Annotated in this window: 48 protein-coding genes and 2 tRNA genes (2 of these 50 cut by a window edge); 23 read left to right on the plus strand and 27 right to left on the minus strand. The window is 67.0% G+C overall.

Features of this window, described 5'->3' with window-relative positions:
* Positions 1–230: the 3' portion of a DUF4190 domain-containing protein gene (locus ACVT6V_RS03880; protein WP_489898499.1), read on the plus strand. The gene continues 268 nt to the left of window position 1, outside the view; the window shows 230 of its 498 coding nt (coding positions 269–498); the start codon falls outside the window, past its left edge; the stop codon is at positions 228–230.
* A gap of 604 nt (positions 231–834) precedes the next feature.
* Here ACVT6V_RS03880 and ACVT6V_RS03885 read toward each other — a convergent pair.
* The 3 genes from ACVT6V_RS03885 to ACVT6V_RS03895 form a co-directional block, all read right to left on the minus strand.
* Positions 835–1,554, minus strand: coding sequence for a hypothetical protein (locus ACVT6V_RS03885; protein ID WP_489900697.1), 720 nt, complete (start codon positions 1,552–1,554; stop codon positions 835–837).
* Between the two features lie 104 nt (positions 1,555–1,658).
* Complete coding sequence (locus ACVT6V_RS03890; RefSeq protein ID WP_489898500.1) at positions 1,659–2,885, minus strand: hypothetical protein; 1,227 nt, start codon at positions 2,883–2,885, stop codon at positions 1,659–1,661.
* Positions 2,886–3,042: 157 nt separating this feature from the next.
* A complete protein-coding gene (locus ACVT6V_RS03895; RefSeq protein ID WP_489898502.1) occupies positions 3,043–3,909 on the minus strand; it encodes a DUF8176 domain-containing protein in 867 nt (288 codons plus the stop codon).
* Between the two features lie 146 nt (positions 3,910–4,055).
* On the opposite strand from ACVT6V_RS03895, the gene ACVT6V_RS03900 reads away from it, so the two are divergent.
* Positions 4,056–4,187, plus strand: a complete 132-nt coding sequence (locus ACVT6V_RS03900) for a hypothetical protein (RefSeq protein WP_489898503.1) — start codon at positions 4,056–4,058, stop codon at positions 4,185–4,187.
* Between the two features lie 105 nt (positions 4,188–4,292).
* Positions 4,293–4,895, plus strand: a complete 603-nt coding sequence (locus ACVT6V_RS03905) for a hypothetical protein (RefSeq protein ID WP_489898504.1) — start codon at positions 4,293–4,295, stop codon at positions 4,893–4,895.
* A 105-nt stretch (positions 4,896–5,000) separates the two neighbouring features.
* On the opposite strand, the gene ACVT6V_RS03910 is transcribed toward ACVT6V_RS03905, so the two are convergent.
* From ACVT6V_RS03910 to dnaN, 9 genes are all read right to left on the minus strand, one after another.
* A tRNA-Ala gene (locus ACVT6V_RS03910) sits at positions 5,001–5,076 on the minus strand.
* 61 nt (positions 5,077–5,137) lie between these two features.
* A tRNA-Ile gene (locus ACVT6V_RS03915) sits at positions 5,138–5,211 on the minus strand.
* A 210-nt stretch (positions 5,212–5,421) separates the two neighbouring features.
* Positions 5,422–6,315 carry a DUF3566 domain-containing protein gene (locus ACVT6V_RS03920; protein WP_489898505.1) on the minus strand — a complete coding sequence of 298 codons (894 nt, stop codon included), beginning with the start codon at positions 6,313–6,315 and terminating at the stop codon, positions 5,422–5,424.
* An 85-nt stretch (positions 6,316–6,400) separates the two neighbouring features.
* Complete coding sequence (gene gyrA, locus ACVT6V_RS03925; protein WP_489898506.1) at positions 6,401–8,884, minus strand: DNA gyrase subunit A; 2,484 nt, start codon at positions 8,882–8,884, stop codon at positions 6,401–6,403.
* A gap of 123 nt (positions 8,885–9,007) precedes the next feature.
* Positions 9,008–11,083 (minus strand): DNA topoisomerase (ATP-hydrolyzing) subunit B, encoded by a 2,076-nt coding sequence (gene gyrB, locus ACVT6V_RS03930; RefSeq protein WP_489898507.1) that lies wholly within the window; start codon positions 11,081–11,083, stop codon positions 9,008–9,010.
* Between the two features lie 320 nt (positions 11,084–11,403).
* The gene (locus ACVT6V_RS03935; protein ID WP_489898508.1) at positions 11,404–11,961 is read right to left on the minus strand and encodes a DUF721 family protein; all 558 of its coding nucleotides are present in this window, start codon (positions 11,959–11,961) and stop codon (positions 11,404–11,406) included.
* Positions 11,958–13,181: a DNA replication/repair protein RecF gene (gene recF, locus ACVT6V_RS03940; RefSeq protein WP_489898509.1), complete on the minus strand. Its 1,224-nt coding sequence runs from the start codon at positions 13,179–13,181 to the stop codon at positions 11,958–11,960. The genes ACVT6V_RS03935 and recF overlap by 4 nt, the downstream gene beginning before the upstream one ends.
* 1 nt (position 13,182) lies before the next feature.
* Positions 13,183–14,109: a phosphogluconate dehydrogenase (NAD(+)-dependent, decarboxylating) gene (gnd, locus tag ACVT6V_RS03945; RefSeq protein ID WP_489898510.1), complete on the minus strand. Its 927-nt coding sequence runs from the start codon at positions 14,107–14,109 to the stop codon at positions 13,183–13,185.
* A gap of 63 nt (positions 14,110–14,172) precedes the next feature.
* Positions 14,173–15,342, minus strand: coding sequence for a DNA polymerase III subunit beta (dnaN, locus tag ACVT6V_RS03950; RefSeq protein WP_489898511.1), 1,170 nt, complete (start codon positions 15,340–15,342; stop codon positions 14,173–14,175).
* Positions 15,343–16,559: 1,217 nt separating this feature from the next.
* On the opposite strand from dnaN, the gene ACVT6V_RS03955 reads away from it, so the two are divergent.
* From ACVT6V_RS03955 to ACVT6V_RS03965, 3 genes are read left to right on the plus strand one after another with little or no spacing between them, the layout of a single operon-like run.
* Positions 16,560–17,219 carry a helix-turn-helix domain-containing protein gene (locus ACVT6V_RS03955; RefSeq protein WP_489896798.1) on the plus strand — a complete coding sequence of 220 codons (660 nt, stop codon included), beginning with the start codon at positions 16,560–16,562 and terminating at the stop codon, positions 17,217–17,219.
* A 38-nt stretch (positions 17,220–17,257) separates the two neighbouring features.
* Entirely contained in the window at positions 17,258–18,718 is a 1,461-nt protein-coding gene (locus ACVT6V_RS03960) for a transposase (RefSeq protein ID WP_489896797.1), read from the plus strand.
* Between the two features lie 38 nt (positions 18,719–18,756).
* Positions 18,757–19,530 carry an ExeA family protein gene (locus ACVT6V_RS03965; protein WP_489900698.1) on the plus strand — a complete coding sequence of 258 codons (774 nt, stop codon included), beginning with the start codon at positions 18,757–18,759 and terminating at the stop codon, positions 19,528–19,530.
* Between the two features lie 277 nt (positions 19,531–19,807).
* On the opposite strand, the gene dnaA is transcribed toward ACVT6V_RS03965, so the two are convergent.
* Entirely contained in the window at positions 19,808–21,328 is a 1,521-nt protein-coding gene (gene dnaA / locus ACVT6V_RS03970; protein WP_489898512.1) for a chromosomal replication initiator protein DnaA, read from the minus strand.
* A gap of 499 nt (positions 21,329–21,827) precedes the next feature.
* Here dnaA and rpmH point away from each other — a divergent pair, with 499 nt between their 5' ends.
* The 9 genes from rpmH (at position 21,828) to ACVT6V_RS04015 (ending at position 29,109) form a co-directional block, all read left to right on the plus strand.
* Positions 21,828–21,971 (plus strand): 50S ribosomal protein L34, encoded by a 144-nt coding sequence (gene rpmH, locus ACVT6V_RS03975; RefSeq protein WP_489898513.1) that lies wholly within the window; start codon positions 21,828–21,830, stop codon positions 21,969–21,971.
* A 52-nt stretch (positions 21,972–22,023) separates the two neighbouring features.
* The gene (rnpA, locus tag ACVT6V_RS03980; RefSeq protein ID WP_489898514.1) at positions 22,024–22,446 is read left to right on the plus strand and encodes a ribonuclease P protein component; all 423 of its coding nucleotides are present in this window, start codon (positions 22,024–22,026) and stop codon (positions 22,444–22,446) included.
* Positions 22,447–22,478: 32 nt separating this feature from the next.
* Positions 22,479–22,775: a membrane protein insertion efficiency factor YidD gene (gene yidD, locus ACVT6V_RS03985; RefSeq protein ID WP_489900699.1), complete on the plus strand. Its 297-nt coding sequence runs from the start codon at positions 22,479–22,481 to the stop codon at positions 22,773–22,775.
* A 3-nt stretch (positions 22,776–22,778) separates the two neighbouring features.
* Positions 22,779–24,104 carry a membrane protein insertase YidC gene (gene yidC, locus ACVT6V_RS03990; RefSeq protein ID WP_489898515.1) on the plus strand — a complete coding sequence of 442 codons (1,326 nt, stop codon included), beginning with the start codon at positions 22,779–22,781 and terminating at the stop codon, positions 24,102–24,104.
* A gap of 116 nt (positions 24,105–24,220) precedes the next feature.
* Entirely contained in the window at positions 24,221–24,910 is a 690-nt protein-coding gene (locus ACVT6V_RS03995) for a Jag family protein (protein WP_489898516.1), read from the plus strand.
* Between the two features lie 228 nt (positions 24,911–25,138).
* Positions 25,139–25,846, plus strand: coding sequence for a 16S rRNA (guanine(527)-N(7))-methyltransferase RsmG (gene rsmG, locus ACVT6V_RS04000; RefSeq protein ID WP_489898517.1), 708 nt, complete (start codon positions 25,139–25,141; stop codon positions 25,844–25,846).
* A gap of 143 nt (positions 25,847–25,989) precedes the next feature.
* Positions 25,990–26,937, plus strand: a complete 948-nt coding sequence (locus ACVT6V_RS04005) for a ParA family protein (RefSeq protein WP_489898518.1) — start codon at positions 25,990–25,992, stop codon at positions 26,935–26,937.
* Between the two features lie 99 nt (positions 26,938–27,036).
* Entirely contained in the window at positions 27,037–28,119 is a 1,083-nt protein-coding gene (locus ACVT6V_RS04010; RefSeq protein ID WP_489898519.1) for a ParB/RepB/Spo0J family partition protein, read from the plus strand.
* A gap of 141 nt (positions 28,120–28,260) precedes the next feature.
* The gene (locus tag ACVT6V_RS04015) at positions 28,261–29,109 is read left to right on the plus strand and encodes a hypothetical protein (RefSeq protein ID WP_489898520.1); all 849 of its coding nucleotides are present in this window, start codon (positions 28,261–28,263) and stop codon (positions 29,107–29,109) included.
* A gap of 21 nt (positions 29,110–29,130) precedes the next feature.
* Here the strand turns inward: ACVT6V_RS04015 and ACVT6V_RS04020 are convergent, their stop codons facing one another.
* The 6 genes from ACVT6V_RS04020 to ACVT6V_RS04045 all read right to left on the minus strand — a co-directional run bounded on the left by ACVT6V_RS04020 (position 29,131) and on the right by ACVT6V_RS04045 (position 34,491).
* Positions 29,131–30,309 carry an N-acetylmuramoyl-L-alanine amidase gene (locus ACVT6V_RS04020; protein ID WP_489898521.1) on the minus strand — a complete coding sequence of 393 codons (1,179 nt, stop codon included), beginning with the start codon at positions 30,307–30,309 and terminating at the stop codon, positions 29,131–29,133.
* A 207-nt stretch (positions 30,310–30,516) separates the two neighbouring features.
* Positions 30,517–30,855 carry a thioredoxin gene (gene trxA, locus ACVT6V_RS04025; RefSeq protein ID WP_489898523.1) on the minus strand — a complete coding sequence of 113 codons (339 nt, stop codon included), beginning with the start codon at positions 30,853–30,855 and terminating at the stop codon, positions 30,517–30,519.
* Between the two features lie 41 nt (positions 30,856–30,896).
* Positions 30,897–31,901 (minus strand): thioredoxin-disulfide reductase, encoded by a 1,005-nt coding sequence (gene trxB / locus ACVT6V_RS04030; RefSeq protein ID WP_489898524.1) that lies wholly within the window; start codon positions 31,899–31,901, stop codon positions 30,897–30,899.
* A gap of 154 nt (positions 31,902–32,055) precedes the next feature.
* Positions 32,056–32,919, minus strand: coding sequence for an anti-sigma factor family protein (locus ACVT6V_RS04035; protein ID WP_489898525.1), 864 nt, complete (start codon positions 32,917–32,919; stop codon positions 32,056–32,058).
* 144 nt (positions 32,920–33,063) lie between these two features.
* Positions 33,064–33,624, minus strand: a complete 561-nt coding sequence (gene sigM / locus ACVT6V_RS04040) for an RNA polymerase sigma factor SigM (RefSeq protein ID WP_489898526.1) — start codon at positions 33,622–33,624, stop codon at positions 33,064–33,066.
* 135 nt (positions 33,625–33,759) lie between these two features.
* Positions 33,760–34,491, minus strand: coding sequence for a TetR/AcrR family transcriptional regulator (locus ACVT6V_RS04045; RefSeq protein ID WP_489898527.1), 732 nt, complete (start codon positions 34,489–34,491; stop codon positions 33,760–33,762).
* A gap of 145 nt (positions 34,492–34,636) precedes the next feature.
* Between ACVT6V_RS04045 and ACVT6V_RS04050 the strand changes: the two genes are divergently transcribed.
* Positions 34,637–35,578, plus strand: coding sequence for a sterol desaturase family protein (locus ACVT6V_RS04050; RefSeq protein WP_489898528.1), 942 nt, complete (start codon positions 34,637–34,639; stop codon positions 35,576–35,578).
* Here the strand turns inward: ACVT6V_RS04050 and murJ are convergent.
* Genes murJ through ACVT6V_RS04065 form a run of 3 tightly spaced genes read right to left on the minus strand, consistent with a single transcriptional unit; the run spans position 35,562 to position 43,412 of the window.
* A complete protein-coding gene (murJ, locus tag ACVT6V_RS04055) occupies positions 35,562–39,443 on the minus strand; it encodes a murein biosynthesis integral membrane protein MurJ (RefSeq protein ID WP_489898529.1) in 3,882 nt (1,293 codons plus the stop codon). The genes ACVT6V_RS04050 and murJ overlap by 17 nt on opposite strands.
* On the minus strand, positions 39,440–42,376 hold the full coding sequence (locus tag ACVT6V_RS04060) for a hypothetical protein (protein WP_489898530.1): 2,937 nt from the start codon (positions 42,374–42,376) through the stop codon (positions 39,440–39,442). Before ACVT6V_RS04060 ends, murJ begins: the two co-directional genes overlap by 4 nt.
* Entirely contained in the window at positions 42,267–43,412 is a 1,146-nt protein-coding gene (locus ACVT6V_RS04065) for an NUDIX hydrolase (protein ID WP_489898531.1), read from the minus strand. The genes ACVT6V_RS04060 and ACVT6V_RS04065 overlap by 110 nt, the downstream gene beginning before the upstream one ends.
* Before the next feature lie 146 nt (positions 43,413–43,558).
* Between ACVT6V_RS04065 and ACVT6V_RS04070 the strand changes: the two genes are divergently transcribed.
* Positions 43,559–44,992: a CCA tRNA nucleotidyltransferase gene (locus tag ACVT6V_RS04070; RefSeq protein ID WP_489898532.1), complete on the plus strand. Its 1,434-nt coding sequence runs from the start codon at positions 43,559–43,561 to the stop codon at positions 44,990–44,992.
* Between the two features lie 15 nt (positions 44,993–45,007).
* Here ACVT6V_RS04070 and ACVT6V_RS04075 read toward each other — a convergent pair whose 3' ends face one another.
* Entirely contained in the window at positions 45,008–45,940 is a 933-nt protein-coding gene (locus ACVT6V_RS04075; RefSeq protein ID WP_489898533.1) for a diacylglycerol/lipid kinase family protein, read from the minus strand.
* A 20-nt stretch (positions 45,941–45,960) separates the two neighbouring features.
* Between ACVT6V_RS04075 and ACVT6V_RS04080 the strand changes: the two genes are divergently transcribed.
* Both ACVT6V_RS04080 and ACVT6V_RS04085 read left to right on the plus strand, forming a co-directional pair.
* Complete coding sequence (locus tag ACVT6V_RS04080) at positions 45,961–46,566, plus strand: TetR/AcrR family transcriptional regulator (RefSeq protein WP_489898534.1); 606 nt, start codon at positions 45,961–45,963, stop codon at positions 46,564–46,566.
* 10 nt (positions 46,567–46,576) lie between these two features.
* Positions 46,577–48,103, plus strand: coding sequence for a glycerol-3-phosphate dehydrogenase/oxidase (locus ACVT6V_RS04085; protein ID WP_489898535.1), 1,527 nt, complete (start codon positions 46,577–46,579; stop codon positions 48,101–48,103).
* Here ACVT6V_RS04085 and ACVT6V_RS04090 read toward each other — a convergent pair.
* On the minus strand, positions 48,097–49,188 hold the full coding sequence (locus tag ACVT6V_RS04090; RefSeq protein ID WP_489898536.1) for an aminotransferase class V-fold PLP-dependent enzyme: 1,092 nt from the start codon (positions 49,186–49,188) through the stop codon (positions 48,097–48,099). The genes ACVT6V_RS04085 and ACVT6V_RS04090 overlap by 7 nt on opposite strands.
* Before the next feature lie 66 nt (positions 49,189–49,254).
* On the opposite strand from ACVT6V_RS04090, the gene ACVT6V_RS04095 reads away from it, so the two are divergent.
* Positions 49,255–49,836, plus strand: a complete 582-nt coding sequence (locus tag ACVT6V_RS04095) for a hypothetical protein (RefSeq protein WP_489898537.1) — start codon at positions 49,255–49,257, stop codon at positions 49,834–49,836.
* On the opposite strand, the gene ACVT6V_RS04100 is transcribed toward ACVT6V_RS04095, so the two are convergent.
* Positions 49,796–51,124: an MFS transporter gene (locus tag ACVT6V_RS04100; protein WP_489900700.1), complete on the minus strand. Its 1,329-nt coding sequence runs from the start codon at positions 51,122–51,124 to the stop codon at positions 49,796–49,798. The genes ACVT6V_RS04095 and ACVT6V_RS04100 overlap by 41 nt on opposite strands.
* Positions 51,125–51,175: 51 nt before the next feature.
* On the opposite strand from ACVT6V_RS04100, the gene ACVT6V_RS04105 reads away from it, so the two are divergent.
* The 3 genes from ACVT6V_RS04105 to ltrA all read left to right on the plus strand — a co-directional run bounded on the left by ACVT6V_RS04105 (position 51,176) and on the right by ltrA (position 56,117).
* The gene (locus ACVT6V_RS04105; RefSeq protein WP_489898538.1) at positions 51,176–51,823 is read left to right on the plus strand and encodes a YqgE/AlgH family protein; all 648 of its coding nucleotides are present in this window, start codon (positions 51,176–51,178) and stop codon (positions 51,821–51,823) included.
* Between the two features lie 104 nt (positions 51,824–51,927).
* Positions 51,928–53,970: a CocE/NonD family hydrolase gene (locus tag ACVT6V_RS04110; RefSeq protein WP_489898539.1), complete on the plus strand. Its 2,043-nt coding sequence runs from the start codon at positions 51,928–51,930 to the stop codon at positions 53,968–53,970.
* Positions 53,971–54,878: 908 nt separating this feature from the next.
* Positions 54,879–56,117, plus strand: coding sequence for a group II intron reverse transcriptase/maturase (gene ltrA / locus ACVT6V_RS04115; protein ID WP_489898540.1), 1,239 nt, complete (start codon positions 54,879–54,881; stop codon positions 56,115–56,117).
* Positions 56,118–56,236: 119 nt separating this feature from the next.
* Here the strand turns inward: ltrA and ACVT6V_RS04120 are convergent, their stop codons facing one another.
* Positions 56,237–56,902 (minus strand): helix-turn-helix domain-containing protein, encoded by a 666-nt coding sequence (locus ACVT6V_RS04120; RefSeq protein WP_489898541.1) that lies wholly within the window; start codon positions 56,900–56,902, stop codon positions 56,237–56,239.
* Positions 56,903–56,960: 58 nt separating this feature from the next.
* A protein-coding gene (locus tag ACVT6V_RS04125; RefSeq protein ID WP_489898542.1) for a bile acid:sodium symporter family protein crosses the window boundary here: on the minus strand, positions 56,961–57,671 show its 3' portion. Its footprint extends 300 nt past the window's final position; the window shows 711 of its 1,011 coding nt (coding positions 301–1,011); its start codon lies off the right edge, out of view; its stop codon occupies positions 56,961–56,963.

A 57,671-nucleotide genomic window follows, 5' to 3' on the forward strand; every position in this document is an offset into this window, starting at 1 on the left:
GGTCGCGGGGCACGAACCGCATGGCGATCTGGGCCCTGGTGCTGTCCATCCTGGGTATCACCGCCCCCATCGGCCTTTTTCTCGGCTACCGCGCGCGCTCAGCCATCGCACGCACGCGCGAGCTCGGTGAACCCTTTGCGCGCGTGGCCATCTGGATCGGCTGGTTGTACATCGTGGTCTTCGTGCTCGCGTTGGTGACGTATTTCTGGATCGCTGGACAGGGTTCCTGAGCGCAGCCTGCTCGTGTCCTTCGAATGAATGACACTGCCCGATGCGGTTGCGGCAGTTCGAGTGTGGTTGGCTACGATGACACAGATCAGGCGTTCTGTGCCGACAACCGATCCGAAAGGCCCCGCGTGTTCCGACGTTTCGTGGTGTTGATCGCGGCTTCTGCTGCGGTGCTGTCTGTTTCACTTGTCGATGTGGGCGCGGCGCAGGGGCGACCGTACGAGGCACCGCGGATAAGCCAGTACTCCCAAGATGTTTGGGCTGTAGGTGGCAACAGCGGATGTCGAGGTCCTGTCCACGTCGGGATCAAGGTCGACCGTCAGCAGCGGGGCAAGGCATTCATCACACTGAGCCCGCGCTCGTTCGTGGGTACAGGTCCGGGGTGGCAACGGAATCCGGTTTGCAGGATTCGGATACGCAGCGGCGTTGACTTCGACTCGTTTTACCAAGGCCCATCGGCTCTGGTCACTGCCGGACCTCACGGAGGGAAGGCAGTCCACCTGACCATGTATCCCGGATCTGGCCTACACGCATTGAGTTTCATCGGCAGCGGTCTGTCGTACTTCTCTGCGAACTATCTGGTCATCCCATGACCGGGGTACCAGGCTAGTGCCGATGCTCCCTCTCCCTTGTCGATGATCCCAGTTCTCCCAGGGAGGTCCAGGTCGTAGCCGCAAACCTCTGCTGCGCATCCCGATCCAACGCAGTTCCCTCTCCGAGCACCGGCTCGTACTCGAGGCCGACGACACCGGCAACGCGACCCGCCACCACATCGATGAGCATCTGCGTCAGGGCCTGGTGATTCAAAGTCGGCACCTGGCAACAGATGACCATCACCGTGCGGCTGAGCACCCCTGCCGCCTCCCACTCGCTGAACACCTCGCGGGATCGATTGAGCAGATCGGGACGCGGCCCAACGACCAGAACCGGTGTCACGCTGTTCAACTCGGGCGAACACAACTCCGGCAGCACGGTCAGCGGACGGGCGCCGGCATCGACCACCGGGACCGAACCAAAGCGCCAACTGTGCAGCACCACATCGGTGATGGAGGCATCGGGAGCCGGCAAGAGCCCTGTGCCGAGCTCGGTCCGCAGCAGCGCTTCGTCACCGGTCGCCCGCAGTCGCTGATGGAGGTCACCGTCGTTACCGGCAGCGTCGACCCACCACGACGTTCCGCCGAGCGTGGTGCCCGCGCGATATTCGGCCAGTAGCGCGGACACCACCGATGTGCCCACGCCACCTGCCGTGCCGCAGACCACCACACTGCGCTCGGCGGTGTCCGGCGGCGTAATCGCGCCCCCTGGTCCCTGGGCATCCTCGCTCATCGTCACTCTCGAACTCTGTCTCGGTCGGGTCGTATCACGACCTTGGCTGACTGTGGCCCAGACGTCCGGGCCACAGTCAGTGTAGGGCGACCCGATTCAACCCATCAGTGCGCCGGCGCGCTCTCCTGTGGCCATGCGACGTGAAGCCCCGGGATCGCACTCTGCGCCTGCGTGGAGCGTTGCTTGGTGCCCTGCCGTGCCGAGTTCTCTGCGCCGCGCGCACCTGCACCCAACAGTCCGTACGGCGCCATGGCCTGTTCCACCGACCAGTTCACGTGCATCCCGGCAACCGATGCGTGAACATCGCCGCGAGCGTTGACCACATAGTCGACCGCCGGCAGCCCGGCGTTTTGCGCATCCTCGGGCGAGAGCTTCAACTCGAACTGGTTGGCGCCGGGGTTGGGCAGGGGCCTGGCCTTGGGGGCTTTCGGATCCCGTTGCTTCCAGGGCTCGGCCGGATTCGCACCTGGGTCGCCGGCACCGAGCGCGTAAGCAAGAGCGCCGCCGGCCGTTCCGCCGATCGCGGCCCCCACGGTTGCACCGGCCGCGCCGACGCCGACAGCCCCTATGGCCGCTCCGGTTGCCAGGCCGATGCCGGCACCGGCAGCAGCGCCGAGGCCAATGATCCCGCCTCCCGTCGGAAAGATGAGATAGGGGAAGACGACCGCGTTGTAGATGCCTCCGGCAACAGCGCCGACTCCCGCACCGATCACCGCCCCACCGGCCGCCCCCACGACCGCCGCCGGAATCCCCAACGTCACCGCTCCGGCGGTGCCACCCGTCATGACACCGATGATCGTCGACGCCGCCTGCCGCGACGCCTCATCGGCGGGCACGCCCACCGAGATCAGCCCTTGGGCGATCTTCGCCTCGCCGTACGCCGACCAGGCGTTAAGGGAGTTGACGTCCCTCTCGGACATGCCCTTCGGGATGTCGGTGATGAAATTGCCCACACGAATCTTCTCGGGCGGAGGCGCGATCGGGCGCACCGGCGCCGTCGGTTTCGGCACGGTCAGCGGCTGCTCGGGAACCGGGTCATAGGCGTCGTCGTAGGTCGGGGCCTCGTACGTGCTCGGCTCGACGTACGGCTGATACGGCGCTTCCTGCGGCGGCGCGGGCAGCGAACCGGGCCCGGGAACTGCCACGGGGGCCACTTCGGGTGTCGGGGTCGTGCCACCCTGCTCCGGCGCGGTCTGGCCGGGCGTCGTGCCACCCTGCTGTGGTGCCGTGTCGCTCGGACTGGTTCCGCCCTGTTCCGGCGCCGCCTGGGCCAGGCCGGCTCCCATTCCTGCCGCTATCGACGCTGCCAACGCCGCCGATGTGACCGTCATCAACAGCGGCGTGCGCCGCTGCCCCTCTCCGCCAACACGTTTCCGTGTCCCCCGCTGACTCATGATGTACTGCTCTCCCCTTCAGATGTGACCTCAGTGCAGGTCACGTGGACATGAAATTGTCGCTGCGTGCACGCAGCCGGTCTGTCGGCCGTGGCTACTCTTCGGACGTGATCGCGGCGATCCAGAACTTGCCGCGCGATTCGATGGTCTTGATCTGCTGGCGGTACACGATCGTCTCCGCATCGGGCCCGGGCGGGATCTCGGTGAGTACCACCGAATAGGTTCCCTTCCCCAGGTCGGTGATCGAGAGGCAGTGTTCGGTGCCGGGGGCCCGCTGGTTGATGTACTGCTGCATAACCGACGCGGTGGCGACAGCATTGGGCGCCGCAACGGAACGCGCTGCGGCGGCGGAGCGCTCGACGTAATAGGCGTAATTGAAGGCGAGAATCGCGCCGGCGCCCGACTTCTGATCGCCCCGCCCGTGGCCCGTGGTGACTGCGCCATCGACCATCGCCGAGCAGGCGTCTGCCGGGGTCGACGAGATGGTCGCCGACGTGGGTCCTGCAGCCTGGGTGGTGGTCTCCCGCGCAGAGTCGCCGCCGCCGACTTGCGTCGCAGTGACTGCGGCCGCCACTGTCAGCACAATCACCGCGACCGCGGCCCCGAGGATCGGTCTGCGATGGTCTTTCCACAAGCGCGGCGGACCGCTGCCGCGCTTCGGAGGGACGGCTCGTACGAGCATCTGCTCGAAGGGATCGCGGGCACCCTCACGGGCTGCGTCGGGTGGATGCGGGGCGTCCTCGGTCGGAGCGGGGATCCGCTCAGATACCTCCGGATCCGTAACGACGGGAATCGACGCGGTCGGAGTGGAGTCTCCCCATGACGGCTCCGGCGAATGGCTGCCGCGACTCGGGACCGCACCCACCAATCCGGCGGTCACGAGCGCCCGTGCCAGCTCGCTCGCCGGTGTCTGTTCGGAGACAGGCCATGCGGGAACGTCGTCGAACCAGCCAGATGCCATGGTTCTCACCCCCCGACTCGCAGCACTCCCCTGTACTGCACCCCCGACAATGCTGGCAGCAGGTTATCGAAAACGCTTTACGGAAGCACATCGGGATCGCGGAGCTTCCCTGGTCAGCACGGTCAGGTCTGGTCACATTCATCCCGATGGATGACAAGCCGCGGCGCGGCGGCGTCATCGCCGACGAGGTTTCTTCCACCCAGACGACGCGTGCCGATCCTGGCAAGGGACGACTGTGTGCAGACCTTGCCACCCCTCGCCGCGCGGAGCACGATTGATCACGGAGTGGCTGCGGCCACGGGCCGTCGCTTCACGACGGAGACCTGCGACGGGTCGGCCACCACCATTGATCTCACTGCGGGTGATCCGCAAGGAGGCACATAATGTTCATCCAACTCATTCAGGGAAAGGTTTCCGACCAGGACGGGCTCCGGCAATGCCTTGATCGCTGGGATCGGGATCTGAGGCCGGGTGCCACCGGCTACCTCGGAACCACCGCGGGAACGTGCGACGACGGCACCTTCGTCGCACTGGCCCGCTTCGAGTCCGAGGACGCGGCACGACGCAACAGTGAGCGCCCGGAGCAGGGTGCGTGGTGGTCGGAGACAGAGAAATGCTTCGACGGTGAAGTCACGTTCATGGATTGTCCGGACGTGACCGAGTGGATGGGCGGCGGCTCTGACGATGCCGGGTTCGTCCAGATCATGGAGGGCCACACACGCGACATCGGCCGCATGCGTGAAATGCTCGATCAAGCCGGCGACCGTTTGCACGAAGTCCGCCCCGAGATAATCGGCGGAACGTTGTGCAGCGGGAGCGGGGACGAATTCGTCGAGGCGGTCTACTTCACCTCCGAGTCGGAGGCTCGTGATCACGAGAAGCTGGATATTCCCGACGACCTGCGGTCTCTGTACGAGGAGGAAATGCGACTGATGGGCGACGACGTCGTCTACCTCGACCTGCATCGGCCGTTGCTCTACAGCTAGGAGATCGGTAGGCGATTCTGGAGGCGATCATCGGATCCGTGGCGACCCACTTCACTTGCGGTGAGGTGGGTCGTTCGCCGTGAGGTGGACGCTGGTACGGGTGGGTGGTGGAGCCTAGGAGATTCGAACTCCTGACATCCGCCTTGCAAAGGCGGCGCTCTACCAACTGAGCTAAGGCCCCGACTCGGTCAGATAAGTGACCGAACTGGGTGCGAATCGGGTGTGCAACACACCTCTCGCAGTGGGCCTAGGAGGACTTGAACCTCCGACCTCTTCGTTATCAGCGAAGCGCTCTAACCGCCTGAGCTATAGGCCCTTGAACCGAGGTGTGAGATTACCCGACCGGAGGCCGAACAACCAAAACGGCTGGTCGGAGGGGTGTAGTTGGGCCCGGTGCAGTGGTCTCGATAAACCGCTCGGCTAGCGCCTCACGGCTACTCGACCACCATGGCACGGCTCAGGCAACACCGGACCGCTCGTCCGGCGTTGGCAGCGTCCGACGCCCCGGGTCCACCCGGTGCAGACCTCAGTCGAGGTCGGCGAGGGTCACCTCGGCGCCGCCCACGAGGTCGGCACAGAGGTTGTAGATGTAGGCACCGATGGTTGCGAGCGCGGTCAGCAGGATCGCGTTGATCGCACCCAGCAGCGCCGCCCAGCCGAACACGGATCCGGCGCCGATGATGTCGCCCTCGCTCGTGGAGCCGTCAGCGGTCACCAGGGTGCCGAACGAGCTGTTGACCTGATCCCAGACACCCATGCCGTCGAGCACGAGGTACAGCACGGCGACCGAGATCATCCAGATCAGGAATCCCGCCACCGACAGCACCGCCGCGACCTTGAAGGTCGCCCACGGATCGATCCGCCGCAGCTGCACGGCGGCACGCAACGGCCGCGACCCGATCTCGGCGGGCGCCGACCGAGGCGTCTGCGCAGCAGCGGGCTGCCGCGCTGTCTGCTCGTTGACATGGTGGATCGCGTCGAGGTTCGGCAGCTTCTCGGCCGGCAGATCGTCACGGTCGATGTGACGCGTCGGCGACTCCACGAACTTGCCCGACTCGCCGGTGGTGGTCGTCGTGGTCGTGGTGCCCCACGAGTCGCCGCCGCGCGATTCATCACCATCACGCGGATCGTCCAGTTTCGTGATCGGCGCCTGCTGCCCGGACATGCTGGCCGCGGCCGTCACGATCCCCCGCGGCGGCGGACCCTGATGCCGAGACGTGCCGTTCTGTCCTTCTCCCGGCTGACCCGACCCGCCCGACCCGCCGGGTCCGTGACCTGTGCCGGTACCGTTCGGACCGCGCTGCCACGGTGGCACCAGGCCACCCGGAGCAGTCCCCTGCTGCCCCGGACCGGAGGCCGCATGCGGACCGGAGTCCCCATTCGTGGGCTTCTTGTCGTCCGGTGTGTTCGGTGAGCTCACTGGCAATCCCTCATTCGGTGTTCTTATGCCCCACACTAACCGCTAGCGGTCGCCGAGCCGGGTCACCAATGCCGGAACCCGCCGATCAGCTCTGCTCCTCGTCCGGTTCGTCCGCGTTGCGCGCGATCGCGATGACGGTGGTATCCGCATCGAGGTTCATCAGGCGCACACCCTTGGTCTGACGGCCGGCCTTGCGGACCTGCTTGGCACCGGTCCGGATGACGCCGCCACCGGAGGTGATGGCGTAGAGCTCGGAGTCGTCGTCCACGATCAGCGCGCCGATCAGCTCACCACGACGGCGGTCGTGCTGGATGGTCAAGACACCCTTGCCGCCACGACCCTGGACCGGATAGTCGTCCATGCCCGTGCGCTTGGCGTAGCCGCCCGAGGTGGCGACCAACAGATATGTGCCCTCGCGGACGACGTTGAGGGAGAGCAACTCGTCGTCCCCGTTGAAGCGCATGCCCTGGACACCCGAGGTCTGCCGGCCCATCGGACGCAGCGCCTCGTCGTCGGCGTGGAAGCGGATCGACTGACCCTTCTGCGACACCAGCAGCAGGTCGTCGTCGGCGCTGCACAGCTGTGCGCCGACGAGTTCATCCTCACCGCGGAGGTTGATCGCGGCGATGCCGCCGGACCGGTTCGAGTCGAAGTCCACGAGCTTGGACTTCTTGACCAGACCGTTGCGGGTGGCGAGGACCAGATACGGCGCATCTTCGTAGGTCTTCAGCTGGATGACCTGGGCGATCCGCTCCTCCGGCTGGAATGCCAGCAGGTTGGCGACGTGCTGGCCACGTGCGGTCCGGTTGGCCTCCGGCAGCTCGTACGCCTTCGCCCGGTAGACGCGACCCTTGGTGGTGAAGAACAGAATCCAGTCGTGGGTCGAGCTGACGAAGAAGTGCTTGACGATGTCGTCCTGCTTGAGACCGGCACCCTGCACCCCCTTGCCGCCGCGACGCTGGCTGCGATAGAGGTCCGACCGGGTCCGCTTGGCGTAGCCGGTCTCGGTGATCGTGACGACGACCTCTTCACGGGCGATGAGATCCTCGTCGGCGACGTCGCCGTCGGCCGCGATGATCTTGGTGCGCCGCTCGTCGCCGTACTTGTCGACGACCACCTTCAATTCGTCGCGGACGATGTTGCGCTGCCGTTCCGGCTTGTCGAGGATGTCCTGCAGGTCGGCGATCTCGCGTTCGATCTCCGCCAACTCGTCGATGATCTTCTGGCGCTCCAACGCCGACAGCCGGCGCAGCTGCATCGCCAGGATGGCGTCGGCCTGGATCTCGTCGATGTCGAGCAGATCGATCAACCCGTTGCGCGCGGCCTCGGTGTTGGCCGACGCACGAATCAGCGCGATGACCTCGTCGAGCGCGTCGAGCGCCTTGACCAGACCGCGGAGGATGTGGGCGCGCTCCTCGGCCTTGCGCAACCGGTAGCGGGTGCGCCGCACGATGACGTCGATCTGATGGGCCACATACAGCCGGATCATCTGATCCAGGCGCAGGGTGCGCGGGACACCGTCGACGATGGAGAGCATGTTGGCGCCGAAGCTGGTCTGCAGCTGGCTGTGCTTGTAGAGGTTGTTGAGCACGACCTTGGCGACGGCGTCGCGGCGCAGGGTCACGACGATGCGCATACCCGCACGGTCCGACGACTGATCCTCGATCCGGCTGATGCCCTTGAGCTTTCCCTCGTTCACCTGTTCGGCGATCGACTGGATCAGGTTGTCCGGGTTGACCTGATAGGGCAACTCGGTGACGACGAGAGTCGTTGTGCCCTTGTTCTCTTCGATGTCGACGACGCTGCGCATACGGATGCTGCCGCGGCCGGTGGTGTAGGCATCCCGGATGCCCTGACTGCCGACGATCAGACCGGCGGTCGGGAAGTCGGGACCCTTCACGCACTCCATACACGCCGCGAGGGTGGTCTCGTCGTCGGCGTCGTGGTTCTCGAGCGCCCAGAACACCGCGTCGGCAACCTCATTCAGGTTGTGCGGCGGGATGTTGGTGGCCATACCGACGGCGATACCGCCGGAACCGTTGATCAGCAGATTGGGGATCCGCGACGGCAGCACCGTCGGCTCGTTGGTCTTGCCGTCGTAGTTGGGCGTGAAATCGACTGTCTCCTCGTCGATGTCACGCAGCATCTCCATCGCCAGCGGCGTCAGACGCGCCTCGGTGTAACGCATGGCGGCCGCGCCGTCGTTGCCGCGGGAACCGAAGTTGCCCTGGCCGTCGATGAGCGGGTAGCGCATCGACCACGGCTGCGCGAGGCGCACCAGCGCGTCGTAGATCGCGCTGTCACCGTGCGGGTGATAGTTACCCATCGTCTCCGCAACGGGTTTCGCGGATTTGACGTAGCTGCGGTCCGGGCGGAAACCGGCGTCGTAGGACGCGTAGAGCAGTCGGCGGTGCACCGGCTTGAGGCCGTCGCGGACCTCGGGCAGCGCACGGCCCACGATCACGCTCATGGCGTAGTCGATGTAGCTGTTCTGCATCTCCTGGCCGAGATCGACCGGTTCGATGCGGTCGCCCTCTCCCCCGGCCGGGGGCAGCGTGGTGTCAGTCATGCGTGACCTTCTCTGATTGGGGCAAGTGGTGGTCTGGGCGTGGGTCTCGGTCTCGATACGCTCCCTGCGCCGGCGCTCCGGGTGCTACTCGACCATCGGTACTCGGTGGCCGGCGCGGATGGCTCAGACGTCCAGGAAGCGAACATCTTTGGCGTTGCGGGCGATGAAGCTGCGGCGGGCGGCGACGTCCTCCCCCATCAGGATGGAGAACAGTTCGTCGGCGGCGGCCGCATCGTCGAGGGTCACCTGGCGGAGGACGCGGACCGCGGGATCCATGGTGGTCTCCCACAGTTCCTTGGCGTTCATCTCACCGAGACCCTTGTAGCGCTGGATGCCGTCGTCGGTGTTGATCTTGCGCCCGGCGGCCTTGCCCGCCTCGAGCAGTCCGTCGCGCTCGCGGTCGGAGTAGGCGAACTCGGGTTCGCTCTTCTGCCACTTGAGTTTGTAGAGCGGCGGCTGCGCCAGGAACACGTGGCCGTGCTCGATCAGTGGACGCATGAAGCGGAACAGCAACGTCAGCAGCAGCGTCGAGATGTGCTGACCGTCGACGTCGGCGTCGGCCATCAGCACGATCTTGTGATACCGCAGCTTGGCGATGTCGAACTCGTCGTGGATACCGGTGCCGAACGCGGTGATGATCGACTGGACCTCGGTGTTCTTCAGCACCCGGTCGATGCGCGCCTTCTCGACGTTGATGATCTTGCCGCGCAACGGCAGGATCGCCTGATACATCGAGTCGCGACCCGATTTGGCGCTGCCGCCGGCCGAGTCGCCCTCGACGATGTAGACCTCGCACTTGGTGGGATCATTGCTGCGGCAGTCGGCGAGCTTGCCGGGCAGTCCGCCGATGTCGGTGGCGGTCTTGCGGCGCACCAGTTCTCGCGCCTTGCGCGCGGCCATCCGGGCCTGCGCGGAGTCGACGGCCTTCTTGACGATGATCTTGGCCTCGGCCGGATTCGCCTCGAACCAGTGACCGAGATGCTCGTTACAGGTCTTCTGCACGAAGCTCTTGACCTCGGTGTTGCCGAGCTTGGTCTTGGTCTGTCCTTCGAACTGCGGGTCGCCGACCTTCACCGAGATGACTGCCGCGAGGCCCTCGCGGATGTCGTCGCCGGTGAGCTTGCCGTCCTTCTCCTTGAGGAGCTTCTTGTCATAGGCGTACTTGTTGACCGTGCTGGTCAACGCCGCACGGAAGCCCTCTTCGTGCGTGCCGCCCTCGTGGGTGTTGATGGTGTTGGCGAAGGTGTGCACGGACTCGGAATAGCCGGCGTTCCACTGCATCGCGATCTCCACCTCGTGCCCGGTGCCCTTCGCGGTGAAACCGATGACCGAGGTGTGGATGGAGTTCTTGGTGCGGTTGAGGTGCTTGATGTAGTCGACGAGCCCGTCCGGGTAGTGATAGGTGCGGGTGCGGGCCCGGGCGGCCTTCTGCGTCTTCTCTTCCGGCGTCTTGATCGCCTGGGGTGCGGCGTCGTCGCTGTCGGCGTCCATCTCGGCCTCGGCGACGGCCGCCTCGTCACTGAGACGGTTGTCGGTCAGCGTGATGGTCAGGCCCTTGTTCAGGAATGCCATCTCCTGCAGGCGTCGGGCGACCGTCTCGGCGCTGAACGCGGTGGTCTCGAAGATCTTCGAATCCGGCCAGAACCGCACCGTGGTGCCGGTCTTTCGGGTCGCCTCGCCCTTCTCGAGCGGGCTCGGCTTGGCATAGTCATAGTGCTGTTCCCAGTGGAAACCGCCGTAGTTGATCTCGAGCTCGACGCGCGTCGACAGCGCGTTGACCACGGAGATACCGACGCCGTGCAGACCACCCGACACCGCATAGGCGTCGGAGTCGAACTTGCCGCCCGCATGCAACTGGGTCATGACGACCTCGACGGTGGGGACTCCCGTCGCGTGCATGTCGGTGGGGATGCCGCGGCCGTCGTCGACCACCTGCACACCACCGTCTTCGAGCAGGGTGACGTCGACCTTGCTGGCGTAGCCGGCCATCGCCTCGTCGACCGAGTTGTCGACGACCTCCCAGATCAGGTGGTGCAGACCGCGCTCACCGGTGGAACCGATGTACATGCCGGGACGCTTGCGGACAGCTTCCAGGCCTTCGAGGATGCTGATCGAATCGGCGCTGTACTCACCGGGCTTCTTCGCCTTCCGCTTCTTTGCAGCGCTGTCTGACCCGTTGGTGTCGTTGGTGTCGGCCACGAGGTGCGTCCGCTCCTTCTGTCTCGGTGATGCCGCAGGAATGAACACACGACGACCTCATCCGCATCGGTGACGCGGACGAGAACGGTATGTGGGCGGGGCCTTGTACCCTGCCGACGTCCACCCCTGTCGGGACAACTCCCTACATACTACTGCCTGACCCGACCAGGAATGGGGATCCGGGGCCGCTAACGCCCGCGCAGATCGATTTTTTTCGTTCGGTGCCGGTCCGATTGTGGCCGAGACCCAAATCCGGCGTCTGCGGTTCACTGGCTCGCTCCTGTGGCCGGACCGCGACACGGAGGGCCGCCCGGTCACCGTCAGCCGTAAGTGTCGCGTGGACCCCGCCCCGAGATGTGCCGAGGTCCCTTGCGCCAGGACGGGGCCTTCGGGCCGGTGATCCGCAGACTCGTCACCATGCCGTCACCGATGGCGGCCGCGATCTTCGCCAGAATGGTGGATTGCATGTAGCGGAGCTGGGTGGCCCAGGCGGTCGACTCCGCCTGGATATGTAAAACCTTGTCGTCCAACGACGTCGGCTTCGCGTGTGCCGCGACGTCGGCACCGACGATCTGCCCCCACATCCCGAACAGGGTTCCCTGACCGATCTGTGGCTGCCACCCACGTTCGGCGGCGAGCCGTCCGGTCAGGCGACCCAGGGGCTGCGGATCCCGCGCATCCGGACCCGACGCGGACCAGCTCCGGCGCCGTCCCGAGCCACGACGCTGCCCGCTGACCGGCGACGACCTGCCCTGACCGACCGATTTCCCGGCCGCGCGGGCGGCGGCACGGGCATCCTCCAGCGCTTTGCGCGCGAGTTCATATCCCGACGACCGTGACACGTCGGACCGTGCATCACCGGATGGTGCGTCGCTCATGCGTCGTCCTCCCCTGCAGCGCGCACCCCTGCAGTGTCTTCCCTGGGGGCGAGCTCGCTCATGATCGAATGCCGGTCCCCATTGTCCTCCACGACACCGACAGCCACCCGACGTCCGCCGATCATCGACGGAATGTCCTCGGGAACCGCCGCGGTGACCAGCAACTGCTCGGCCGACGACGTGAACTCGACGAGTTGGGTCCGCCGCTGCGCGTCGAGTTCGGCGAACACGTCGTCGAGCATGATCACCGGCTCCACCCCCTCCGCCCGGACGAGCTCGACCGATCCCAACCGCAACGCCAGCGCCAATGACCATGACTCGCCGTGGCTGGCGAATCCCTTGGCCACGTCACTTCCGAGGATGATGTCCACGTCGTCGCGGTGCGGCCCGACGAGGCTGACCCCCCGGTCGATCTCCTTGCTGCGGAGTTCACCGAGCCGGGCGAGCAGGATCGTGGTGATCTCCTCGGCAGATGCCGGCGCCCCGTCGGCGGGGACCACGTCGGGCCCGGCCGCGGCCCGATAGGCCAGTGCCGCCGGACGTGAGTGCGGCGCGATCGATGCATACGACTGCGTGAAATGCGGTGACAGTTCCCGCAATACGTCGATCCGCGCCGCGGTGACCTGCCCACCCAGATCGGCGAGCTGACCGTCCCACACGTCGAGGGTGCTGATCACCGACTCGGCGTCGGATCCACCTCGGCGCAGCGCGGCACCCGCGGTCTTGAGGAGTGCCGAGCGCTGGCGTAGGACCCGATCGTAGTCGGAACGTGCTGCGGCCCAACGTGGTCCGCGTTGGGCGACGAGTTCGTCGACGAACCGTCGCCGATCCGACGGATCGCCGCGGATGAGCAACAGGTCCTCCGGTGCGAACATGACGGCGCGCAGGATCCCGAGGATGTCGCGGGCCCGGCGCGACGGACTGCCGTTGACGCTGGCCTTGTTCGCCCCGTCCGCCTTGATCTGCACCTGCACCGTCAGCTCGCGACCGGTGTTCTCCACGGTGCCGGTCACCGTCGCGGTGGTGGACCCGCTGTGCACCAGCGGTGCGTCCGTACTGACGCGGTGCGAGCGCAACGTTGCCAGGTAGTAGACCGCCTCGAGGAGGTTGGTCTTGCCGAATCCGTTGCGTCCCACGAAGATCGTCGGTTCGGGACGAAGAGTCAGATCGATCTCGCGCCAGGAACGGAAGTCGCGCAGAGTCAGTTCACGGACGAACACGTCACTCGACGACGGGGGTGTTGGTCTCGCCGACGGAGCGTCCCCCGGTGTCCTTGACCGCGTGGCCACCGAACTGATTACGCAGGGCCGAAACGGCTTTCAGTGCGGGCGAGCCCTGATCCTGCCGGGATGCGAAGCGGGCGAAGAGCGCCGCGGAGATGACGTTCGCCGGCACCGAATGCCGGATCGCCTCCTCGACGGTCCACCGGCCCTCGCCGGAATCGGTTGTGTAGTCGGAGATCTCGGCCAGGCCCGGGTCTTCCTTGAGTGCGTTGACCAGCAGCTCCAACAGCCAGGACCGCACGACGGTGCCCTGCGTCCACGCCTGCAGGGTGCCCTCGACGTCGGTGATCAGGGGTTCGGCGGAGAGCAGCTCGTAGCCTTCGCCGTAGGCGTGCATCAGGCCGTACTCGACACCGTTGTGCACCATCTTGGCGTAGTGGCCGGCGCCGACCGGACCGGCATGGACGAACCCGTCGGCACGATCGCCGGGAGGGCGCAGCGCATCGAAGATCGGCATCACACGTGCCACGTCCTCGTCGGTGCCGCCGACCATCAGGCCGTACCCGTTGCGTAGGCCCCAGACCCCACCGGACACACCGCAGTCGATGTACCCGATGCCCGTCTCACCCAGCTTCTGGGCGTGCGGCAGATCGTCGGTGTACTTGGAGTTCCCGCCGTCGATCACCACGTCACCGGACCCGAGCAATCCGGCGAGTTCGGCAATCGTGGAACGTGTCGGCTCACCCGAGGGCACCATCACCCAGACCACCCGCGGTGACTCGAGGGCGGCAACCATCTCGGCGAGGGATCCGACGTCGGACACCTCCGGTCGCGGGTCGTAGCCGACAACCTGGTGACCGGCCTCCTGGAGGCGGGTGCGCATGTTGGCACCCATCTTTCCGAGGCCGACGAGTCCGAGCTGCATGGTGATGTCCCTCCGGTCGCTCGCGCGAGCGCGATTCCTACGGTGGCCGCGGATGATCCTGGATCAGCCGGGCAGACGCACCGGCATCAGCAGGTAGGTGAAGACGCTGTCAGGTGCGACGTACGCGCCGGATTCGTCGGCGACGGGCTCGTCACCGGTCGACGGGCGCAGCACGGCTGGCCGGCTGGGTGTGGTGAAGCCGAAGTCCACAGTGGGCACACCGATCGCCGACAACCCGTCTTGCAGGTAGCCGGGATTGAAGGCGATGGTGAGCGGCTCGCCGTGGAACTGCACGGGCAGCTCTTCCTCGGCCTTGCCGGCCTCGTCGCCGCCGGCGGTGAGCAGCAGCGTGCCCTCGGTGAACTCCATGCGGACCTGCGCCCCGCGCTCGGCGACCAGGGCGACGCGCTTGATGGCCTCGATCAGCGGTGCACTGTCGATGGTGGCGACCGCGGTGTGGCTGGCGGGAAGCAACTGGCGGAATTTGGGGAACTCGGCGTCGAGCAGGCGGGTGGTGGTGCGCTTGGTCTCGCCGAGGATCCCGAGGATTCCTTCGCCGCCGATGGCCGAGCCGGCGCCGAATGCCAGCGAGATCTGGCCGGTGGCCTCGGATCCCGCGGTCCGGGCGCTTTCCGACAGCGTCTTGGCCGGAACCAGGACGGCACCGGAGGTGTCTCCGGCGGCGGGATCCCACTCGAGCTCGCGCACGGCGAGCCGGAAGCGGTCGGTGGCGGCGAGGACCACACGGTTGCCGTCGATCTCGACGCGAACGCCGGTGAGCATCGGCAGGGTGTCGTCGCGTCCTGCGGCGACCGCGACCTGACCGATCGCCTCGGCGAAGACCTGGGCCGGGATGGTCCCGGTGACCGTCGGCGGTTTGGGGAGCTCCGGGTAATCCTCGACCGGCATCGTCGGCAGCGAGAACTTGGCGCTGCCGCAGCTGATGGCGACGCGGGTGCCGTCGAGGCTCACATCGACCGGCTTGTTGGGCAGCGCCTTGGTGATGTCGGCGAGCAGACGACCGGATACCAGCACCTTGCCCGGTTCCGCGACCTCGGCCGCGACGGTCTCCTGCGCCGAGACCTCGTAGTCGAACCCGGACACCTCGAGTCCGTTGTCGCCCGCGGTCAGAACAACGCATCCGAGGACCGGGACCGGCGGTCGGGCCGGCAGGCTTCGGGCCACCCAGGCAACGGAATCTGCGAACTCGTCACGCGCGACACGGAACTTCATGCTGGGTGGTTGCCCTTCTCTGTTCTGCTGACTCTCGTCATACCCACCCTCGTCCGCCGAATACCGGCGACGGATCGGTGGGATTGCCCGGTCTGGATGTCGACTGGGATTCCCGACTGGGATTTCCACTGTAGAACGAGCCTGCCAGACGGGGAGCCGTTGGGGGGAACTGTGGGCCGCGATGCGACGGACCCAGCTGGTGGGCCGGCCGCGATGTGCACAACACCTTCTTTTAGAAGATGTTCTTTAGAGAAGGATCCATCTCAGTAATAGGGCCTGTGAATCTGTGCACCGAGCTCGGATCCAGCAGGTCATCCTCGGTCGGCATCTGTGGATGGATCGTGGACAGATGTTGAGGGAATGACAAGGTCTGTGTGGAGTTCGCCATCCGTTCGGCCGGTGTCCACGTGGCGTGCACAAGTTGCGCCCAGTTATCCCGAGGTTTGTCCACAGCTGGTGATGAACCGTTTCAGTGACCGTTGAGACCGGCAGGGGCGGATCCGCGCATGACAAACCCTGTGGTTCGAGTCGAGAGTTGCGGCCCGGTGGTGGGGGTGGGTTGTGACTCCGGTTGCTGTGGCGGTGGAGTTGGGTGTGACCCGGTCCCTGTGGTGGTGCGCTAGCGGTGTGGGATGTGACCCCGGTTGCTGTGGTGGTGCGCTAGCTGAGTGGGGTGTGCCCGCGGTCCCGGAGAGGCCCGGAGCGCTAGCGGTGTGGGGTGTGCCCGCGGTCCCTGAGAGGCCCGGAGCGCTAGCGGTGTGGGGTGTGCCCCCGGTCCCTGAGGAGGCCCGGAGCGCTAGCGGAGGGCCGTCACGAAGGGCCCTTCGTGACGCATCCTCGCAGGCTCGGAGGCTCCTCAGGGACCGGGTGGTGACGCATCCTCGCAGGCTCGGAGGCTCCTCAGGGAGCGGGTGGTGACGTGTCCTCGCAGGCCTGCGGGAGCTCCTGACGGGAGCGCCCTTCGTGACGCTCGCTCACTTCGTTCGCGGGCTCCTCAGGGAGCGGGTGATCACGCGTCCTGTTGACCGTCTCTGGGGGTGGCGACCACCGGGTGGGGTGGAGTCTTTGAGGGTGCGGATCTGTTGATTGCCGGCGCGTTGGAATTGACGGTGGTCGTCGGCGTCGTCAGGGTGACGAGGAACTGATGGTTGCCCGGCACCCCCGCCCTCTCCGGCAAGATTGTTCGGGGGTGCCGTGCGTAGTGCGAAAGGGCACTGATGGTCACCGTAGAGGTCGATCCTGCACGCGTCGAGTCCCGTCTACTCTCGGGCGATCTTGCGTGCCCGTCGTGCCCGTCGGGAGTGCTCGGCGGGTGGGGCCACGCACGGGTTCGACGCGTTGTCGGGGCACCGGATCCGATTCGGCCACGACGTTCGCGCTGTCGGGGGTGTTCGGCGACGCACGTGCTACTTCCGGTGGTGTTGCTGCTGCGCCGGGCCTATCTCGCGGAGTGGATCTATGCGGCGTTGCAGTTGGCGGCGGCAGGGTCGGGGCACCGGTCGATCGGTGCCGCTTTGGGCGTTCCGGCGACGACGGTGCGCGGCTGGATTCGGGTGTTGGCCTCACGGGCGGATGCGGTGCGCGATCACTTCCTCAGCATTGCGGTCGCCGCGGGTGTCGACGTGAACATTCCGAAGGCGACCGGCAGTCGGTGCGGTGACGCACTCGCGGCGATCGATGCGGCACGGTCGGCGGTGGGCAGCCGATTCGGTGCCGACATTGTCGGTGCGGTGACGGCGGCGGGTGTGTTGGTGGCGCTCTCGGGTAGTCGGCTTCTGGCACCCGGGTGGCCGGCCGGCTACGGGGTCGCCGACCCAACACCAGTTGCCTCTCCCCGTGTGGGTGACGGTCGGCGATCCTCGGATGCGACTGCCTGACACAGGGTTCAGGCAGCATTCAGTGTGGGGAGAGTGGGTTGGTCGTGTCGCACGACAAGGAACGGGAACGGCGTCAGAAGGTGGGGTTGTTCCGCTATCAGTTGATCTGCCCGGCCCTTGATGCCGGGTTGTCGACGAAGGCCCGTGGGAAGGTGGTGCGTGCGATCGCCGCACGCGAGCACACCGACCCATTCGGTACTGCGGTGCGGTATTCGCGGGACACGTTGGATCGATGGATCCGCCGCTACAAGGCCGACGGGTTTGAGGCGTTGGTGCCGGCAACGCGGCAGGCGACGTTGCGCACCGATGCCTCGGTGTTGGAGATGGCGGCGGCGTTGAAGCGGGAGAACCCGGCTCGCACCGCGGCGCAGGTGCAACGAATTCTGCGGGCATCGTCGGGGTGGTCACCGTCGGAATCGACGTTGCTGCGGCACTTCCACCGCCTGGAGTTGATCGGCCCGGCGGCCGCCGACGCTGCGCCGGTGTTCGGGCGGTTCGAGGCGGAGAACCCGAACGACCGGTGGGTCGGCGATGCACTGCACGGTCCGAAGATCGGTGGCCGCAAGAGCTATCTGTTCGCGTTCCTCGACGACCATTCACGCCTGTTGACCGGATATCGGTTCGGGTTTTCCGAAGACACCGTCCGGCTCGGTGTCGCCCTCGAGCCGGCGTTGGCTGCCCGCGGGGTCCCGGAGTCGGTGTATGTCGACAACGGGTCCGCGTTCGTCGATGCGTGGTTGCTGCGGGCGTGTGCGAAACTCGGTGTCCGGTTGGTGCATTCGACGCCGCACCGCCCCCAAGGCCGGGGGAAGATCGAACGGTTTTTTCGCACCGTGCGCGAGCAGTTCCTCGTCGAGATCGCCGACACCACCGCCGAGGAACTCGCACAGACGGGTGTCGATCATCGCACCGCTTTGCTGGAGTTGAATCGGCTGTTCACCGGATGGGTGGAAACCCAGTACCACCGCCAGCCCCATTCCGAGACCGGGCAGTCCCCGCTGGATCGGTGGGAGGCGGGCTGGGCACGCCTGGGCCGGACCGCGGCGATGCCGACCGCTGCCGCTCTCACCGAAGCATTTCTGTGGTCGGAATACCGCACGGTCACCAAGACGGCGACAGTGTCGTTGCACGGCAACACCTATCAAGTCGACGGCGCGCTGGTCGGGCGGAAGGTGGAGTTGGTGTTCTCCCCGTTCGACATGGAGACCATCGAGGTCCGTTACAAGGATGCTTCGTATGGTCGGGCGGTGCCGCACAACATCACTCGGCACGTCCATCCGAAAGCTCGACCCGAGATACCCGAACCACCGGCACCCACTGCCACAGGGATCGACTACCTGCACTTGGTGGCCGAAGCCCATCATGATCAACTGCGCCGAGATCGGCGCATCGGCTACGATGCACTGTTCGGCGCAGGCACCGACACAGAGATCGAGGGGCAGCTCAGCATCGATGACATCGCCAGAGAAGACACCGAACGAGCGGAGGGTTCGGCGTGAGTATCGAACGGCTACAAGCACATTACGGTTTCACCAGGATGCCGTTCGGGCGTAACCTCGCACCGTCGATGCTGCATCGCCACCCTGGTCACGCCGAAGCCGTCGCCCGCATCACCTGGTGCGTGGACCAACACGCCATCGGGGTGATCACCGGTGAGGTCGGAGCCGGTAAAACTGTCGCGATCCGCTCGGCCACAGCCGCATTGGACCCGGCGCGCCATGTGATCATCTACCTGCCCAACCCGTCGGTCGGGGTCCGCGGGATGCTGCACCACATCGTCACCGCACTGGGACGGGCCCCGAACTTCTACACCGCGACGCTGGCGCCGCAAGCAGCGGAATCACTGGCCGCCGAACACGCTGAACGCGGCCGCACCCCGGTGGTCGTCGTCGACGAGGCGCACCTGCTCGACAACGCACAGATGGAAGCGATCCGCATGCTCACCAACCACGACATGGACTCCGGTTCCCCGTTCGCCGCACTATTGGTGGGGCAGCCGACCTTGCGGCACCGGCTCAAACTCGGCGTCCTGGCGGCACTCGATCAGCGCATCGCCGTCCGATATGCGCTCGGCGGGATGGCGCCGGCCGACACCGCCGACTACATCGGCCACCACCTCAAGATTGCCGGCCGTTCCGACCCGCTGTTCTCCGACGACGCCGTCACGCTGATTCACACCGCTGCACGCGGGCACCCGCGGTCGGTGAACAACCTTGCCGTGCACGCTCTCACCGCCGCGTTCGCCGCCAAATCTGCGATCGTCGACGAGAAAGCAGCCCGGATCGCCGTCACCGAATCCGGCAACGACTGAGGCACTCACCGCTCGACGTCACCACGCCGACCACACCATCACATCGCAGACACAGGGCCCCGACCGCTACCGCGGCCGGGGCCCACCCATATCGACATCATCGGCAACACCAGTGACGGCATCATCTGCACACTCAGCGACGGACAACAGCGTCCTCGCAAGCTCGCGGGCTCCTCAGGGAGCGGGGGGTCACGCGTCCTCGCCGGCTCGGAGGCTCTTCAGGGAGCGGGGAAAAGTGCGGGCTCACCGGGGAGCGGGAAGATGCGGGCGCGAGGGCTCAGACGGCGCGCTGTTTGATCCGCGCGGTCAGTTCCTGGACATGGTCGTAGACCTTGCGCCGCTCGGCCATCTCCTTGCGGATCTTGCGTTCGGCGTACATCACCGTGGTGTGGTCGCGATCGAACGTCTCACCGATCTTGGGCAGTGACAGGTCGGTGAGTTCGCGGCACAGATACATCGAGATCTGCCGCGCCTGCGCGATCGACCGGGTCTTGCCCGGTCCCCGCAGCTCCTCGACCGAGATGTCGAAGTACTCGGCGGTGATGGCCAGGATGCTGGCCGCACTGACCTCCAGGGTGCCCGAGTTGGGCAGCAGTGCCTGCAACACCACCTCGGCGAGGGACTTGTCGAGTTCGGCGTTGTTCAGCGAGGCGAACGCGGTCACCCGGATCAGGGCGCCCTCGAGCTCGCGGATGTTGCGCTCGATCTTGGAGGCGATGAGTTCGAGGACGTCGTCGGGCACCGCGATGTTGTCCATCTGCGCCTTCTTGCGCAGGATCGCGATGCGGGTCTCCAGATCGGGCGGCTGGACGTCGGTGATCAGTCCCCACTCGAACCGGGTCCGGAGGCGGTCTTCCAGTGTGGCCAGCTGCTTGGGCGGCCGGTCGGAGGAGACGACGATCTGCTTGCTCGCGTTGTGCAGGGTGTTGAAGGTGTGGAAGAACTCTTCCTGGATACCTTCCTTGCCGATGAGGAACTGGATGTCGTCGACGAGCAGGACGTCGACATCACGGTAGCGACGTTTGAACGCGACCCGCCGGTCGTCACGCAGCGAGTTGATGAAGTCGTTGGTGAACTCCTCGGTGGAGACGTACTTCACCCGCATGCCCGGGAACAGCCGTTGCGCGTAGTGCCCGGCGGCATGCAGCAGATGTGTCTTGCCCAGTCCGGACTCGCCCCAGATGAACAACGGGTTGTAAGCGCGGGCCGGCGCCTCCGCTACGGCGACCGCGGACGCATGCGCGAATCGGTTCGATGCACCGATCACGAAGGTGTCGAAGGTGTACTTCGGGCTGAGATTGGCACTCGACGGTGATTGTCCGGCGGTGGGCCGCTCGGCGAAGTAGGTCGACCAGTCGGACGCCTCGGCACCTGCGGTCCGCTCGGTCCGCCGCTCGAAGCCGCCGCCGGGCGCAGCTCCCGGGTGGCCGTTCGGAGACCCGATGGTCGCCACGGATGCGCCGTCGAGGCGGTCGGCGAGCGGCTGCGTGGGCTCGGCGACCGTTTCTTCCACAACGGGTGTGGAGATCCGCACACCGAGATCGACCGGCTGGCCGAGGTGGCGGCTGAGCACCGATCGGATGGTGTCGCGCAGGTTGCGTTCGATCTGCTCCTGGACCAGTGGGGTCGGCACCGTCAGGAGGGCGAATCCCTCAGCGAGTGTCAGCGGCTGTACCAGCGACAACCAGGCCTTTTGCTGACGCGTGAGCGGTTCGTGGTCATGTGCGGCGGCGTCGTTGTTGAGTTCGGCGACGACGCTCTGCCAGACTTCGCCAAACGAATCACGATCACTCATCACAGTGCTGTGCCCTCCTGCCGGAACAACGACCAGCGTCGGTCATGAGGATGTCACATGCCGCACCTGCCACGAGTTGTCCACATGGTTGTCCACAGCTGTGTACAGATCTGGGGGTAGTGCGTCGAGTGCTCTGGCGGCCGGAAGGGTCCACTGAATCGTCTCTTGTTGAGTCTGCGCCGAAGTTAACAGAGTGCAGCGCCGCCGACAAAGTGAATCGGAGGATTCATCCGCCGGGCGCGGGATGTGATAATCGGGCACCGCGCAGACCAGGGCACTGTGGGCATCGTCACCTATGTCGGTGCTTGCCAGGAGCTCGTTTGATTTGCGGTGGCGTACTCAGTAGTCTCGACTGGTCATCCAGGTTGCGGATTTGCGCGATGGCCCAGGTCATCCCACCGACATGAGTTCGGCACCGTACCGGGATAAGCAGACCACCAAGAAGGATGTGGGTCGCGCGTGCAGTCGGCGCGGAGCCACGTAGGAGCACAAGGAGTTACCCATGGCCAAGGGAAAGCGCACTTTCCAGCCCAACAACCGTCGTCGTTCACGCGTCCACGGTTTCCGCCTGCGTATGCGCACCCGCGCCGGCCGGGCCATCGTCAACGGTCGTCGCAGCAAGGGCCGCTCGAAGCTCACGGCCTGAGTCGGAGCGATGTCACCGGCGATGGCCTGACCATCGCCGGCTGGTCGTATCGATGGTGGCTGCCGCGCATCGGATCGCACGGAGATCCGACTTCGATCGCACGCTGAAATCTGGTGTGCGGGTGACGACGCGTGACCTGGTGATCCATGTTCTGCCGCTGAGCGGGTCGATGGATGACCTCGACGAACCACACAGCACAGGGATCGCCACTGTCGGCGGTCCCTGGCTCGGTCTGATCGTGAGCAAGGCGGTCGGTAACGCCGTCGTACGGCATCGGGTGGCCCGTCGCCTTCGGGCGGCGTTCGCGCAGTGCCGGCCACAGTTCGGCACCTCGCAGACCATGATGGTCATCCGGGCCCGGCCGTCGGCCGCGGAGTTCGACAGCGTGGCGCTGGCTGAGCAGCTCGCCGACGCGCTGTCGCGCCGAAAGGTGCGCGACGCCATGGAACGCATCGTCTGTCAGGTCCTGGGATGAGTGACTCCGATCAGGCCGACCACCGTGGCGGTATGTCGCGCTGGCTGTATCTGTTGCCCCGCCGCATCGTCGTCTTCCTGATCGAGCTCTACCGCACCTGGGTCTCCCCGTTGCGGCTACCCACCTGCCGCTTCGAACCGACCTGCTCGGGCTACGCGGTTGAGGCCCTGAGCCGGCACGGTTTCCTGTACGGAGGGTGGCTCTCGGTGGTGCGTCTTCTCAAATGTGGCCCGTGGCACAAGCCCGGCTACGACCCGGTTCCCGAGCGCGGGTTCCGCGAACTCTTCACAGCTCGTCAATCCACACCGTCAGAGGTTAGGGGTAACTGACCCGTGCTCAACTTCATCTACTATCCGGTCTCCTGGATCATGTGGGTCTGGCATTGGATCTTCGCCGGGATCACGCCGGACAATCCGGGCGGCAATGGTGTGGCGTGGGCGCTGTCGGTGGTGTTCCTCGTGTTCACTCTGCGCGCCATTCTGTACAAGCCCTTCGTGAAGCAGATCCGCACCACGAAGAAGATGCAGGAGATCAATCCTCAGCTGCAGGCGATCCGCAAGAAGTACGCCAAGGATCGCGTCAAGATGACCGAGGAGATGCAGAAGCTCCAGAAGGAACACGGCTTCAATCCCCTGCTGGGCTGTCTGCCGATGCTGCTGCAGGTGCCGGTGTTCATCGGTCTGTTCCACGTGTTGCGGTCCTTCAACCGGACGGCAACCGGCATGGGACAGCTCGGTATGTCGCCGGAACAGACGCGCGAGGTGGGCAACTACGCCTTCAGTCCCGAACTCGTCCAGAACTTTCTCGACGCCCGCCTGTTCGGGGTTCCGCTGTCGGCGTTCATCACCGAGCCGGTCGAGCAGTTCCAGGCGTTCGTGCAGCCCGGCGCCCCGATCGATTTCACGCGTACCCAGATCGCGATCGTGGTGATCCCGATGATGATCATCGCGTCGATCGCCACCCACATGAACTCACGGGCGTCGGTGGCCCGGCAGCCGGAAGCGGCGCTGGAGAATCCCCAGACCCGCATGATGAACATGCTGGCGCTCTACATCTTCCCGCTGGGCATCCTCGTCACCGGACCGTTCTTCCCGGTGGCCATCCTCCTGTACTGGATGAGTAACAACATCTGGACCTACGGCCAGCAGCACCTCGTGTTCGGGCGGATCGCGCGCGAAGAAGAGGAAGCGAAGCTCGCCAAAGTGGAGAAACAGAAGGCGAATGCGCCGAAACCCGGCGCGAGACCCGATCCGTCGAAGAAGGTGGCCAGGACCGCATCCGACGGTGACGTCGACGAGAGCGCGGCCGATGATTCCGCTACACCCACCTCTGCGGCCGCGGCCGGTTCATCAGCCGGCCTGCTCGGCGGGATCCAGAGGTGGCTGCGCCCCGACGGACGGTCGAGTAAGCCTGCGGCGGTGTCGTCGTCCACCGCCACCGATGCCGCGGAGATCGACTCGTCAGATGAATCCGCGGGCAGCGAGGACACCACGTCGCCCGGCGCGGGCACGTCCACCGCGACGGGATCCACGAATGGGTCCGCGGGTGGGTCGGGTGGCGCAGCCGCCCAGAAGTCCGGCACCGCACACGTGGCGGGCAAGAGCCGCAAGAACACGTCGCGACGCAAGAAGGGTGGCCGACCGGGCGGTCGTCGTTGACGAGACCGTCGGTCGGATCGCAGGCGCGCGGAGGCCGCCGAGTGCGGCCACTCCCCTCTCCCGCCGGTTACGGCACACAGACGTTGGATGAGAAGCAGAGTTAGGTGGAATGTGAGATGACAGCTGAGACCGCTGCACACGATCAGCAGGAGATCCAGGACGTTGCCGACGAGGCGACTGATGATGTGCAGACCGCAGAGCCCGAGGCGTCGGAGGCGAGCACCGCAACCGAAAGTGCTGTCGACGGCGACGGCGCCACGAACGAGCCGGCTGAGGCTGAGGACGCGTCGGACGCGGATGACTCGGACGAAGGTGACTCGGACGACGACGAGGTCGATGAGGAAGAGCGTCTTGTCGAGGAAGGCGAGATCGCGGGCGACTACCTCGAGCAGCTGCTGGATGTCCTCGACTTCGACGGTGACATCGATCTGGATGTCGATGGCGACCGCGCCGTGGTGAGCATCGATGGTGGCGAGGATCTGGACCGGTTGGTTGGCCGCAAGGGTGAGGTTCTCGACGCACTCCAGGAGCTGACCCGCTTGGCCGTGCAGCAGTCGACGGGGGTGCGGAGTCGGCTGATGCTGGATGTGGCCCGGTGGCGTGCGGATCGTCGCGATCGTCTCGCTCGGCTCGGCACGGAGGTGGCCGAGCGGGTGCGGGATTCCGGCGAACGCGAAGAGCTCGACCCGATGACGCCGTTCGAGCGGAAGATCGTGCACGACGCCGTAGCGGCGGTCGATGGCGTGGTCAGTGAGAGCGAAGGCGCGGAGCCAAAACGCCGCGTCGTCGTCCTTCCGAAGGGATAAGGCTCCCCCGCTGCTACGAGCACGACGAAATCCCGACAGAGTCCCGGCTACGGCCGGGACTTTGTTGTTTTCGGGCCAGTGAATTACATGGGTGTGGTTCTGCCGAACGACGGCACCGTTTCACGTGAAACAGGGGGCGCATGCTGTGGAGCGACACCGAGCGGGGTGTGCGTGTTTCACGTGAAACACGGCGACCACTGCACCCCTACCCCAGTACTCGATGAGAGGATGTTTCACGTGGAACCAGCCGAATCGGAGTCGATGCCCACGCCGGCGGAGGCGGCGATGGTCTTTGGCGATCGGGTTGAGCTAGCGGAGCGCTACCACGCAGCGCTCGCGAGTGACGGCGTACTCCTGGGCCTGATAGGGCCACGTGAGGTGCCTCGACTGTGGGAGCGCCATCTGCTCAATTGTGCTGTCATCGGCGAGGCTATCGGTGACGGTGAGCGGGTCGTCGACGTCGGCAGCGGGGCGGGGCTGCCGGGGATTCCCTTGGGCATCGCTCGGCCGGATCTGTCGATCACGCTCATCGAACCCCTGTTGCGACGGAGTGACTTCCTCAGCCGGATCGTCGACGAACTGGGTCTGGACATCGAAGTCGTCCGGGGCCGTGCCGAGGAGAAGACGGTGCGCGCATCGTCGGGGGGTGCGGATATCGTGACCTCACGCGCGGTCGCTCCCCTCGACCGATTGGCCAAGTGGTCTGCACCCCTGATCCGGGAGGGCGGTCGACTGGTGGCGATCAAGGGCTCGTCGGCTGTGGATGAGATCGATCGAGACCGCGCTGCGGCGGGCAAGATGGGAATCAGTGATCTGCGGGTGCAACTGTGCGGCCGAGACGTTCTGGAGGTGCCCACCACCGTTGTGGTCGGCACGAAGAGGGGCAAATCTGACGCGTCTCGCAAGCGGGCGCGTGGACAGAACCGGAAGGGGTAACCGGATTGGTGTGGAGTCCGCGGAGGGCGCAGAATAGACGACAGACCGATGGCGGGTCAGTCGCCACTGAGGGCGCCGCTCATTCAGATGCTCGCGCGGGGCAGGTCGACGAAGGTTACGAAGTCGGGCGAAGGAGTCCAGGCGTGGTCGAACAGGACCGAAGCGTTTCACGTGAAACCAGCATCGGCGGGGGTAGCCCCCCCACCCCGGTCCCGGGCTTCGACGACACCCCTATCGCTGCTGCAGCGGCTCGGGCCAGTCAGGTGCTCACGCCGGGAGGTGCCGGCGAACTGCCCCATCCCCCATCGACGCGAGTCATCACGATCGCCAATCAGAAGGGCGGGGTCGGGAAGACCACCACCACGGTGAACATGGCGGCCGGTCTGGCGTTGCACGGATTGGGTGTTCTGGTGATCGACCTCGACCCCCAGGGCAACGCCAGCACAGCGCTGGGCATCGACCATCGCGCTCCCGACATCGCCTCGGTGTACGAGATCCTCCTCGGTGAGGTGTCGGTGGTCGATGCGATCCAGCAGAGCCCGAACAACGACCGACTCTTCTGTGTCCCCGCGACCCTTGATCTGGCGGGTGCCGAGATCGAGTTGGTGTCGTTGGTTGCGCGAGAGAATCGTCTCCGCAATGCGCTCGAGGCCGCGCCGTTGAAGGATCTGGGCATCGACTATGTGCTGATCGATTGCCCGCCGTCGTTGGGTCTGCTGACCGTCAATGCGATGGTCGCAGCGAAGGAAGTCCTCATCCCGATCCAGTGTGAGTACTACGCACTCGAGGGCGTGGGGCAGCTCCTCCGCAACATCGAACTCGTCCAAGCTCACCTGAACCCGGCGCTCCACGTATCGACCGTGGTGCTCACCATGTACGACGGCCGGACCAAGCTCGCCGATCAGGTCGCCGAGGAAGTGCGTCGCCATTTCGGCGAAAAGGTTCTCAACACGATCATCCCGCGCAGCGTGAAGGTCTCGGAAGCACCCGGATTCGGAATGACGATCATCGAGTACGACCCGGGTTCACGTGGAGCCATGAGTTATCTGGACGCGTCACGCGAACTCGCACACCGAATCGTCCATGCATGACCAAGGACGCGATGGATGGTCGGTCGATGCGGATAAAATCCGAAGACGTGGTGGTTCGGCAGTCACCGATCTGTGGTGACGAGCAGTGAGAGGACGAATGTGAGTCAGCGAGATACCGCACAGCGTCGAGGCGGGCTCGGGCGCGGCCTGGCCGCGTTGATCCCCACCGGACCACCGGAAGGCGATGCGCCGACAGGCCCCCGCTTGGGTGCAGCGGCGGCGGATGTCGTGATCGGCCGCGGCAATGGCGCCGCCAACGGCGCCGGCATCGGTACCGCTCCCCCGACCGCATCTCCCGATGGATCCCAACCTGCGGCGGGCAACGACTCCGGCGCGGTCGTCGACGACATCGGCGCGGTTTACCGTGAGATCCCGCCGTCGCACATCCAGCCCAATCCGAAGCAGCCTCGTACCGTCTTCGACGAAGAGGCGTTGGCCGAACTCGTCCACTCCATCAGGGAGTTCGGACTGATGCAGCCGATCGTCGTGCGGCGGCTCCCGGAGCCGACGGACGACGGCGTGATCTATCAGATCGTGATGGGTGAGCGTCGGTGGCGGGCCGGCAAGGAAGCCGAACTCGACGCCATCCCGGCGATCGTGCGGGAGACCGCCGACGCCGATATGCTCCGCGACGCGCTGCTCGAGAACATCCATCGCGCGCAGCTGAATCCGCTCGAAGAGGCGGCGGCGTATCAACAACTCCTCGACGAGTTCGGGGTCACCCACGAGGAACTCGCGAATCGGTTGGGTCGGTCGCGCCCGCTGATCACCAATATGATCCGACTTCTGAAGCTGCCGATCCCGGTGCAGCGACGCGTGGCGGCTGGTGTGCTGTCCGCCGGGCATGCCCGGGCCCTGCTCTCGTTGGACACCGGGAGTGACGCCCAGGAAGCCCTCGCGGCGCGAATCGTGGCCGAGGGCATGTCGGTCCGCGCCACCGAGGAAGCGGTCACACTGGCCAACCGCGGCGACACAGATCAGTCACCCCACGCCTCCCCCGCCCGACGCAAACCGATGCAGATGCCCGGCTTGCAGGATGTCGCCGAACGGCTGTCGGACCGACTGGACACAAGGGTTACAGTCAGTCTCGGGAAGCGAAAAGGAAAGGTTGTCGTGGAATTCGGCTCCGTGGAGGATCTCGAGCGAATCGTCGGCGAGATCGATCCACGTGGTGTCTCGTGACGGTGTGTTAGCACCATCCCGAGGTACCAGGACGTAACGTCACAGTGACAAATTATCAGCGAGGACGACGGTGAAAGTACGAAATCTCTTGTCGCACATCACTTTCGGTACCTCGTATGGATTCGGGTCGGAGCTGTCGGCATGAATCTCGCGGTCACCCGTCTCGATCTCGAATCCTTCGAGAACTTGCCGCTCCATACTCGCCGGTGTGTGTTCTGGGAGGTGGATCCGTCATCGACGCGGGACACCGAGAAGAGCATCTTCGGCGACTTCGGCAGCTTCGAGAGTGAGTTCGACAAAGAGGCGTGGATCTCGGGTCTGCTGCTCGAGTGGGGAACCTGTGGGCAGGTCGCCGTCGACGGGCAGACCGGGAATATGGTCGGTACCGCTTTCTATGCACCGCCCGGCCGGGTGCCGCGTTCGCGCCTGTTCCCCACTTCCCCGGTGAGTGCCGACGCGGTGCTCCTCACCTCGATCCGCACAGAACCGGGTTTCGAGGAGGCCGCGCCGATTCTGCTCGATGCAGTCGTGACCGACCTCGTTCGCCGCGGTGTTCGGGCTGTCGAGTCATTTGGGATCGTCCGGGCACCGGGCGAAGGTCGCCGGGGCGATCGACTCGATCCTGCTCCGGCAACGACGCCGCCATCCGAGCCCGACGATGTCGCCGAGCTCGGTGCTCTCGAATCGATGTCGAGCGAGCTGAAGATGTGGGCCGATGAGGCCATCGTCGAGATCACTCGGGCGATGCACGACAGCCCCCAGTCAGGATTGTGCCTGCAGTGTCTGATCGACGCGGACTTCCTCAAGGATTCCGGGTTCGACGTGGTCGCTTCTCACCCACGGTTCCCGCGATTCCGGCTCGAGCTCGATCAAGGACTCGGCTGGAAGCACGAGGTCGAGCACGCACTCGAGAAGCTGGTCGTGATGGCGGCGATGGATCTGGCCGGCCGCGAACGCGGTGTCGAGGTGCCGGTGGGCCGTCGGCGGTAAGATTGCCCGGCTCGACCGAACTCAGCTCGAAAGGCGTTCGGCGGCAAGCAATTCAGCGAACGTGTAGGTGCCGGTGGGCCGGTCGTCCTCACCCAGCAGATACAGGCGCTTCACTGCGACGAGGATCGCCTCGGCGATCACGTCACGAGTGTGCGGATCGTTGAGTGTCTCGACGTCGTGGGTGTTGGTGATGTAGCCGACGTCGATCAACGCGACCGGCATTCTGGTGAGCCGCAGGACATCCCACGTACGCTCGTGGGTTCGACAGTCCGTGAGCGTTGTGCGGGCAACGATTTCGCGCTGGATGAATCCGGCGAGGTTACGGCCGATGGTCGAGTACGACCCGTGTGAATTGCCGAAGTAGAACGACGCCGCACCGTGAGCGCGCTCGTTCGGATAGTGACCGCAGCGCAACGAGATCATCAGATCGGCGCCGATGAGGTTGGCGACACGGGCGCGTTCGTCATCACTCGGTCGGCCACGACCGTCGTGCGACAGGAAGGTCTCCATCCCGGCCGCCGCCATCCGGCCCTCGAGCCGGGCACCGAGATCCCAGAGCGCGGCAGATTCGATGTCGGCAAGTGCTCCGGTCGAAAGGTCGTGCAGCCCACCGGAGCCCGGATCGATGAGGATGCGCTTTCCGGTCAACTGGGGCCCGGAGCGACGAACATGCTCCTCCTCGCGGATCGCGTGTGGTGATCCGCCGGTGACCCGCGTACCGAGCCGCTCCAACGATCGAAGCGTGGACGGGCCGCAGATACCGTCCGAGGCCAGACCGTACTCACTCTGGTACAGACAGACAGCGTTGTGGGTGGTCTCGCCGAAAGTGCCGTCGACGAGCCCGGTGTAGTACCCGAGGTTCTGTAGGCGCCCCTGGAGCGTGGCGACGTCGTCGCCCACCATCGGTGCGGAGAGTCGGTAGAGCAGGACCCGAGCGCCGAGCTGATAGGAGGCTTCACGGAGCACCCGATAGGTGGCCGGTCCGACGATGCCGTCGACGATCAGGCCGCGCTGCTGTTGGAACGCGCGGACGGCCCGGTCGCACTCGTCGTCGAATACGGCTTCGGGCGGGGTCCAGCCGCTGATCGTGCCGGACAGACTGTCGGGCGCCGGGTGTGCCGTGAGCAACCCGAGTCCGACGAGGATGTTCCGGATCTCGGCAACTGCCGAGCCATGATCCCCGAGGCGGAACAACGGCATCAGCGACTCCTCGTCGGTTCGGTGCGGTCTGGGCACGGTTGTCGGCGGCCCCCCGATCGGTGCTCACTACGCACCGGCGCAAACACCAGGCATTCTTTCAGGTTGCGACGGCACGACCAAATGATGGCGCCGCTCGGGGCGCCACCATTCTTCCTGCTGTGTCGGCCGTGTCACACGGCGAAGGGGTAAAAGCCAGGTCGTGAGACCTCAGGCGGGCGAGCCGACGACGCCGTCGAGCTCACGCAGCAGTGCAGCTTTACCCTTGGCCCCGACGATGGTCTTCGTCGGCTTGCCGTCCTCGAACAGGATCATGGTCGGGATCGACATGATCTTGAAGTCACGCGCGACGGCCGGGTTCTCATCGACGTCGAGCTTGGCGACGGTCAGCTTGTCACCATGATCGCGGGCGATCTCCTCGAGAACGGGCGCGACCATGCGGCACGGGCCGCACCAGGTGGCCCAGAAATCGACGAGGACCGGCTTGTCGGCCCCGAGTACCTCGTCCTTGAAGGTCGCATCGGTGACGGCGACGGTGTTTGCTCCCATGGGTGTCCTCCTTATGGACGTGTGCAGATGGTGATGTTCGGTCAGACGTTCGCCGGTGCGTCGACGACGACGAACTCGCCCTCGACCGCTGGTTCCACCGTGACGTCGGCCTGTTCGGCGAGCCAGCGCTCGGCGTCGATCGCCGCCGAACAACCGCTGCCGGCGGCGGTGATCGCCTGGCGGTAGGTGTGGTCGACGAGATCACCGCAGGCGAACACACCGGGCAGCGATGTGTACGTGGTGCGGCCGTCGACCTGCACGTATCCCTCGGGATCCAGATCGATCTGGCCGCTGACGAGTTCGCTGCGCGGATCGTGACCGATCGCGACGAACATGCCGGTCACGTCGATCGTGCTGGTCTCGCCGGTCACGGTGTCCGTCAGACCCAACCCGGTCACCGAGTTGTCACCCAGCACCGAGGTGACCGCGGCGTTGGTGACGAAGCGGATCTTCTCGTTGGCCCGGGCCCGTTCCAGCATGATCTTGGATGCCCGGAACTCGTCACGGCGGTGGATGAGGGTGACGCTCCGCGCGAACTTGGTCAGGAACGTCGCCTCCTCCATCGCGGAATCGCCACCGCCGATCACGGCGATGTCCTGGTCCTTGAAGAAGAAGCCGTCGCATGTGGCGCACGCGGACACACCGCGACCGAGGAGGGTCTGCTCGTTCTCCACGCCGAGGTAGCGGGCCGCCGCGCCCATCGCGAGGATGATTGCGCGGGCCCGGTGGATCTCGCCACCGACCTCGACCTCTTTGATCTCGCCGGACAGGCGGATCGCGTCGACATCCTCCATCCGCAGGTCTGCGCCGAACCGCATGGCCTGTTCGCGCATCTCGTCCATGAGGGCCGGACCCTGGATGCCGTTCTGGAAGCCGGGAAAGTTCTCGACCTCGGTGGTGGTCATCAGCGCGCCACCGAACTGGGTGCCCTCGAAGACGAGCGGCGCGAGTTCGGCCCGGGCCGCGTAGATCGCCGCGGTATAGCCCGCTGGGCCCGATCCGATGATGATCAGGTCGTGGATCTGCTGGCTGGCTGCTTGGGTCATCCGTCCTCCGTGCTCGACGGCGCAGATCGTGGTGATTCCGCGCCCGTTTCTCGGCTGTCTCAACATCAGGGTAAGGGCAGATGTTCCCCGACGGCGCCGCCGTGCCTGGTCGGTCACATGAGACGCCCGGGCGGTGCCGGCACACACCGGCAGGTCAGCCGCCGATGATGGTCCGCGAGATCGTCGCCGGGTTGCCCGTCGTGCAGTCGCGTCCGACCACCAGGACGTCGAATCTGCCGGCGACGCCGGTCGACATCAGGATGACCACGCCTTCCCGGTCGCGCAGGGTCACCGGTCCGGTCCCGACGATCACGGTCTCGGCCGGGACCTGATTGGCCGCGGTGCAGCGGCGCAGATCCTGCTCGGAGGCAAACGGTGCGGGATCGCGTTTTCCCAGCACCGCGAGCAGTGCCACGCGCTCCTCCGGAGCCAGATCGGCGATCGTCGCGGGCGCGGAGGACTGCGCGGCAACCTGAGGACGATCCGGTATCGGGGACCGGACCACACCGATCGAGATGGCCACGACGGCGGCGATGACCGCAGCCCCGGCGAGACCGCCGGCCGCCATCCACCGATGCCGTCGCCGACGTGCCGACGAAGACAGGTCGACCACAGTGGGATGACCGCCGGGGTGACCGCTGGGGTGACCGCTGGGGTGACCGCCGTCGGAGACCTCGGAGCTGATGCGATCGAGGGTCTGCCGTGTCATGGCCGCGACGTCCGGCGGAACCGGGACGGGGGTGAGGGGGGCGGTACGCAGATCTGCGGTGGTGCGGTCCAGCGCATCGAGAACCGCCCGGGCGTGGGGATCCGCGTCGAGTCGGGATCGGATGTGTTCGGCGACGTCGGGCGGCAGCACGCCCGCGTGCAGGTCGGCGATCAGATCCTCGGAGAAGGGCGGTTGGGGAAGGTGGGTGGCGCCGTCCTGGTGGTGTGCGCTCTCGGGACCACTGCTCTCCTGACCACTGCTCTCGGGACCACTGCTCCCGGCATTCGGGTCTGCTCCCGGCGGGATCATCGCTTCACTCTCCCACTTCTCTCCCCCACCTGATCTGCCCGCGCGGACTGTCGGCGGACGACCGATGTCATCGTGTGCATCAACAGTAGGACGCACCGGTCCGCAGTCCGGTTCCACCCGGATGCAAACAAAATCGGGGCTCGCTCAGGGATCACGAAGGTGTCCGAGAATGCGGGACAAGCGCAGACGGCCGCGCGAGCAGCGACTCTTGATGGTGCCGACAGGGACACCGAGGCGCTGCGCCGCCTCGTTCACGGAGTAGCCCTCGACGTCGACCGCGATGATCGCGGCACGTTGATCAGGTGGGAGGGCGTCGAGCGCGCGACCGATCGACACCGAGAGGTCGACGGCGGCCATCTGATCGTGGTCGTCGGCGAGGGGCAACACATCGTATTCCGGTATGGGCACCGTCAGTCGGGCGCGGTTCCGGCGGATCCGATCGAGGCAGGCGTTGACGACGATGCGGTGCAGCCAGCTGGTGACCTTGGCGTCCGCGCGGAACCGGTCGGCCATCCGATGGGCGTTGAGCAGCGCCTCCTGCAGGGCATCGGCGGCATCGTCCGCGTTCTCACTCGTCCGGCATGCCAGAGCCCACAGGTAGCCGTGGTGACGCTCGATCAGCGTGGTGAAGGCGCGGGGGTCGCCGCGAACGTGAGCGAGCAGGAGATCCTCGTCGCTGCGCGCATCGACACTCCCCCGAGTCATGCGATGAAGGTTAGTGGACCAGGCGGGCGGTCGTGCCACTGACCTGCGCGTTGTCCACAGGACGGGGCACAGCGCAGCAGGGTGTGGATGCGTGGTGTCGCCGACGAATCCGGCGCCCGCCGGCAAGGCCCGGTGTCACACGAGCAGGCGCTGGTAGGCCGCGACGAAGAGCTCCACGCTGACGTCGAGAATCGCATCGAGTTCGAAGAGGTCGGCCGCGGGGTCGGTGGTGGGGTCGGTGGTGGCATCGAGGGCGGTATCTCCGGCGAACTCCCCCGCCGTGCTCGTGTACCAGTCGACGAGCAGCTGGGTCACCGCGCCGACCAGTCCGATCGCGGCCAGTCGCTGGGGACGCCCTGCCGGCTCCTCGCCCACCGTCAGCGACAGGATCAGGTCGGCCCATCCGTGGATGGCGCGCAGGCGCAGTCGCTCGAGGTCGGGGTTCACCCCGACGACCTCGACGAGCATGAGCCGGGCCCGGCGAGGATTCTCTGCCAGCGTGCGGATGAAGGCGCCCAGGGTCGCGTGGGCGACGGCGGGCACGTCCTCGGCAGCCACGACCGGAATCCGGGTCGATGCCGCTCCCCCGGCGACGAGGAAGTCGGACGCGGCCGCCAAGGTCGTGGCCCGGGCAAACGCCACACACTCCTCGTAGACGGCGGCCAGCAGTGCGAACCGGTCGGCGAAGGACTCGTAGAAATAGCGCTGCGTGAGCCCGGCATGGTCACAGATCCGTTTGACCGGGACGTTCGGGAAGCCCTCGGTGCCGAACAGGTCCAGTCCGGCGGCGATCAGGTCCGCGCGCCGACGTTCCCGTCGCTCCTCGGCGTCGGCTCCCCCATAGCGTCGGCCTGCTGCCGTGGTCATCTCACCTGACTCCTGTCCGCGAATGCGACGTCGATACCGGTCACGGGTCGTCGACCCTTTACAGCACTCTATCTGACACGCTAACGTGTCAGACGCCGAATATCTGACTCTGTGCCGTGTCAGATCTGGTGAGACGAGGAGTGACATGTTCAACGCCCTCCCCGAGGCGATGCGGGAACCGACCGTGCTCGCGGTCCCCTTCTTCGTGCTCATGGTGACCCTCGAGTGGCTGGCCGCGTGGAAGCTCGAGCACACCGAGGCCCGGCGACCGTCCGAACGCGGTGGTGCTCCCTCGGCGCGGGGAGGTTACAACCCCCGCGACTCCCGGGCGAGTCTGCTGATGGGGATCGTCTCCATCGCCACGAGTGCGGGATGGAAGGCGTTGGCGCTGTTCGCCTATTCCGCGATCTTCACCTATCTCGCGCCCTGGCAGTTACCGGTGAACGCCTGGTATTCGTGGGTGATCGCCTTCATCGGTCTGGACTTCCTCTTCTATTGGGAGCATCGGATCGCGCACCGCGTCCGTCTGGTGTGGGCCACCCATCAGGCGCACCATTCGAGCGAGTACTTCAACTTCACCACCGCACTCCGGCAGAAGTGGAACAACAGCGCCGGCATCGTGATGTGGTTGCCACTCCCCTTGCTCGGCGTGCCACCCGCCCTGGTGTTCGCGGTCTACTCGCTGAATCTCATCTACCAGTTCTGGATTCACACCGAGCACATCGAAAAGCTTTGGGCCCCTGTCGAATACATCTTCAACACACCGTCACACCATCGGGTACACCACGGCAGCGACGCGGAGTATCTCGACCGCAACTACGCCGGGACGTTCATCGTGTGGGATCGCATGTTCGGCACCTTCGCACGCGAGACGCACCGTCCTACTTACGGTTTGACGAAACCGGTGGACACCTACGGCATCTGGCGGCTGCAGACGCACGAATACGCGGCCATCGCCCGGGATGTGCGCGCCGCGTCGGGACTACGCACGAAACTGGGCCACCTCTTCGGGCCGCCGGGATGGTCTCCCGAGGCGGCCCACGGCGAGAACCATCGAGACCGGGCCGGCGTCAGCCGTTCATCGTGATCTGGCCGATCTGCGCCTGATATCCGCCGCCGCTCGGTGGCAGCGAGGTCAGCCAGACCATCACGTACGGGCTCGCGGAGGGATCGGCGATGTTCAGCGTCGTGGTCGGTTGCGACACGGTTCCACTCGCGACCTCGGTCGTCTGGTCGAGGGTCGCCTGCGCCGACGGAGCGGTGCGGATCGAGACGGCGAAGCCGGGAGTGGGGGTCGTGATGGTCACCGACTTCACCGTGTTCGGACCGCCGAGGTCGAACATCAGGCCGAGACCATCCTTCAATCCACCGAAATCGGCTGAGCCGCGGTAGTTGTCGGTGCTCCAGGGTGGTGCTGCGCCACTGATCACGTTGGGCAGGTTCGTCGAGCTGTCCGGCGGCTGACCGGAGAAGTCGACGAGGGTGACCCCACGCAGGGCGATGGGTCCGGCGGCCGGCTGTGCCGCGGGCGTCTGCGCTCCGTCGGACGGCTGTCCCACCGAAGTCGTCGGCAGGATCGAGTCGATGTTGGTGGAGCCGTCGTCCGAACTGAACAGACCGGTCGCCCACACCACGAGCGCGATGACGACGAACAAGGCGAGCAGCCCGGCCCCGACCAGCAGGGCCATATTGCGTCGGCCGCCCTGCTCGGATTCCCCGGACGAGGTGGTCCGGCCCGACGACATCGCGACCGGAGCGGCATCGGTGTCGATGGCCGGCAGCATGTCGGTGTTGAGGTCGAGCACCGTCGCCTGGTCGAGCACGTGCTGAACGGTGCCCGCGGTCCGGATGCCGCGATGCCCGTCGAGCGCGCGGGCGGCAACCGCGGAGATCTCGAAGGGCGTCTCCGGTCGGGCGACGCGCGGTTCGATCGGGCCGGCGTCGGTGCCCGGTTCGGCGATCGGCAGACCGCCCACCGGATCGGTGGTGTCCGACGTCGTCACCAGCCGCGAACCGGTCGCCGCGTCCAGTGGCCACCGGGCGAGCAGCAGCGCGTACAGCACCGCGCCCAGGCCGCGGACGTCGGACGATTTGTCATCGCCGGCGAGGGTGCCCGGGAACGCGAGGACGGCGTTGCCGTCGGTGCTGATCCGGATGCGATCCGGGTGATCGATCGACAGTGCACCGCCGGATCGGTGGGTGGCCTCCGCCGCGGCGGCGAGCGCGCGAACCGCACGGGCCGCGCCGATCGGGGACGGTTCGGACTGAGCGACCTCGGCGAGCGACGATCCGGCCACCCACTCGCTCACGACGATGCCGCCGGACGATCCGCGGACCACGTCGAGGACCCGGGCAACACCGGCCGAGGAGATCTGACCGAGCCTCAGCGTGCGTGACAACACCGCCTGGGGTCCTTCGTCGGTGGCCTTGGCGGCCTCACCGCGACGCGGGGGTGGTGCCAGTTGGTCGGCGTCGACGAAGGTCAGCGCGACCTCGCGGTCGAGATTGATGTCCTGGGCACGCCAGAACTGCAGACCTCGGGTGCCTCCGTGGTGCTCGAGCAGGCGGTAGCGCCCACCGGCGACGGCAGCACCGGGCACCAACCGTGGCCCACGTGGCCGCCGCGGCACCGGGCGCGTCACGGGAGTGTCGGATTTGTCTGTGTCGGAAGCGGTTTCAGACCCTGTGGACACAACGGTCGTCGGCGTGTCGGTACCCGGCGTGTCTGCGGGCGGGGTATCGGACCGATCGTCGAGGGTCACCGAGCCGCCCTTGTCGGCCGGAGAGTCCGGGATGATCTCGGTGTCCTGGGTGGCACCGATCTCATTGTCAGTCACGCGCCGAGCTCCTCTCCTGCGATAGCGCATGTCGCGGGGCGCGTGGATCCGCAGCTCGCCACCATCGCGAAGGCGCGCGGCTCCACCGCTGTGAACCGAGTACGACTGCCATGTGGCAGTACCCCGGTCGAATCGCCGGAGCACCTGTACCTGACCAGAGTACGGGAGCGATTCGTCGGTGGTGATCCGCGGAAACTGAACCGTGATCGTTGGTGGCGATTCTCTTACCGCGCTCTCAGGCGGTGCCAAGGCGGGGATGAACCGTCCCAGCATTCGGCGCACCGACATCCCGATCGACACGACGTCGGGCAGCCGGGCGGCTGCGAGACCCGCATAGGTGACGCCGAGGGCGACGACCGCCGTCAACAGCAGGTAGACAAGGGATCCGAACTTTCCGACCTCGGTGGTCAGCAGGTGCAGGCCCGAGAGGTTCGCGACCAGCCAGACCACGGCGGTGACGCCGACGGAGACCCCGAGTGTGACGAGCGTCGTCCGTGTGACATGCGTCATCTTCGCGCCGTCAAGGCGTTTGCGGAGCAGGTAATGGCCGACGACCGCGCCGACGAGATAGCCGAGGCCGTTCGACAGCGCCAGCCACCGCACCACCAACTCGGGGTCGGAGAACAGGACCGGGCCCAGATAGGACGACGCGACCTTCACGGTGGTGATGCCGAGAACCATCACCGTGGGCGTCCAGGCGTCCTCCCGCGCGTAGAACACGCGCAGCTGGACCAGCGTCATCGAGTAGGGGATCAGCGTGAACGCGCCCCAGGCCAGCACCGAACCCAACTGGGAGGCGGTCTCGGCGTCGAACTTGCCGAAGTTGAACACGGCGATGCCGATCGCCGGGCCGAAGAACGTCATGTAGGCGACGACCGGCACCAACGCGACCATCGTCAGGCGGGTGGCCAGGGAGAGGTCGTCGACGACGGCCCGGGTGTCGTCGGCGGCCGCGTTGCGGGAGAGCCGCGGCATGATCGCGGTCAGGATCGTGACGCCGAGAACGCCGTAGGGGAGTTGCAGCAGCTGCCAGTGGGTGGCGTAGACGCTGATGCCGGAGGCGTCGGCGTGGGCGGCGATCCGGTAGGTGATCACCAGGCCGACCTGCAGGATCGCGACGTAGAGGACGATCGCCAGCGCCATGTTGCCGAAACGGCGCAGCCGCGCGTCGAGGCCCCACTGCAGTTGCAGATGCACCCCGGCCCGCTTGAGCCACGGCACCAGGATGCCCGCCTGGATGACCACGCCCAGGGTCGTGCCGATGCCGAGCACCAGCAGCTTCGGATCGCTCATCCGCACCGGGTTGAGCGTGATCTCGCCGGGCATCAGCGCATAGAGGACGAGCGTGGCGATCTGGACGATGTTGTTCAGCACCGGCGCCCACGCGCCGGGTTTGAAGAATCCCCTCATGTTCAGGATCGCCATGAACAGGGCCGACAGCCCGTAGAAGAGGATCTCGGGCAACAGCAGGTAGGCCAGTGCCGTGGTCAGGGCCCGGTTGACGTCTCCGTCGCCGACGTTGAGGAACGTCAGCAGCGGGGCCGCGATCAGCGAGATGACCGTGGCGGCGCCGAGCGTGACGAGGGTGAGCGTGAAGATCCGGTTGATGAATCCGCGGCCGCCATCGGCGTCCTCGGCTTCGGCGCGGACCAGGACCGGGATCACGATCGCGGTGAGCACGGCCCCGAGGACCACCTCGGCGATCATGTTCGGCAGCACGTAGGCCGCCTGGAACGCGGACGCGATGGCCGGACCGAGCATGGCCAGGACCAGGACGGTGCGGATGAAGCCGGTGATCCGACTGGTCAGCGTGGCCAGTGCGATCGAACCGCTGGTCTTGAGGATGCTGGAGTCGGAGTCGCGAGCGAGACCGGTCGACGACTCCTCGGCAGGGCCTTCGTCGGCAGTCGGTGCGGTGCGGGCCCGATCGGGGCTGTCGGTCACGGTGCCGCGGGAGGCGACGGGACCGGGTGCCCGCAGTGGCGGTCGGGTAGGGATCGGCCCGGGATGGCCTGCTCGATCATCGCGCACCCGCAGGCGTGGTTCGCCCGCCCCGGCCGGCGGGATGCGGCGGGGCGATGCGCGGCGCGGGTCGCCGGGTCGGTTGTCGGTCATGATCTGTCTCGGTCGGTCATGCCCGTCGTGGTGGGCGATTCGTCGTGCACCTCGTCGTCGTGGGGCCTGTCGTCGTGAGCCCTGACGTCGTGCAGGTCGCTGTCGATCTGGCTGTCGTGCACCTCGTCGTCGTGATGCGGGGCCTCCTGTTGCAGGGTACGGCGACGTTCCTGATAGGTGGTCCCGGCCAGGAGCCGATCGTGTTCATCGGGGTCGGGCCGGTCCTCGTCTGCCGGGTCGGGCTGTCCGCGGAAACGATGCCACAACCGTCGCGCCGTCAGCGCCACCAGCGCCACACCTGCCGCGATCGTGATCCAGAACAGCGGCTTCCCGTAGGCGTTGGCGTGCACCGACAGCCGGATGGGCGAGCCGACGGAGATGCCGCTGGAGGTGGTCAAACCGATCGTCACGGTGATCGCCGCCTCGGAGGTCTGGGCGCGCGTCGGCAGCTGGATCTGCCGGGTGCCGCGGGCCGGGATCTCGATGACCCCGAGGTCGCCGACGTCGAGTTCGGGCGGCGCGTCGACGTCGATCCGTACCCGGATCGGCAGGGACAGATCGTTGCGGACGACCAGCAGCAGGGGGCTACGTTCGGATGCGAGGGTGTAGCGCCCGCCGGGATCGAGGATGGTCACCGCGTTGCGCATCCGCTGCAACGTCGCGTCGACCGCGGTGACCCGCGCGGCGCGCTGCCCCCGGATCTCGGCGCGCAGCGCGGGCGCGGTCGAGTCCGGGGTCCGCAGCGCCCGCAGCAGATCCTCCCGCAGCGGTGCCACATAGCGTTCCGGAGTGGCGGCGACGTCGGCGGAACTCATCAGCGAGGCCTGTAGCTGGAACGAGAGTTCGGCGTGCTCTCGCATGTTCGTCGCGATCGTGTCGCCGACGGCCAGCCCCAGCGAGCCCAGCGGGCCGACCCCGGGCGGCGTGACGAAGCGGGCGGATCCTCCGGGTGCATCGAGTTGGCTCACGACACCCGACAGTGGTGCGGCGCTGGCGGCACCCGATTCCAGCAACAGGGTGGCGGTGCTGAACAGTGCGGTGGTGTCGTCGCTCGACGGTGCCCAGTAGGTGGGCGGGACGACGAACGCACTGCGGCCGGCGATCGGTTGCGCGCCGTCGGAGCCCGGTTGCGGGGCGGCGATGGCGGGATAGGCGAGGGCGGCGACCGCGGCCTCGCGGCGGGCCGCCGACGACTGGCCGTCGAACGAGATCTGCTGGTCGGGGGGTGTGAGGGGAGTGGTGGTGGGATCGGGGCCGAGACCGGCGAGCGCCGCGGTGATCGGAGCCTCGCTGGTCTGCATGCCCAGGCTGCCCACCCGGTAGCGTCCGGACGCAGCCGTTCGGTCCGGTGCGATGCTGCTCGTGGACGTGACGGCTTTGCCGATCGACGCCGAGTCGAGGACACGGGCGCCGGTGGCGTCGACGGCGCCGAGGGCCGGGATCGCGAGGCCGCGGACACTGCGGACCCCCAGGATCGCGTCGACGACGTCGGCCGGTGTGGACAACGCCGCGGTGGTGAGTCCGTTGTTGCTGATCCGGGACAGTGAGGTGAGGTCTGCCTGTGCGAAGGGCAGAGCCACGACGCACATCTGGGACGCGAGTTCGCGAAGTTCGGTGAGCCACTGCAGCGCCGCCGGTTGTCCGGTGCCCGGTGTCGTCGGCGACGTCGGATCCAGGGGATCGGTGGACACCACATAGCCCAGTGACATCGCCCGCACGGTGACCAGCAGATCGGGGTCGACGGCCAGACACATGCTCCGGGCGAGTTTGGATGCGCTGCGGGCGGGCGGTGCGGGAGCCTCACCGGATGCGGGGGCCTCACCGGATGCGGGGGCCTCACCGGATGCGGGGGACGAGGCCGACGGAGACCCGCTCTCGCCGGTGGGTTCCGAACCGGTCGTCGGGCTCGATGAACCGCCGGTGGCCGATGCGTCGGGGGAGTCCGGGTCGGTCTCACCGGCGACCGATCGCGCGGCGGCCAGCAGCGTGTTCAGTCGCCCTCCCGACGACAGTGACCGGGCGAGATCCTCGCCGACCAGCCGGACCGGTTCGGTGTTGCCGCCGAGCACACCGGGGGTGAGCTGGGGCGGTGCCGCCAGGGGCCACAGCATGGTCAGTCGGGACGGGCTGGACAGATTGGCCGACACCGATCCGTCCGGACCGAGGTCGGTGTCCTCGGCCCCGTTCTCATCTGTTCCGCTGGTCGGGTCCACGTACCCGGTGGCCCGCCCGCGGTCCGGCGGCAGCGACAGCACGGGCAGCAGCGTGCGCGACTGGGCGAGCTTGGCCGGATTGCCGTAGTCGGGCAGGCCGTTGACGTTCACGTTCAGCGGGAACACGCCGGTGCGCTGGATGTCGAGGCCGTCGCCTCCGCCGGCGCCGTCGGAAAGGCCCACGGTGATACGGAACGGGGCCGACTGTCCCGGCGCGAGATCGGCGGTGATCGGGCGGAACCGGGTGGCGGCGCTGACCGGGACCGGCGTGACTGCGAGGCTGCTCCGCAGCCCGTCGGCGTCGGAGATCGCGTCGCCGCGTTCGAGGCGGACGGTCAGGTCGTGCAGATCGCGGTCACCGATGTTCTCGATACGGCCGGAGACCGTGACGTCGGCGCCGCCGCTGCTGGTCACGATCGAGGGGGTGATCTCGTCCACCGAGAGGTGCAGGAAGTCGCCGGAGGCGCCGACGGCGTCGTCGTCGGGTGCCGCACCGGCCAGTCCGGCGCCCGGAACCGAGGACAGCAGAGTGATCAGCAGGACGGCGATGATCGCGGCACACGCGTGTACGGATCGTCGGAGATGAGCTCGGAGCCTGACCGGCGGGCGGTCAGGCATCGCCGGCCGGTGGCCGGCGGGGCCGACGTCGACGCCGACGAGACCGCGCCGGAGCTGGCGGTTCGTTGCGGCGCTGATTGCGTGCGGCTGCGGCTCTCTCATAGGCGTTGGGTTCGGTGCGAATGCTCTCGGCCTCGGACTGGGCCAACCTGTTCGGGTCGGCGGCGAGATCGGCGATCACGCCGCGGGCCATCCGGGCCAGTCGCCGCTCGTCAGAGTACGTCAGCTTGCGCGGCAACTCGTCGAGCGGCACCCAGGCCACCTCGCTGACCTCGTAATCGGCATCCGACAGCTCACCGCCGATGCTGCGCAGGAGATAGTGGTGCACCGTCTTGTGGATCCGACGACCCTCGCTGACGAACCAGTAGTCGATCTTTCCCAGAGGTGCGACGACGGTGCCCTCGATGCCCGTTTCCTCGGCGACCTCGCGGATCGCGGTCTGCTCGGCCGTCTCGCCGGTCTCGATGTGTCCTTTCGGCAGCGACCACATCATCCGGCCACGTCGGTCCATCCGGCCGATGAGCGCCGCGCAGAGATCGCCGTCGGGCAGGTCGAGGTCGGAGATGACGAGTCCACCCGCCGACGTCTCCCGGACCGTCCGCAGACGTTCGTGACCATGTTCGGATCTGCTGCCGTTGCGACGTCGCGTCTTGTTCTTCCCACCGGCCGCCGCGGCTTCGGCGCCGACGCCGTGCGCGAGACCGGTCTTGGTGATCTTCGCGGTCACCGCCACCAGGTCCGACGGCTTGGGCGGGGACACCCGGGTGTGGGTCGGTTGCAGTTCACCCTCGACGAGGGCGGGTTCGGTGGGCCGTTTGGGCAGGGGCCCGGGTTTGGGTGCGTCTCGGCGCTCGGCCGGCCGGGCCTGCGGTGGGACGGCGGCGTCCTGGTCGTGGGTGCCGTCGGACGCCGACGGGGCGGGATGAGCGGGTCGCCGCCCACGGCGACGGCGGCCCCGACGTCCGCGGCGGGCCTGTGCGCCGGAGTCGTCGGTGGTCGCGGTCGATCCCGCGGTGTTCGCCCGGGCCAGGTCTGCCGGGGTCACCCGGCGTCGCGGTCCGGCGTCCGAAGCGCCACGAGAGCCCGCCGTGACGTCGTCAGAGACGTCAGAGGGGTCGGTGGACGGATCAGCGGACACGTTCTCGATGCTAGCCGTTGGTCACCTGGCGTTTGCCTGGATGGGCCGTGGCCGGTGTGGTGATGTCGGCACCTGTCCGCTGTGGTGCGTGCCCCGGTTCACGAGGATTGTGGTCGCCGGATGTGCCGACGGTAGGCTGGCATCCTGTGACCGACCCCGAACGCCGTACCCGCCTGTTGGCGTCTGCGGCAGTGACACTACGGGGCCTGTCCGACATCCTGGTGCCGCTCGGCAAGGTCTTCGCCGACGCCGGCCACGATCTGTATCTGGTCGGGGGATCGGTGCGCGACGCCGTGCTCGGCCGTTTCGACGGGGATCTGGACTTCACCACCGATGCGCGGCCGGAGCAGGTCGTCGCACTGATGTCGGGCTGGGCCGACGCCCACTGGGACACCGGGATCGACTTCGGCACCATCAGCGCGCGCAAGGGCGATCAGATCATCGAGATCACCACCTATCGGGCGGACTCCTACGACCGGGTGGGGCGCAATCCGCAGGTCGTCTTCGGTGACTCGCTCGAGGACGATCTCGTGCGTCGCGACTTCACCATCAACGCGATGGCGGTGCGGGTCACCGCCGACGGTGCCGCCGAGTTCTGCGATCCCCTCGACGGCCTGACCGCACTGCTGGCCGGGCTGATCGATACGCCGGCGACCCCGCAGGAATCGTTCAACGACGATCCGCTGCGCATGCTGCGGGCGGTCCGGTTCGTGTCGCAGCTGGGGTTCCGCATGGCACCGCGGGTTGTCGACGCGATCACCGAGATGTCGGGGCAGATCGATCGGATCACCGCCGAACGGGTCCGGATGGAACTGGACAAGCTGATCCTGGGCGAACATCCGATCGAGGCGATCGACGCGATGGTGGACACCGGACTCGCCGAGCACGTGCTGCCCGAGGTCCCGGGGATGAAGCTCACCATCGACGAGCACCATCAGCACAAGGACGTCTACCAGCATTCGCTGACCGTGCTGCGGCAGGCCTGCGACCTCGAGGACGGCGACCCCGATCTCGTCCTGCGGTGGGCCGCGCTGCTGCATGACATCGGCAAGCCCGCGACCCGCAGGCACGAATCCGGCGGCGGGGTCAGCTTCCATCACCACGAGGTCGTCGGCGCCAAGTTGGTCCGCAGGCGGATGCGCGCCCTGAAGTATCCGAAGGCGGTCGTCGACGACGTGTCACAGCTGGTGTTCCTGCACCTGCGGTTCCACGGCTACGGCGACGGCGCCTGGACGGATTCGGCCGTCCGCCGCTATGTCACCGACGCCGGTCCGCTGCTGGACCGGCTGCACAAACTGGTGCGCGCCGACTGCACCACCCGCAACCGGCGTCGCGCCCGGCGTCTGCAGGAGAACTACGACCATCTCGAGCACCGGATCGCGGACCTCAAGGCTGCGGAGGACCTGAACAAGGTGCGTCCCGACCTCGACGGCAACGCGATCATGGAGTTGCTCGGGCTGCCGCCCGGACCCAAGGTCGGCGAGGCGTGGCGTTACCTCAAGGAACTGCGGCTCGACCGCGGACCGCTCTCGCACGAAGAGGCCGAGGAGGCCCTGCGCGAGTGGTGGGCTCAGCAGTAGCGCCTGCTCGGGAGACTAGGGTGCCGGGGCGAAGAACGTCGCAGCGCCCGGCACCGCCTCGAACACCGCGGGCAGTTCACCGACGAGGTCGCCGTCGATCGACACCAGCGCCGGCGGATCGCAATACAGCTCGATCTCGCGGCCGCGCATGGTGTGCACCGTCGGGTGATCGACGTGCGACCCGGAGAAGACCGTGGGGAAGACCCGGGCGATGGTGAGCCGGGCGAACCGGGACGGGCGGACGGCATAGGTCAGGTCCAGGAGCCCGTCGGTCATCGACGCGTGGGGGGTGATCTGCATGCCGCCGCCGTATGACGTGGTGTTGCCGATCGCGGCGAACACGAGGTCGTCGTCGATCGAGGTGTCGTCGACGCGCACGTCGTAGTGGCGGGTACGCAGTCCGACGAGCTCGCGCATCGCGGCCAGCGTGTAGCGCGACTGTCCCTTCGGCCACGACATCTCGATCGCCCGGGCGGTCACCGACGCATCGAATCCGGTTGCGGCGACGGTCGTGAACAGGGCGCTGCGGCCGTCCGGGAACGTCACCCGGCCCAGGTCGACGGTCTGGGTGTGTCCCTCGGCGATCACCGCGACCGCGGCGGCCGGGTCGTCGAGCGGTATGTGCAGGTTGCGGGCGACGTCGTTGCCCGATCCGGCCGGTATGACCCCGATCGGCTTGCCGGTGCCGAAGGTCGCCTCGACCGCGAGTCGGATCGTGCCGTCACCACCCACCACGACGATTCCGTCGGCATCGCCGCGGGCGGCCTTACCGGCCTGCTCGGCCGCATCGCGCGCGTCGCGGCCGATCACGAGCTCGGCCCTCACGCCACGCGAGGAGAACTCCGCGATCGCGGCATCGGCCACCGCCCGCCCGGCGCCGTTGCGCGCGTGCGGGTTGGCCAGAACCGCGATCTGGCCGACGCGATGGTCGTGGGGTGTGGAGCCCATAGGTTACGATGTTACATATCATGTCAATCTGTAAACCAGACATCGGTGACCAGGTTCTCGACGCCGCGCGGGAGTGCCTGATCCGTAACGATGGTCGCAAGGTGACTCTTGCGGAGGTCGCGCGTGAGGCCGGGGTCAGTCGACCCACGGTGTACCGACGCTGGCCGGACATGCACGAGATCACCCGTGCCCTGCTGACCCGTGAGGTGCTCGGCATCGTGAGTGCGGTGACCGAGGCCACGCCTCTGCGGACCGCCGAGTTCGACGCCACGATCGACCTCGTGGTCCGGGTGGCCGCGGCGTTGCGCGACGACGCGCTGGTCGACGCCCTGTGGCGATCGCAACGCGATTTCATGACGCCGTACGTCTTCGACCGGCTCGGCGCCAGTCAGCAAGGCGTCCTCGACATCCTGTCCGACGCGATCGCGCACGGGCAGCGGCGCGGGCAGGTCCGCGACGGCGATCCGGACAAGATGGCGTCCATGGTCCTGCTGATCACCCAGTCGGCGGTCCAGTCCCGTGCGCTGGTGGAGTCGATCCTCGGCGACGAGTGGAGCCGCGAACTCCATCACGCACTGTCGTCGTATCTGCGCCGACCCGACACAGACCTACCCACGGCAACGTGACGGTGATGCGGTGACCGCGCTGAACGCCGGCCAACGCAGCGCGTGGCTCGCAGCGTTGGCGGACAACGATCAGCCGCTCGACGTACTCGTCGTCGGCGGGGGGATCACCGGGGTCGGGGTGGCCCTCGACGCCGCGACCCGCGGATTGCGGGTGGCTCTCGTCGACGCCCATGATCTCGCCTTCGGCACCTCGCGCTGGAGCAGCAAGCTCGTACACGGCGGACTGCGTTACCTCGCCGGTGGCCAGATGTCCATCGCGCATGAGAGTGCGGTGGAGCGGCATCACCTGATGACCGCGATCGCACCGCATCTGATCCGGCCACTGTCACAGGTGGTGCCCGACGTCGGGTCCCGGCGGACCTCGGCGTTGATCCGCACCGGATTCCGCGCCGGCGACGTCTTACGCCGGGTCGCCGGTACCCCGGCGTCGGTCCTGCCCGGACCGTCGCGGCTGTCCGTCGACGACACGCTGGCATTGTGTCCCGCGACGTCGCGGGACGGACTGCGCGGCGGATTCGCCAACACCGACGGGCAGCTCGTCGACGACGCCCGGCTCGTCGTCGCGGCGGCCCGCACAGCCGCCGTCTTCGGCGCGCTGATCTGTACCCACACGCGTGCCGACCGGGTCACCGGAACCGGTGCGCGACTGACGGATACGCGCACCGGTGAATCTTTCGACGTCATGGCACGGACGGTGGTGAACGCTGCCGGGGTCTGGGCCGGCGACATCGACCCGTCGGTGCTACTGCGGCCCAGTCGCGGCACGCACCTGGTCTTCGACGCGGCCACCTTCGGCAATCCGGCAGGTGCCCTGACCATCCCGGTCGCCGGATCGATCTCCCGATTCGTCTTCGCACTGCCCGAACAGCTGGGCCGGGTGTACGTCGGCCTCACCGACGTCGACGCGCCCGGACCGATCCCCGATGTGCCCGAAGCGTCCGACGACGAGATCGACTACCTCATCGACGCGGTCAACCCTGTGCTGGCACAACCGGTTTCCCGCGCCGACATCCTCGGTACCTACTCCGGGCTGCGTCCGTTGATCGCCGCCGAAAGTGACTCGGGCTCAGGAGATCTCGCAGATCTGTCCCGACGACATCGGGTGCAGGTCGCCGACGGTACGCTCGTCGGCGTGCTCGGTGGGAAACTCACCACGTACCGCCGCATGGCCCAGGACGCGGTCGACGCCGCGATCGAGGCCGGTGGTCTGACGGCAGGCCGATGCGTCACCGCGACCACTCCGCTGATCGGTGCGGCCGGGATACCGCGCCGACCTGGTCTGCCGGCCTCTCTGGTGGCCCGATTCGGTTCGGAGGCAGCCAAGGTCGTGTCCGCGGCGAGCGTCGAGCGCCCGCTGGACCTGATCGCCGACGACCTCGACGTCACCCGGGCAGAGGTGGAGTTCGCGGTGACCCACGAGGGCGCGCTGAGTGCCGACGACGTGCTCGACCGGCGCACCCGCATCGGGCTGGTCGCCGCCGACGCGGAGCGCGCCCGGCCGGCGGTCGAGGAGATCGTCGGGTCGGTGGCTCAGTAACCCATCGTCCGCAGGGCGTCGGCGAGCTTGTCGAGATCCTCGCGTTCGACGTCGAGATGCGGACTGATCCGCAGCACCGACTGTTCGGTGGCGAGCGGGGCGCGCCAGGAATCGGCGCAGGTCACCAGGATGCCCAGGGACAGGAGCTTGTCGCGCGCGGCGGCCACGTCGGAGGGTTGCCAGCCCGGCGGCGGCGCGAGCGTCGTGATCGCCGACGGTTCGTCGGCGGGTTCGAGCACTTCCCAGCTGCCGATCCCGTCGAGCCGTTCCCGGGTGTAGCGGCCGATGGCCGACAACTCACGGAACACGCGCTGCTGGCCGACGGCGAGAACCTCGGATACCGCCACCCCGAGTCCGAGTCGACCGGCGACGAAGGCTTCCGAACTCTCGATCTCCACCGGCCGAAGGGCGTCCTTGCGGACGGCGACGAACCCGACACCGCGCGGGCCGCCCAGCCACTTGCGGCTGGTGCCGTAGACGACGTCGGCGCCGGTCACGGTCGGCGTGTGGCCGGCCGACTGCGCCATGTCGACGACCACCGGAACCCCGGCGGCGTGCGCGATCTCGACGATCCGGGTGACCGGCTGCACGATGCCCGACATCGAACCGATGTGGCAGATGTGGATGAAGTCCGGCTGTTCGAACTGCAGCATGTTCTCGAGGGCGTCGGTGTCGACGTGGCCGACGATGTCCGCGTCGGGCAGCGGCCGGACGGCGAAGCCGCGACGCTCGAACTCGACGAGGTTGGGACCGAACTCGTTCTTGGCGACCCACACGGTGGTGGAGATCGGCAGATTCCAGTAGGTGAGCAGTGCGCGCAGCGCGGCGCGGGCGCTCTCTCGGAAGGCGAGTTCGTCAGAGGTGTGTCCGATCAGTGACGCGAGGTCGCGCATGTCGCGGGCGATCTCCTCGGCACGGTCCGCGGCGGCGACGTACGAGCCGCGTTCGGACTCCCGCCACAGGTGCGCGGAGATGGTGCCGATGACCGCATTCGACGACCGGGCGGCGGCGGCCGAGTCGAGGTGGACGACTTCGGGACGGAGGCGAGCGCGGCGCCACTGTTCACCCAGATCGCTCACGTACATAGCCCCAGAACCTACCGGCCGGGGTCGAGCAGGGAACCAGCGGGCGGCGCGGTGCGTCGAATCGGTATGGATTCGGCGATCGACTACCTCTTCGGGACCGGTGACGGGCACACCACGTCCTGGGTGTCGTCCGCCGACGCCGACTTCGACCACGACGGGCAGCCGGACGCGGTGTGGCTGGATTTCGACGGTGACGGGCTGCGGGACGATGCGATGTGGGACACCGACGGCGACGGATCCGCCGACGTCGCGGCACTGGACCGCGATGACGACGGCCGACCCGACGCCCTCTTCCGGGACTCGGGTAACGGGGTGTGGGGCCGGCGGACCGGACCACCCGGCCGTGGCGAACCGGAGATCCCGCCGCCGGCGGGCCGGGTGGGGGACGGTCCTGCGCCGGAACCGAAACCCCAGCCGCAACCCGACCCGGGCGGGGAGACGGTCGTGGTGTCCCGAGACCTCGACGGTGACGGGGCCGCCGACGTCGAGATCGTCGGCACGCGGCGGGCGGGTGTCCCGGTGGCGTACCGGCTCTACGTCGACTCCGACGGTGACGGCCGCTACGACCGGGTGCTCGTCGACGACGACGGCGACGGGCGCGCCGACGTCAGCTATGACGACCGGTCGCCTCGATTCGATCACCGTTGACCGACCGATGCCGATGGGGAGGGGTGTGCAGGAAGCGAACCACGACGGCGCCGACCAGGTAGAGCACGGCGCCGAAGACCAGCAGCCCCACCGACCGCCCGTCGGGCGGGATCGCGAAGGCGGCCAGCGTGACCGCGCCGACGTAGGCGATGTTGAACACCGCGTCCTGCACGGAGAAGACCTGCCCGCGCACGGCGTCGCCGATGTCGACCTGCATCGCGACGTCGCCGCACAGCTTGGCGACCTGGCCGATGAGGCCGAGGACGAAGGCTCCGATGCAGAGCACCACCGGGTTGAAGGTGATCAGTGAGACCTCTGCGACGGCCCCGAGCGACAGGGCGGTCACCAGCGTCAACCGTCGGCCGTATCGCTCCACCGAGATCGGGGTGATCACGGCGGCGAGGAACGCACCGCCGGCGGTGAAACCGGCCACCACGCTGAGCCCGGCCAGGCCGTCGCCGGCCCCGGCCTGCTTGCTCAGTACGAGCAGCATCAGGGTGTTGATGCCGAAGACGAGCCGGTGCGCCCCGATCGCCGACAGAGCCGCCGACACGGTCCGTGATCGGGCGACGGCCCGGGCGCCGTGCAGCAGTCCGACCGTGACGGCGTGCAGGGCCGACCGGCCGGGGTCGTCGGGTTCGTCGGGGCCCAGTTGGAGTCGCGCGAAACCGTGCGCGAGGCCGGCCGCGATGAGTGCGATGGCCACCCCGCCCAGAGTGGTGAGAGCACTGCCGGAGTTGTCCGCACCGAACAGGGCGCGCAGCACCGCGGCCAAACCGGCCCCGACCGCGAGCATGCCCGCGCCCAGGGTGGTGAACAGTGCGTTGGTCGCCACGATGACGTCGCGATGTGCCACATGGGGCAGGGATGCGGACAGGCCCGACGCCACGAAGCGACTCGCACCGGTCACCGCGAGCGCCCCGATCAGCACGATCGTGTCGCTCGCACCCGTTGCGATGCACAGCGCGACGAGGGAGATCAGCACAGCGCGAATCATGTTGGCGTACATCAGGACATTGCGTCGGTCCCAATGATCGAGGAGGGCGCCGGCGAACGGGCCGATCATCGAGTAGGGGAGCAGCAGCACGGCGAGACCGCCCGCCACGGCGAGCGGATCGGCATGCCTCTCGGGATTGAAGAGGATCGCTCCGAACAGTGCTGCCTGGAACACACCGTCGGTGATCTGACTGGTCAGGCGCACCGCCAACAGCCGCCCCAGCCCTGGCGAGTGCCCGAGCGAGCGTATGAAGCCCCGCAGACCGGGGTTGGTATGCGGAGACACTGACATCACTGATCCAGAGTACCGACCTGGAGGGTCGGTCCATGCCATGATGTGAAGGTGGCCGGCGGCGACGAGTCAGAGGAACCGACCCCCGAGTTCTACTCGGAGGGCGCTGCGGGTGCGGCACGGGATCTGCCGTCCGTCGGCCGGGTCCGGCCGGGCACCCTTCTCCTCGCGTCCACCGATCTCCTCGAGCCGACATTCGCCCGGACCGTCATCTACATGATGGAGCACAACGAGGCCGGCAGTCTCGGGGTCGTCCTCAATCGGATGAGTCAGACCGCGGTGCACAATCTGCTCCCGCAGTGGTCTGAGCTCGCCGCGTCGCCACGGGCGCTGTTCGTCGGCGGCCCGGTCAAACAGGATGCCGCGCTGTGTCTCGGCGTGGTGAAACACGGCGCCGACATCAGCGGCCACGACGCGATCCGTCCGGTCGACGGCCGGGTGGCCCTCGTCGACCTCGACGGGGACCCGGAGGCACTCGCCGACGTTCTCGAATCGGTCCGACTGTTCGCGGGCTACTCGGGCTGGGGTATCGGCCAACTCGACGCCGAACTCGAACAGGACAGCTGGATGCTCGCCTCGGCGCTGCCGGGGGACATCGTCGCACCCACCACCACCGACCTCTGGGGTGCGGTGCTCCGGCGGCAGCCGTGGCCCATGCCGCTGCTCGCCACGCACCCGCTCGACCTCACGCGCAACTGACCTGCACCGGCACCTCGAACCGGCATCCTGAACCCCAGGGGTGACGCACGCCACAATCTCTGCTACCTTTTCCTCGCTTGTTCGACAACCGGGGGGTTTGTGGCGTGCGGGTGGGAAAGATCGCGGGAATTGTCGGTGTCCTGACATCGGTGCTGCTGGTGTCGGGGCTGGTGATCCCGGCGGCGACAGCGGCGCCGCCGCCGTCCGGAGGTGCTGCCGCCGCCCGGTGGGTCGCCTCGCACGACGGGCCGCAGCCCTATTCCGGCGTCGCCGTCACGTGGGATGTCCCGATCCGGATGAGTGACGGAACAATTCTGCGCGCCAACGTGTACCGTCCCGCCGACAAGGCCGGGCGGGCGTCGGCCAGGCGCACTCCGGTGATCGTCAACATGACGCCGTACACCAAGCTGATCACCGCGGTCGGGTCCGCGGTGACCCAGCATCCGGTGCTTGGGCCGTTCCTGACCCAGCTGGTGTCGACCATCGCCCAGGTGTCCTCGCCGCTGCGTGACTTCGCCGACATCACCCAGCTCACCCAGGCGCTCCAGGACGGTGGCGCACGCACCTTCATGGTCGACTACGACCTCGTGCGCAGCGGCTACACGCAGGTCGTCGTCGACGTGCGGGGGACCGGTTTCTCGCAGGGCACGTGGAACGTCTTTCAGAACCGGGAACAGCAGGACACCACCGAGGTGATCGACTGGGCGGCGCGCCAACGGTTCTCCGATGGCAAGGTGGGCATGTCCGGGGTCTCGTACTCGGCGATCAACCAGATCCAGGCCGCCAACAAGAACCCGAAGGCGCTCAAGGCCATCTTCCCCGTGGAACCGGGCGGCGACCTCATCCGCGACATCGTCGCACCCGGCGGTGCTCTCGGCGCCGGCTTCCTGCCGATGTGGCTCACCTTGGTCAACACGACGAAGATGGTCCCCAACGTGGCGTCGATGCTGAACGGCACCTTCGACTGGAAGTGGTTGGCCGACCGCGTCTCCGACCCGTTCACGTTCTATCCGCAGCTCTTCGCGGCGCTCCTGACACCCGACATCGCGTCGGTTCCGCCGGAACTGCGCGAACTACTCACGACGACGGGCGAACCACGGCAGGCGTGGCTCGACCATGCCGAGCGGATCAGCACGCCGACGTTCATCTACGGCGGTTGGTTCGACCTCTTCACCAACAGCGAAGTCCGGATGTACAACAAGATCCCGTTGTCGCCGGGCCGCAAACAGCTCATCATGGGCGACGGGTATCACCTGACGATCGGCGGCGGGCAGGGTCATCGCGCCCAACCGCCGCGCCTCGATGTACTCCAGAAGGCCTGGTTCGACAAGTGGCTCAAGGGCATCGACAACGGCATCGACTCGTACGGGCCGGTCAACCTGAAGCAGGTCGGCGACTCGTGGATCACCGCGCAGCAGTTCCCCCGGGCCGGCATGACCCGGCAGCGGCTCTACCTCGGTGACCGCCCCAGCGGCACCGCCCCGTATGCGGTTCGCGATGGCAGCCTGACCACCGACGTGCCGGCGTCACGAGGCCGGATGACGATCTCGCCCGGAATCCTGACGCTGTGCTCGCGGGACTCCGCGCAGCAGATGGCGGGCGCGACCGCGTTCTTCCCGTTCTGCGCGAACGACGCCCGGATCGCGGAGCGCAACGCGTTGACGTTCACCACGGCACCGATGCGCACCACGCGTAGCGTGTCCGGTTACACGAATGTCCGGTTGAACACGGTGATGGACGCGACCGACGGCTACTGGACGGCGACGCTGAACGACGTTGCGCCCGACGGGACGTCGAAGGTCATCAGTTCGGGTCAGGTGATGGCGTCACTGCGCGACTACGACCGGTCGAAGTCGCAGTTCGCGCCCAACGGCGACGTCATCGATCCGTTCTACGACTTGACGCTGGCGTCCCGGCAGAGGGTGACCCCCGGCCGACCGGTCTCCCTCGACATCGGGCTGCTGCCGACCGAGGCGCTGATCCGGCCCGGGCATCGGCTGCGGGTCGACGTGTTCGCGATGAACCTGCCGCGCGGCCTCCCGCTGCGCCCGTTGCTGAACGAGTCGCAGCTGCGGCCCGAGCACATCCAGCTCGACCCGACCCGGCCGAGCTTCGTCAATCTGCCGCTGTCGGCGCCGGTGGGGTGATCACGGTCCCACTCGGTCCCCGGTCCCCAACCCGGTCCCTGAGGAGCCTCCGAGCCTGCGAGGATGCGGTCCAACCCGGTCCCTGAGGAGCCTCCGAGCCTGCGAGGACGCGGCCCCACTCGGTCCCTGAGGAGCCTCCGAGCTTGCGAGGATGCGGTCCAACCCGGTCCCTGAGGAGCCTCCGAGCCTGCGAGGACGCGGCCCCACTCGGTCCCTGAGGAGCCTCCGAGCCTGCGAGGACGCGGCCCAACCCGGTCCCTGAGGAGCCTCCGAGCCTGCGAGGACGCGGCCCCACTCGGTCCCTGAGGAGCCTCCGAGCTTGCGAGGATGCGTCACGGTACGCCCAGCATGGGCATTCGCTTGGAGGTGGAAGTCCTCCGGAGGGGAAGGTGGTTTAACTCCTAGTCGAGGGCAACTGCGTCATCGTGAGGTGGGGTGGGAAGGAAGCCGGAGACGAAATCCTGCACCGAGGTATACGAATCGCATGTGAGGCATGCCGGTTGGGGTGAGTCAGCCGTGTGTGATGAAGCCCGTTCCACCGAAACGGCTGGTGTGTATATGCGGCGGTTGTAGGAGGACAGTGGATGTTCTTATCTGGGGAGGTCTGTCTTGGTGCGTCGGCGAGGGTTGTCGGAGCACGGCTGTCCGGGAGGGCGGTCGGTGACGGGGCAGAAGTCAGCAGAGGTCGTAGTACCAGTGGGAATCGGGTGTGCTGGGAAGGGCTGAACGTTGGGAATTGATGGTGTGAAGCAGTGTTTCTCGGAGGGTGCGGTGATCGCAGCCAACCCCGTGGTGGGGCAGGCGAAAGGGGTTGAGCGGTGAATCCGCGAGAGCCGTCGTCTGTGCGTAGTGACCGTCCGGCGGATGCTGGGGAGGACCTCAGGGGCAGCGATGATTTGTGGGGGCAGGTGTTTGACTCGCAGAATCTGGCTGCCGCGGTGAGACGTGTCGAACGTAACAAGGGCGCGCCTGGTGTCGACGGGATCAGCACGGATCAGTTACGTGGCTGGTGCGCTGAGCATTGGGGTGAGGTTCGTGCGGCGTTGGATGCGGGTACCTATCGGCCGTCGCCGGTGCGTCAGGTGATGATTCCCAAACCTGATGGTGGGCAGCGGAAGTTGGGGGTACCGACGGTGTTGGATCGGTTGATCCAGCAGGCTGTCGCGCAAGTGTTGGTCCCGGTGTTTGATCCGGGGTTCGCCGAGGTCTCGTATGGGTTTCGGCCGGGCAGAAGCGCTCATGATGCGGTGAAAGTCGCTCGTCTGCTCATCGAGCAGGGTTATGTGTGGGTGGTCGAGGTGGATCTCGATGCGTTTTTTGATCGGGTCAATCACGACATGCTGATGTCGCGGGTTGCGCGGAAAGTCCAGGATAAGCGGCTACTCAGGCTGATCCGTGCCTATGTGCAGGCGGGGATCATGGTAGACGGTGTGCGGCATCCGTCGGCGCAGGGCACCCCGCAGGGGTCGCCGTTGTCGCCGTTGTTGTCGAATATCATGCTCGATGATTTCGATCAGGAGATGTGGGCGCGGGGGCATCGGTTTGTCCGCTACGCCGACGATATCCGGATCTTTGTGAAATCCGAGCGGGCTGCCGAACGGGTGCTCGTATCGAGCACGGTGTTGCTGGAGAAGCGGTTGAAGTTGAGGGTGAACCGCAGTAAGTCCTCGATCCATCCGGCGTTGGCAGCAACGTTGTTGGGGTTCGCGTTCTTTCTGCGTGACGGGGCGTTCGAGATTCGGGTGGCGCCTACGGCGTGGGCCCGGATGTTGGCGCGGGTCCGCGCGTTGACGTCGCGGACGTGGAGTGTGTCGATGGGTTTCCGGATCATGCGGCTCAACCAGTACATCCGAGGGTGGATGGGGTATTTTCGCCTCGCCACGACACCGGGAAAGTTTCGCGGACTCGATGGCCGGCTGAGGCGACGGTTACGGCAGATCCGTTGGGTGGAATGGAAGGGTGGCCATACCCGGGCCGCGCAGTTGCAGACTCTGGGTATCGCGGCTCGCGAGGCTCAGCGCTGGGGCCACAGCAGTCTCGGGTATTGGCATGTGGCCGACACCTTCCTCAACCTGGCACTACCCAACAGCTACTGGCAACGCCAGGGGTTGCTCACCTTTCACCAGGCCTGGACCCGATTTCACTGACCCAGCGAACCGCCGTATGCGAGACCCGCACGTACGGTGGTGTGAGAGGAGGGCCGGGAAACCCGGCCCTCCTACTCGATAAGGGCCGACGCGCGCGCCACACGCCGGCACCCACCCCGTCACTGCGTCTCGTGATTATCCGGATAGGCGGTGACGGCCAGGAACCGGATCGGCAACTGGACCAGGTCGTGGGGGCCGTGGATGCCCTCGCCGTCCAGCAGCAGGCAGTCGCCGGGGCTCAGGGTGTACTCGGCGGTGCCGTGGCCGTAGACCATGACGCCCTCGAGCATGTAGAGCAACTCGGTGCCCGGGTGTTGAAAGCGGGGAAACACCTCGCTGTCGTCGGTGAGGGTGACGAGTACGGGTTCCAGGCGCTTGTGTTGTCCGCGCAGGGTGCCGAGGAGTTCGTAGTGGTGGCCGACGCGGGTGCCACGGCCGACGATGACCGCACCCTTGCCTGCCTCGGTGTAGATGGATTCCCGCTCGACGTCGGCGCCGCGGAACAGCGAGGTGACCGGGACATCGAGACCCGCCGCGAGCCGGGCCAGAGTGGAGAGGCTGCACGACGTCTGGGCGTTCTCGATCTTGGACAACATCGCCTTGGAGATCCCGACCTTGGCCGCCATGTCGGCCACCGACATCCCCGCATTGCGCCGCAGCAACCGGACCTGGTGGGCGATCGCGGCCTCGAGGTCTCCGCCGGTCGGGGGCTCGCCGATGACCTCACGCTGGATGGGTGCGGGGTCGCCGGTGTCGCGGACGGTCTTCGAAACGTCGGCACTCATGCGGGTAGTCTAGCGAACTTTAGTTTCCTCGCAGTGAACATTCGAGGGTCGAAGCTGATCACTGCGCGGCCGTTGCCGCGTCCGCCTCTCGGCCGTAGCGGGTGGCCAACCATGAGCAGAGGATGAGCTGGATCTGGTGGAAGATCATCAGGGGCAGCACGATCAGCCCGACCGTGGACCCGGCGAACAGCACGGTCGCCATCGGCAGACCGGTGGCGAGACTCTTCTTGGTGCCGCAGAACTGGATGGCGATGACGTCCTCGCGGTTGAACCCGAGCCGCCGGGGCACCCAGCGGGTGACCACGAGCATGAACACCACCAGGATCAGCGAGATCACTGCGACCGCGATGACCTGCCACGCATCGACGATCGACCAGATGCCCTCACGCACGCCTTCGCTGAACGCCGAGTAGACCACCAGCACGATCGAACCGCGGTCGGCGAGCTTCGTCGCGCGGGCGTGCCGGCCGAAGAAACCACCGACCCAGGGCCGCGCGAGCTGGCCGATGATGAACGGGACGAGGATCTGCAGGACGATCTTCAGCACCGACGTCGCATTGATCTGCACGCCGTTCTCCGTGGTCATCAGGGCGACCACGAGCAGCGGCGTCAGCACGACGCCGATGATGTTGGATGCCGACGCACTGACGATCGCACCCGGCACGTTGCCGCGGGCGATCGAGGTGAAGGCGATCGAGGACTGCACCGTGGACGGCACCAGGCACAAGAACAGCAGGCCGGCGTACAGGTCGGCGCCGACGATCGGTTC

The sequence above is a fragment of the Gordonia sp. LMA167 genome (assembly GCF_058130025.1).

Coding starts and splice junctions, on each gene's coding strand:
- ACVT6V_RS03885 (WP_489900697.1), bottom strand. CDS start 1,554: ATGAGCGAGGATGCCCAGGGACCAGGGGGCGCGATTACGCCGCCGGAC.
- ACVT6V_RS03890 (WP_489898500.1), bottom strand. CDS start 2,885: ATGACGGTCACATCGGCGGCGTTGGCAGCGTCGATAGCGGCAGGAATG.
- ACVT6V_RS03895 (WP_489898502.1), bottom strand. CDS start 3,909: ATGGCATCTGGCTGGTTCGACGACGTTCCCGCATGGCCTGTCTCCGAA.
- ACVT6V_RS03900 (WP_489898503.1), top strand. CDS start 4,056: ATGGATGACAAGCCGCGGCGCGGCGGCGTCATCGCCGACGAGGTTTCT.
- ACVT6V_RS03905 (WP_489898504.1), top strand. CDS start 4,293: ATGTTCATCCAACTCATTCAGGGAAAGGTTTCCGACCAGGACGGGCTC.
- gyrA (WP_489898506.1), bottom strand. CDS start 8,884: ATGACTGACACCACGCTGCCCCCGGCCGGGGGAGAGGGCGACCGCATC.
- ACVT6V_RS03935 (WP_489898508.1), bottom strand. CDS start 11,961: ATGAGCGACGCACCATCCGGTGATGCACGGTCCGACGTGTCACGGTCG.
- gnd (WP_489898510.1), bottom strand. CDS start 14,109: ATGCAGCTCGGACTCGTCGGCCTCGGAAAGATGGGTGCCAACATGCGC.
- dnaN (WP_489898511.1), bottom strand. CDS start 15,342: ATGAAGTTCCGTGTCGCGCGTGACGAGTTCGCAGATTCCGTTGCCTGG.
- ACVT6V_RS03955 (WP_489896798.1), top strand. CDS start 16,560: ATGGTCACCGTAGAGGTCGATCCTGCACGCGTCGAGTCCCGTCTACTC.
- ACVT6V_RS03965 (WP_489900698.1), top strand. CDS start 18,757: ATGCCGTTCGGGCGTAACCTCGCACCGTCGATGCTGCATCGCCACCCT.
- rpmH (WP_489898513.1), top strand. CDS start 21,828: ATGGCCAAGGGAAAGCGCACTTTCCAGCCCAACAACCGTCGTCGTTCA.
- rnpA (WP_489898514.1), top strand. CDS start 22,024: ATGGTGGCTGCCGCGCATCGGATCGCACGGAGATCCGACTTCGATCGC.
- yidD (WP_489900699.1), top strand. CDS start 22,479: ATGTCGCGCTGGCTGTATCTGTTGCCCCGCCGCATCGTCGTCTTCCTG.
- ACVT6V_RS03995 (WP_489898516.1), top strand. CDS start 24,221: ATGACAGCTGAGACCGCTGCACACGATCAGCAGGAGATCCAGGACGTT.
- rsmG (WP_489898517.1), top strand. CDS start 25,139: ATGTTTCACGTGGAACCAGCCGAATCGGAGTCGATGCCCACGCCGGCG.
- ACVT6V_RS04015 (WP_489898520.1), top strand. CDS start 28,261: ATGAATCTCGCGGTCACCCGTCTCGATCTCGAATCCTTCGAGAACTTG.
- ACVT6V_RS04020 (WP_489898521.1), bottom strand. CDS start 30,309: ATGCCGTTGTTCCGCCTCGGGGATCATGGCTCGGCAGTTGCCGAGATC.
- trxA (WP_489898523.1), bottom strand. CDS start 30,855: ATGGGAGCAAACACCGTCGCCGTCACCGATGCGACCTTCAAGGACGAG.
- trxB (WP_489898524.1), bottom strand. CDS start 31,901: ATGACCCAAGCAGCCAGCCAGCAGATCCACGACCTGATCATCATCGGA.
- ACVT6V_RS04035 (WP_489898525.1), bottom strand. CDS start 32,919: ATGATCCCGCCGGGAGCAGACCCGAATGCCGGGAGCAGTGGTCCCGAG.
- sigM (WP_489898526.1), bottom strand. CDS start 33,624: ATGACTCGGGGGAGTGTCGATGCGCGCAGCGACGAGGATCTCCTGCTC.
- ACVT6V_RS04045 (WP_489898527.1), bottom strand. CDS start 34,491: ATGACCACGGCAGCAGGCCGACGCTATGGGGGAGCCGACGCCGAGGAG.
- ACVT6V_RS04050 (WP_489898528.1), top strand. CDS start 34,637: ATGTTCAACGCCCTCCCCGAGGCGATGCGGGAACCGACCGTGCTCGCG.
- murJ (WP_489898529.1), bottom strand. CDS start 39,443: ATGACCGACAACCGACCCGGCGACCCGCGCCGCGCATCGCCCCGCCGC.
- ACVT6V_RS04060 (WP_489898530.1), bottom strand. CDS start 42,376: ATGAGAGAGCCGCAGCCGCACGCAATCAGCGCCGCAACGAACCGCCAG.
- ACVT6V_RS04075 (WP_489898533.1), bottom strand. CDS start 45,940: ATGGGCTCCACACCCCACGACCATCGCGTCGGCCAGATCGCGGTTCTG.
- ACVT6V_RS04080 (WP_489898534.1), top strand. CDS start 45,961: ATGTCAATCTGTAAACCAGACATCGGTGACCAGGTTCTCGACGCCGCG.
- ACVT6V_RS04090 (WP_489898536.1), bottom strand. CDS start 49,188: ATGTACGTGAGCGATCTGGGTGAACAGTGGCGCCGCGCTCGCCTCCGT.
- ACVT6V_RS04095 (WP_489898537.1), top strand. CDS start 49,255: ATGGATTCGGCGATCGACTACCTCTTCGGGACCGGTGACGGGCACACC.
- ACVT6V_RS04100 (WP_489900700.1), bottom strand. CDS start 51,124: ATGTCAGTGTCTCCGCATACCAACCCCGGTCTGCGGGGCTTCATACGC.
- ACVT6V_RS04120 (WP_489898541.1), bottom strand. CDS start 56,902: ATGAGTGCCGACGTTTCGAAGACCGTCCGCGACACCGGCGACCCCGCA.